At 73.1% G+C, this 57671-nt stretch carries 43 protein-coding genes and 1 pseudogene (1 of these 44 running past the window's edge); 17 read left to right on the top strand and 27 right to left on the bottom strand.

What is annotated here, in order from left to right:
- Nucleotides 1–181: 181 nt before the first annotated feature.
- Nucleotides 182–787, top strand: a complete 606-nt coding sequence (locus AB0P24_RS11855) for an ATP/GTP-binding protein (RefSeq protein WP_365792750.1) — start codon at nt 182–184, stop codon at nt 785–787.
- Between the two features lie 3 nt (nt 788–790).
- Here AB0P24_RS11855 and AB0P24_RS11850 read toward each other — a convergent pair whose 3' ends face one another.
- On the bottom strand, nt 791–1219 hold the full coding sequence (locus AB0P24_RS11850) for a PPOX class F420-dependent oxidoreductase (protein ID WP_365792748.1): 429 nt from the start codon (nt 1217–1219) through the stop codon (nt 791–793).
- Between the two features lie 100 nt (nt 1220–1319).
- On the opposite strand from AB0P24_RS11850, the gene AB0P24_RS11845 reads away from it, so the two are divergent.
- Together AB0P24_RS11845 and AB0P24_RS11840 are read left to right on the top strand one after the other, a co-directional pair.
- A complete protein-coding gene (locus AB0P24_RS11845; RefSeq protein WP_365792823.1) occupies nt 1320–1733 on the top strand; it encodes a roadblock/LC7 domain-containing protein in 414 nt (137 codons plus the stop codon).
- Between the two features lie 127 nt (nt 1734–1860).
- Nucleotides 1861–2730, top strand: coding sequence for a DUF6397 family protein (locus tag AB0P24_RS11840; RefSeq protein ID WP_365792746.1), 870 nt, complete (start codon nt 1861–1863; stop codon nt 2728–2730).
- Nucleotides 2731–2763: 33 nt separating this feature from the next.
- Here the strand turns inward: AB0P24_RS11840 and AB0P24_RS11835 are convergent, their stop codons facing one another.
- Together AB0P24_RS11835 and AB0P24_RS11830 are read right to left on the bottom strand one after the other, a co-directional pair.
- Nucleotides 2764–3630, bottom strand: a complete 867-nt coding sequence (locus tag AB0P24_RS11835; protein WP_365792744.1) for an acyl-CoA thioesterase II — start codon at nt 3628–3630, stop codon at nt 2764–2766.
- A 52-nt stretch (nt 3631–3682) separates the two neighbouring features.
- A complete protein-coding gene (locus AB0P24_RS11830; protein WP_365792742.1) occupies nt 3683–6196 on the bottom strand; it encodes a DUF3516 domain-containing protein in 2514 nt (837 codons plus the stop codon).
- Between the two features lie 145 nt (nt 6197–6341).
- Here AB0P24_RS11830 and AB0P24_RS11825 point away from each other — a divergent pair, with 145 nt between their 5' ends.
- Complete coding sequence (locus tag AB0P24_RS11825) at nt 6342–7136, top strand: metal-dependent hydrolase (RefSeq protein WP_365792740.1); 795 nt, start codon at nt 6342–6344, stop codon at nt 7134–7136.
- A gap of 41 nt (nt 7137–7177) precedes the next feature.
- On the opposite strand, the gene AB0P24_RS11820 is transcribed toward AB0P24_RS11825, so the two are convergent.
- From AB0P24_RS11820 to AB0P24_RS11805, 4 genes are all read right to left on the bottom strand, one after another.
- Nucleotides 7178–7438 (bottom strand): type B 50S ribosomal protein L31, encoded by a 261-nt coding sequence (locus AB0P24_RS11820; protein WP_365792738.1) that lies wholly within the window; start codon nt 7436–7438, stop codon nt 7178–7180.
- A gap of 45 nt (nt 7439–7483) precedes the next feature.
- Complete coding sequence (locus AB0P24_RS11815; protein ID WP_365792736.1) at nt 7484–7954, bottom strand: DUF5709 domain-containing protein; 471 nt, start codon at nt 7952–7954, stop codon at nt 7484–7486.
- Nucleotides 7955–8161: 207 nt separating this feature from the next.
- On the bottom strand, nt 8162–9943 hold the full coding sequence (locus tag AB0P24_RS11810) for an ABC transporter ATP-binding protein (protein WP_365792734.1): 1782 nt from the start codon (nt 9941–9943) through the stop codon (nt 8162–8164).
- Nucleotides 9940–11787 (bottom strand): ABC transporter ATP-binding protein, encoded by a 1848-nt coding sequence (locus AB0P24_RS11805; protein WP_365792732.1) that lies wholly within the window; start codon nt 11785–11787, stop codon nt 9940–9942. The genes AB0P24_RS11810 and AB0P24_RS11805 overlap by 4 nt, the downstream gene beginning before the upstream one ends.
- Before the next feature lie 195 nt (nt 11788–11982).
- Here AB0P24_RS11805 and AB0P24_RS11800 point away from each other — a divergent pair, with 195 nt between their 5' ends.
- Nucleotides 11983–12786, top strand: coding sequence for a L,D-transpeptidase family protein (locus AB0P24_RS11800; protein WP_365792730.1), 804 nt, complete (start codon nt 11983–11985; stop codon nt 12784–12786).
- A 28-nt stretch (nt 12787–12814) separates the two neighbouring features.
- Here the strand turns inward: AB0P24_RS11800 and AB0P24_RS11795 are convergent, their stop codons facing one another.
- Both AB0P24_RS11795 and AB0P24_RS11790 read right to left on the bottom strand, forming a co-directional pair.
- A complete protein-coding gene (locus AB0P24_RS11795) occupies nt 12815–14806 on the bottom strand; it encodes a peptidoglycan recognition family protein (RefSeq protein ID WP_365792728.1) in 1992 nt (663 codons plus the stop codon).
- Between the two features lie 214 nt (nt 14807–15020).
- Nucleotides 15021–16535: a M1 family metallopeptidase gene (locus AB0P24_RS11790; protein ID WP_365792726.1), complete on the bottom strand. Its 1515-nt coding sequence runs from the start codon at nt 16533–16535 to the stop codon at nt 15021–15023.
- A 179-nt stretch (nt 16536–16714) separates the two neighbouring features.
- Between AB0P24_RS11790 and AB0P24_RS11785 the strand changes: the two genes are divergently transcribed.
- Nucleotides 16715–18310, top strand: coding sequence for a peptide-N4-asparagine amidase (locus AB0P24_RS11785; RefSeq protein ID WP_365792724.1), 1596 nt, complete (start codon nt 16715–16717; stop codon nt 18308–18310).
- Nucleotides 18311–18504: 194 nt separating this feature from the next.
- Here the strand turns inward: AB0P24_RS11785 and AB0P24_RS11780 are convergent, their stop codons facing one another.
- On the bottom strand, nt 18505–18957 hold the full coding sequence (locus AB0P24_RS11780; protein WP_365792722.1) for a MarR family transcriptional regulator: 453 nt from the start codon (nt 18955–18957) through the stop codon (nt 18505–18507).
- Between the two features lie 95 nt (nt 18958–19052).
- On the opposite strand from AB0P24_RS11780, the gene AB0P24_RS11775 reads away from it, so the two are divergent.
- Both AB0P24_RS11775 and mltG read left to right on the top strand, forming a co-directional pair.
- Nucleotides 19053–20963 carry an ABC transporter ATP-binding protein gene (locus AB0P24_RS11775; RefSeq protein ID WP_365792720.1) on the top strand — a complete coding sequence of 637 codons (1911 nt, stop codon included), beginning with the start codon at nt 19053–19055 and terminating at the stop codon, nt 20961–20963.
- Nucleotides 20964–21711: 748 nt separating this feature from the next.
- Nucleotides 21712–22620 carry an endolytic transglycosylase MltG gene (gene mltG, locus AB0P24_RS11770; protein WP_365792718.1) on the top strand — a complete coding sequence of 303 codons (909 nt, stop codon included), beginning with the start codon at nt 21712–21714 and terminating at the stop codon, nt 22618–22620.
- A 12-nt stretch (nt 22621–22632) separates the two neighbouring features.
- On the opposite strand, the gene AB0P24_RS11765 is transcribed toward mltG, so the two are convergent.
- Nucleotides 22633–23709, bottom strand: coding sequence for an NAD(P)-binding domain-containing protein (locus AB0P24_RS11765; protein WP_365792716.1), 1077 nt, complete (start codon nt 23707–23709; stop codon nt 22633–22635).
- An 85-nt stretch (nt 23710–23794) separates the two neighbouring features.
- On the opposite strand from AB0P24_RS11765, the gene AB0P24_RS11760 reads away from it, so the two are divergent.
- Nucleotides 23795–24217 carry a secondary thiamine-phosphate synthase enzyme YjbQ gene (locus tag AB0P24_RS11760; protein ID WP_365792714.1) on the top strand — a complete coding sequence of 141 codons (423 nt, stop codon included), beginning with the start codon at nt 23795–23797 and terminating at the stop codon, nt 24215–24217.
- Nucleotides 24218–25243: 1026 nt separating this feature from the next.
- Here AB0P24_RS11760 and AB0P24_RS11755 read toward each other — a convergent pair.
- From AB0P24_RS11755 to AB0P24_RS11745, 3 genes and pseudogenes are all read right to left on the bottom strand, one after another.
- Nucleotides 25244–25450 (bottom strand): annotated as a pseudogene (locus AB0P24_RS11755) (ABC transporter ATP-binding protein); the annotation flags it as partial.
- 16 nt (nt 25451–25466) lie between these two features.
- Nucleotides 25467–26951: a glycoside hydrolase family 76 protein gene (locus AB0P24_RS11750; RefSeq protein WP_365792712.1), complete on the bottom strand. Its 1485-nt coding sequence runs from the start codon at nt 26949–26951 to the stop codon at nt 25467–25469.
- Between the two features lie 132 nt (nt 26952–27083).
- Complete coding sequence (locus tag AB0P24_RS11745; RefSeq protein ID WP_365792710.1) at nt 27084–28595, bottom strand: glycoside hydrolase family 3 protein; 1512 nt, start codon at nt 28593–28595, stop codon at nt 27084–27086.
- A gap of 281 nt (nt 28596–28876) precedes the next feature.
- Here AB0P24_RS11745 and AB0P24_RS11740 point away from each other — a divergent pair, with 281 nt between their 5' ends.
- Genes AB0P24_RS11740 through AB0P24_RS11720 form a run of 5 tightly spaced genes read left to right on the top strand, consistent with a single transcriptional unit; the run spans nt 28877 to nt 34112 of the window.
- Entirely contained in the window at nt 28877–29941 is a 1065-nt protein-coding gene (locus tag AB0P24_RS11740) for a phytanoyl-CoA dioxygenase family protein (RefSeq protein WP_365792709.1), read from the top strand.
- Nucleotides 29923–31242, top strand: a complete 1320-nt coding sequence (locus AB0P24_RS11735; RefSeq protein WP_365792707.1) for a DUF6271 family protein — start codon at nt 29923–29925, stop codon at nt 31240–31242. The genes AB0P24_RS11740 and AB0P24_RS11735 overlap by 19 nt, the downstream gene beginning before the upstream one ends.
- A gap of 8 nt (nt 31243–31250) precedes the next feature.
- Nucleotides 31251–32429 carry a type III PLP-dependent enzyme gene (locus tag AB0P24_RS11730; RefSeq protein ID WP_365792821.1) on the top strand — a complete coding sequence of 393 codons (1179 nt, stop codon included), beginning with the start codon at nt 31251–31253 and terminating at the stop codon, nt 32427–32429.
- 59 nt (nt 32430–32488) lie between these two features.
- Nucleotides 32489–32971 (top strand): GNAT family N-acetyltransferase, encoded by a 483-nt coding sequence (locus tag AB0P24_RS11725; RefSeq protein WP_365792819.1) that lies wholly within the window; start codon nt 32489–32491, stop codon nt 32969–32971.
- Nucleotides 32949–34112, top strand: coding sequence for an MFS transporter (locus AB0P24_RS11720; protein WP_365792705.1), 1164 nt, complete (start codon nt 32949–32951; stop codon nt 34110–34112). The genes AB0P24_RS11725 and AB0P24_RS11720 overlap by 23 nt, the downstream gene beginning before the upstream one ends.
- 76 nt (nt 34113–34188) lie before the next feature.
- On the opposite strand, the gene AB0P24_RS11715 is transcribed toward AB0P24_RS11720, so the two are convergent.
- The 7 genes from AB0P24_RS11715 to AB0P24_RS11685 all read right to left on the bottom strand — a co-directional run bounded on the left by AB0P24_RS11715 (nt 34189) and on the right by AB0P24_RS11685 (nt 48338).
- On the bottom strand, nt 34189–34929 hold the full coding sequence (locus AB0P24_RS11715; RefSeq protein WP_365792703.1) for a class I SAM-dependent methyltransferase: 741 nt from the start codon (nt 34927–34929) through the stop codon (nt 34189–34191).
- A 232-nt stretch (nt 34930–35161) separates the two neighbouring features.
- Complete coding sequence (locus tag AB0P24_RS11710; RefSeq protein WP_365792701.1) at nt 35162–37138, bottom strand: hypothetical protein; 1977 nt, start codon at nt 37136–37138, stop codon at nt 35162–35164.
- Nucleotides 37135–40623, bottom strand: coding sequence for a DUF5682 family protein (locus AB0P24_RS11705; RefSeq protein WP_365792699.1), 3489 nt, complete (start codon nt 40621–40623; stop codon nt 37135–37137). The genes AB0P24_RS11710 and AB0P24_RS11705 overlap by 4 nt, the downstream gene beginning before the upstream one ends.
- Before the next feature lie 5 nt (nt 40624–40628).
- The gene (locus tag AB0P24_RS11700; RefSeq protein ID WP_365792697.1) at nt 40629–41792 is read right to left on the bottom strand and encodes an AAA family ATPase; all 1164 of its coding nucleotides are present in this window, start codon (nt 41790–41792) and stop codon (nt 40629–40631) included.
- 46 nt (nt 41793–41838) lie between these two features.
- On the bottom strand, nt 41839–46791 hold the full coding sequence (locus tag AB0P24_RS11695; protein ID WP_365792695.1) for a hypothetical protein: 4953 nt from the start codon (nt 46789–46791) through the stop codon (nt 41839–41841).
- A complete protein-coding gene (locus AB0P24_RS11690) occupies nt 46788–47642 on the bottom strand; it encodes a DUF4132 domain-containing protein (protein ID WP_365792693.1) in 855 nt (284 codons plus the stop codon). Before AB0P24_RS11690 ends, AB0P24_RS11695 begins: the two co-directional genes overlap by 4 nt.
- A 303-nt stretch (nt 47643–47945) precedes the next feature.
- A complete protein-coding gene (locus AB0P24_RS11685; RefSeq protein ID WP_365792692.1) occupies nt 47946–48338 on the bottom strand; it encodes a DUF5997 family protein in 393 nt (130 codons plus the stop codon).
- A gap of 165 nt (nt 48339–48503) precedes the next feature.
- On the opposite strand from AB0P24_RS11685, the gene AB0P24_RS11680 reads away from it, so the two are divergent.
- Complete coding sequence (locus AB0P24_RS11680) at nt 48504–49271, top strand: LysR family substrate-binding domain-containing protein (RefSeq protein WP_365792690.1); 768 nt, start codon at nt 48504–48506, stop codon at nt 49269–49271.
- Nucleotides 49272–49644: 373 nt separating this feature from the next.
- Here AB0P24_RS11680 and AB0P24_RS11675 read toward each other — a convergent pair whose 3' ends face one another.
- From AB0P24_RS11675 to AB0P24_RS11665, 3 genes are all read right to left on the bottom strand, one after another.
- Complete coding sequence (locus AB0P24_RS11675) at nt 49645–51147, bottom strand: MFS transporter (protein ID WP_365792688.1); 1503 nt, start codon at nt 51145–51147, stop codon at nt 49645–49647.
- Nucleotides 51148–51268: 121 nt separating this feature from the next.
- A complete protein-coding gene (locus tag AB0P24_RS11670; protein ID WP_365792686.1) occupies nt 51269–51964 on the bottom strand; it encodes an HAD family phosphatase in 696 nt (231 codons plus the stop codon).
- 15 nt (nt 51965–51979) lie between these two features.
- Nucleotides 51980–52456, bottom strand: a complete 477-nt coding sequence (locus AB0P24_RS11665) for an Lrp/AsnC family transcriptional regulator (protein ID WP_365792684.1) — start codon at nt 52454–52456, stop codon at nt 51980–51982.
- A gap of 215 nt (nt 52457–52671) precedes the next feature.
- On the opposite strand from AB0P24_RS11665, the gene AB0P24_RS11660 reads away from it, so the two are divergent.
- Both AB0P24_RS11660 and AB0P24_RS11655 read left to right on the top strand, forming a co-directional pair.
- Nucleotides 52672–54159, top strand: coding sequence for an FUSC family protein (locus AB0P24_RS11660; RefSeq protein WP_365792682.1), 1488 nt, complete (start codon nt 52672–52674; stop codon nt 54157–54159).
- 118 nt (nt 54160–54277) lie between these two features.
- Nucleotides 54278–55309, top strand: a complete 1032-nt coding sequence (locus tag AB0P24_RS11655) for a lactonase family protein (protein ID WP_365792680.1) — start codon at nt 54278–54280, stop codon at nt 55307–55309.
- A gap of 130 nt (nt 55310–55439) precedes the next feature.
- On the opposite strand, the gene AB0P24_RS11650 is transcribed toward AB0P24_RS11655, so the two are convergent.
- The 3 genes from AB0P24_RS11650 to AB0P24_RS11640 all read right to left on the bottom strand — a co-directional run.
- Complete coding sequence (locus AB0P24_RS11650) at nt 55440–56366, bottom strand: hypothetical protein (protein ID WP_365792678.1); 927 nt, start codon at nt 56364–56366, stop codon at nt 55440–55442.
- A 142-nt stretch (nt 56367–56508) separates the two neighbouring features.
- On the bottom strand, nt 56509–57525 hold the full coding sequence (locus AB0P24_RS11645; RefSeq protein WP_365792676.1) for a BadF/BadG/BcrA/BcrD ATPase family protein: 1017 nt from the start codon (nt 57523–57525) through the stop codon (nt 56509–56511).
- A protein-coding gene (locus AB0P24_RS11640; RefSeq protein WP_365792674.1) for a uracil-DNA glycosylase crosses the window boundary here: on the bottom strand, nt 57522–57671 show its final stretch. Its footprint extends 528 nt past the window's final position; the window shows 150 of its 678 coding nt (coding positions 529–678); its start codon lies beyond the right edge, outside the window — the gene reads right to left on this strand; the stop codon is at nt 57522–57524. The genes AB0P24_RS11645 and AB0P24_RS11640 overlap by 4 nt, the downstream gene beginning before the upstream one ends.

Raw genomic sequence — 57671 nt, 5'->3', positions numbered from 1 at the left:
CATCCGGAAGCAACCGGGCGCGAGCCGGTCGAAACAGCGGCGTTCCGGTCCAACCCTTCGCGGTCAGGCGGCAGTTGCCATGATGCTGGCTTCACGTCGTTCCGTGCCGCTTCGCCGGTGTCCCGGCGTCCATCGCAGCAGGTCCTCCAGTCTCCGCCGATCTCCACCGAGAGAAGTGATCATGGTCTCCGAGCACTCCGAGTCCACCGCCGACGACACGTCGGCCATGGCGCTGAAGATATTGGTCGCCGGCGGCTTCGGCGTCGGAAAGACGACCCTGGTCGGCGCCGTCAGCGAGATCCGGCCGCTGCGCACCGAGGAAATGCTCAGCGAAGCGGGCCAGCTGGTGGACGACACGGACGGCGTGGACCAGAAGGTCACCACCACCGTCGCCATGGACTTCGGCCGCATCACCATCCGCTCCGGCCTCTCCCTGTACCTCTTCGGTACCCCGGGCCAGGACCGCTTCTGGTTCCTCTGGGACGAGTTGTCGCAGGGAGCACTGGGCGCCGTCGTCCTCGCCGACACCCGCCGCCTGGAGGACTGCTTCCCGGCGGTCGACTACTTCGAGCACCGGCACATCCCGTTCGTCGTCGCCGTCAACTGCTTCACCGGCGCCCGGAGCTACGGCGCCCACGACGTCTCCCGCGCCCTCGACCTGGACCAGGGCACACCCGTGGTCCTGTGCGACGCCCGGGACCGGGATTCCGGCAAGGAGGTGCTGATCCGGCTCGTCGAGTACGCCGGACGGATGCACACCGCCCGGCTCCTCGACTCGGTGGGCTGAGCCTCAGCCCGTGAGGTCCTTGAGCGCCACCACCTTCTCCACGGTGACCCGGACCAGCAGTTCCCCCGGGACGCCGTTGCGGGCGCCGAACTCCTGCGCGCGCTCCTCGCCCATGTAACGGGCCGCGATGCGGGTGGCCGAATCACGCAGTTCGCCAAGGTCCTCCGACAGCCGTGCTCGCCCGTTCAGCACCACGAAGTGGAAGGGCGGCCGGTCGTCGTCCACACAGAGGGCGACACGCCCGTCCCGGGCGAGATTGCGCCCTTTCACGGTGTTCTTACCCGTGTTGAAGACCAGGTCGTCCCCGTCCAGCAGGAACCAGACGGGCGCCACATGCGGGCTGCCGTCGGCGTTGACGGTGGACAGTTTGCCGGTGCGGGTGCCGTGCGAGACGAACGCCCGCCATTCCTCGTCGGTCATCTTCTCTGCCATGCCCCCATCCTCCTTGCCCGGACGCCGGTGGTGGGGAAGGCTGGCGGGGAGATCCTCCAGCCAGGGGGAGACGGTACGCGGGGAGACGCTGGACATGGCGATGGCGCAGAACCAGAAACTCGGCTGGCTGCTCGACGACCTGACCGAACGCGTGGAACACGTACGGCATGCGCTGGTCCTGTCGAACGACGGACTGGTCACGGGAGCGAGCACCGGCCTTCGCCGGGAGGACGCGGAGCATCTGGCCGCCGTCGCCTCCGGGCTGCACAGCCTCGCCAAGGGCTCCGGACGCCACTTCGGCGCGGGCCAGGTCCGGCAGACGATGATCGAGTACGACGAGGCGGTCCTGTTCGTCACCGCGGCCGGAAGCGGAAGCTGCCTGTGCGTGCTCAGCGGAGCGGAGGCAGACATCGGCCAGATCGCCTACGAGTTGACCCTGCTGGTCAACCGGGTCGGCGAACACCTCGCGGTGGACACCCGGCAACCGGAGCACTCCACCGCGATGGACCTCTGACCTGCGAATTCATACCCCGTCGTGGAGTTATCCACAGGCTCGCCACGCGTCTCGCCGAAGCGGCTACGGTTTTTCCCACGGCGAGCGCACCGGGCGCGAGCCACCCACTCCACGGGGGAGAACGACCATGTCCGGCACCACCTTCGCCCCACCCCGCCCGCTCACCTGCGCGCCGAGCCGTGCCGCCCGCGAACTGGGCGTCAAGCGGGCTGAGTTCGACCTCGCGGTACACCTCGGACGGATCCGCACCGTGCCCGACGAGGGAGGCGGAGGAGGCCGCCGCGTGCCACGGACCGAGATCGACCGGCTCCAGGGCCGGGCGGATACCCTCCGCGAGAGCGTGCGGGTCGTGGGCACGACCGAGGGCGCGGCCCTGATGGGGATCCCGGCGGGCAGGTTCACCCGGGTGGCGAAACTCGGTCTGGTGAGTCCGGTCAGGTGGTACCCGAATCGCTACCGGGCCGTCGTCTGGCTCTATCTGGCGGAGGAACTACGCCGGTTCGCGGCCGACGAGAAGAACGCCCGGCTGCTCACCGGCCGTACGCCCGCGGAGCTGAGCGACCGGCTGAGGGCGGGCGCGGACCAGCGGGCCCGTAACTGGCGCGGACGCCACTGCGGATTCCTGCTGCGGCAGGCGGACGGGCCGTGGGAGCGGGCCGGGGTGGTGGCCGGCTTCCTGGACCCCGGTGAGATCGACGACGTGCTCACGGACCCTCACGAGCGTGCCCACGTGACGGCCTTGCGGCCGGGCCCGCCCGCGCACGGCGCGCCGGGCTCACCGGCCGCGCAGCTCGCCGAGGAGCTCATGACCGCGGCCGACCCGGACGAGATCGAGTGGTTCCGGCACGACCTGGCACGGGAAGCGGCGCAGGCCCGCACGCACCGGCCGGCTCCCCGCCCCGCGGCGCTGTCTCGGCACCGCGCACCCGACCGGCCCGGACTCTCCCAAGGCCTGCGCGGCTGGCTGCTGCGCAGACATCCGCGGCCCGCCCACTGACCGGCGGCCCGGACCGCGCGCGCTTCCGCATCCCTAGAGCGACCGGAACAGCCCCTCCTGGACGACCGACACCAGCAGCCGCCCGTCCAGGTCGTAGACCCGCCCGCGGGCCAGGCCCAGACCGCCCGTGGCGATGGGGGACTCCTGCTCGTACAGGAACCACTCGTCCGCGCGGAACGGCCGGTGGAACCACATGGCGTGGTCCAGTGAGGCGATGTCGAAGTTCCGCGGCCCCCACAGCGGTTCGACGGGGACGCGGACCGCGTCCAGGAGGGTCATGTCGCTGGCGTAGGTCAGCGCGCAGGTGTGCACCAGCGGATCGTCGCCCAGCGGGCCGACCGCGCGCATCCACACCGCGCTGCGCGGCTCGGCGCCCGCTATCTCCTCGGGGTGCCAGCGCAGCCGGTCGACGTAGCGGATGTCGAAGGGCTGGCGGCGCGCCATGCGCTCCAACTGCTCGGGCAGCTCGCCCAGATGCTTGCGGATCTCCTCCGCGAGCGTCGGCAGCGACTCCGGGTGCGCCACCTCGCGAAGTTGCGGCAGCTGGTGCTCGAAAGGTGCCGGCTGAGGCTTGTGGAAGGAGGCGGTCAGATTGAAGATCGTGCGGCCCTGCTGCACGGCGGTGACCCGGCGCGTCGTGAACGACCGTCCGTCGCGGACCCGTTCGACCTGGTACACGATCGGCACGCCCGGCCGACCTGGGCGCAGGAAGTACGCGTGCAGCGAGTGCACCGGACGGTCGCTCTCCGTGGTGCGGCTGGCGGCGACCAGCGCCTGGCCGGCCACCTGGCCGCCGAAGACCCGCTGGAGGGACTCCTGGGGGCTGCGGCCCCGGAAGATGTTGACCTCGATCTGCTCCAGGTCGAGCAGGTCGACCAGTCTCTCGGCCGGGTTGGTCATGGGTGGGATTCTCCTGTGCTGGGGCCTGTGCTCGGACCTGTTCCGGGGCTGCTCAGAGCTGGCCGACGTCGGTGACGCGGACGATCGCCCGGCCCTCGGCGTCGGAGGCCGTCAGGTCGATCTCCGCGCTGATGCCCCAGTCGTGGTCGTCGTTCGGGTCGTCGAAGATCTGGCGGACACGCCACAGCCCGTTCTGCGGCTCCTCCTGGATCACGAGCAGCTTGGGACCGCGGGCGTCGGGGCCGGTGCCCAGGTCCTCGTACTCGTCCCAGTACTTGTCCATCGCCTCGCCCCAGGCCTCGGCGTCCCAGCCGGACTCCGCGTCCATCTCGCCCAGTTCGTCGACCTGGTCGAGGGCGGCGAGCTCCACCCGGCGGAACATCGCGTTGCGCACCAGGACCCGGAAGGCGCGCGCGTTGGCGGTGACCGGCTTGACCTCGTCGGCCTTCTCCTGGGCCTCCTCGGCGGTCATCTCCTCCGGGTTGGCGAGCTGCTCCCACTCGTCCAGCAGGCTGGAGTCGACCTGGCGGACCATCTCGCCCAGCCACTCGATCAGGTCCTGCAGGTCCTCGGACTTCAGGTCGTCCGGGATGTTGTGGTCGAGGGCCTTGTACGCGCTCGCGAGGTAGCGCAGCACGATGCCCTCGGTGCGGGCCAGCTCGTAGAGCGACACCAACTCCGTGAAGGTGAGCGCCCGTTCGTACATGTCCCGGATGACCGACTTCGGCGACAGCGGATGGTCACCGACCCAGGGGTGGCTCTTGCGGTACGTGTTGTACGCGTGGAACAGCAGCTCTTCCAGGGGCTTCGGGTACGTGATGTCCTGGAGACGCTCCATGCGCTCCTCGTACTCGACGCCGTCCGCCTTCATCGCGGCGACGGCCTCACCCTTCGCCTTGTTCATCTGGGCGGCCAGGATCTGGCGCGGATCGTCCAGCGTGGACTCGACCACGGACACCATGTCGAGGGCGTACGAGGGCGACTCGGGGTCGAGGAGTTCGAACGCGGCCAGGGCGAAGGTCGACAGCGGCTGGTTGAGCGCGAAGTCCTGCTGAAGGTCGACCGTGAGCCGCACGACACGGCCGGTGGCGTCGGGCTCGTCGAGTTTCTCGACGATGCCGCCGTCGAGCAGCGAGCGGTAGATCGCGATGGCCCGGCGGATGTGCCGCAGCTGCTGCTTGCGCGGCTCGTGGTTGTCCTCCAGGAGGTGGCGCATGGCGTCGAAGGCGTTCCCCGGGCGGGCGATCACCGACAGCAGCATCGTGTGCGTCACCCGGAACCGCGACGTCAGTGGCTCCGGCTCGGAGGCGATCAGCTTCTCGAAGGTGTTCTCCGTCCAGCCGACGAAGCCCTCCGGCGCCTTCTTGCGCACCACCTTGCGCCGCTTCTTCGGGTCGTCGCCCGCCTTCGCCAGCGCCTTCTCGTTCTCGATGACGTGCTCGGGCGCCTGCGCGACCACCAGCCCGGCCGTGTCGAAACCGGCCCGGCCCGCGCGGCCGGCGATCTGGTGGAACTCACGGGCGCGCAGGGTGCGCACCCGGTTGCCGTCGTACTTGGTGAGAGCGGTGAAGAGCACCGTGCGGATGGGCACGTTGACGCCCACGCCCAGGGTGTCGGTGCCGCAGATGACCTTCAGCAGACCGGCCTGGGCGAGCTTCTCCACCAGGCGCCGGTACTTGGGGAGCATGCCGGCGTGGTGTACGCCGATGCCGTGCCGGACGTAACGGGAGAGGTTGCGGCCGAACTTGGTGGTGAAGCGGAAGTTGCCGATCAGCTCGGCGATCTGCTCCTTCTCCTCCTTCGAACACATGTTGATGCTCATCAGCGCCTGCGCCCGCTCCACCGCCTGCGCCTGCGTGAAGTGCACGATGTACACCGGCGCTTGCCTGCCCTCCAGCAGCTCCGTGAGCGTCTCGGTCAGCGGGGTGAGCTTGTACTCGTAGGACAGCGGCACCGGGCGGGTCGCCGAGCGGACCACCGCGGTGGGGCGGCCGGTGCGGCGGGTGAGGTCCTGCTCGAAGAAGGAGACGTCGCCGAGGGTGGCCGACATGAGGATGAACTGGGCCTGGGGCAGTTCGAGGAGCGGGATCTGCCAGGCCCAGCCGCGGTCGCCCTCCGCGTAGAAGTGGAACTCGTCCATGACGACCTGGCCGACGTCCGCCTGCTTGCCGTCGCGCAGCGCGATGGAGGCGAGGACCTCTGCGGTGCAGCAGATGACGGGCGCGTCGGAGTTCACGGAGGCGTCGCCGGTGAGCATGCCGACGTTCTCGGTGCCGAAGAGCTTGCACAGCTCGAAGAACTTCTCCGACACCAGCGCCTTGATCGGGGCCGTGTAGAAGGTGACCTCGTCCCGGGCCAGCGCGGCGAAGTGCGCGCCCGCGGCGATCATGCTCTTACCGGAGCCGGTCGGCGTCGACACGATCACGTTCGCCCCGGAGACCGCCTCGATCAGCGCCTCCTCCTGGTGGGGGTAGAGCGTGAGACCGCGCTCCTGGGCCCACGCCTCGAAGGCTTCGTACAGGGCGTCGGGGTCGGCGGTCGGCGGCAGCTGATCGATGAGGGTCACGCCCCCATCTTGCCTGGCCCACCCGCCGAGGGGGGAATCGGCTTCGAGCGCGAAGATCATGACCGCTACGCTGTGACGCCGACGGAGCGTCAACGCACCCGGTCAACTGGACAGCGGCACACGAGGAATGGGGCGGGCAACGGCCATGATGGGACCAGCACACTCACTGTCGGGAGCCGCCGCCTGGCTCGGCGTCGGAGCGGCGGCCGCCGCGGCCGGGCACCCGATGCCCTGGCCGGTGCTGCTGGTCGGGGCGCTGATCTGCGCCGGTGCCGCGCTCGCCCCCGACCTCGACCACAAGGCCGCCACCATCTCCCGCGCCTTCGGACCGCTGTCGCGCTGGCTCTGCGAGATCGTCGACAAGCTCTCCTACGCCGTCTACAAGGCGACCCGGAAGCAGGGCGACCCGCGCCGCTCCGGCGGCCACCGCACGCTGACCCACACCTGGCTGTGGGCCGTGCTGATCGGTGTAGGCTGCTCGGCCGCCGCGATCCTGGGCGGCCGCTGGGCGGTGCTGGCGATCCTCTTCGCGCACATGGTGCTGGCGATCGAAGGGCTGCTGTGGCGGGCGGCCCGCGGCTCCAGCAGCGACGTACTGGTGTGGCTGCTGGCGGCGACCAGCGCCTGGATCCTGGCCGGCACCCTGGACAAGCCGGGCAACGGCTCGGACTGGCTGTTCACCCAGCCCGGCCAGGAGTACCTGTGGCTGGGGCTGCCAGTGGTGCTGGGGGCGCTGGTGCACGACATCGGGGACGCGCTGACCGTCTCGGGCTGCCCGATCCTGTGGCCCATACCGATCGGCCGCAAGCGCTGGTATCCGGTGGGGCCGCCGAAGGCGATCCGGTTCCGTGCCGGCAGCTGGGTCGAGCTGAGGGTGCTCATGCCGGTGTTCATGGTGCTCGGCGGCATAGGCTGCGCCGCCGCTCTGAACGTGATCTGACCCGAGGCCCGGCCGGCCACCGGACCGGTGCGCCCCGCGCGTCAGCCCGCGTTCTCCGAGCCACTCCCGTAGCGGCGCTCGAACGCGGCGACGCGGCCCTCGGAGTCCACGGTGCGGGCCTTCCCGGTGTAGAAGGGGTGGCTCTCGGACGAGATCTCCACGTCGACCACCGGGTACGTCTCGCCGTCGTCCCACTCGATGGTCTGGTCGCTGCTCGCGGTGGACCGGGTGAGGAAGGCGTATCCGGCGGCACGGTCCCGGAAGACCACCGGGTGGTAGTCGGGGTGCTTGTCCTGCTGCATGGCGGCTCCTCGAAGAACGGGTCGGTCGGGCAGGGGCGGCCGGGCTCAGCCGTAGGTCGCGTCCTCGTCGATGATGTGCACCGCGGCCTCCTCGGCGGAGGCCCCGGCGCCGTCGATGCCGACGTCACTTGCGACCAGGCCGTTCTCGTCGTCCTCGTGTGCGCCCTCGTTCGGGGCCACGAGCCGGCCGGAGCGCAGGTCACCGACCTCGTTGTCCAGGGGCTCGCCGTCGGTGCCGTCGCAGTCACCGATGCCGTCGTCGTCGGGGACCGGCAGCTCGGGCAGCTCCTCGGCGAGCCGCTGGTCCAGGGTCTCGCCCTGATGGCGCTCCGCCGCGGTCACCCCGGTGTGCTCCACCGCCCACGGCCGCTCCGGTGGGGACCAGCCGCGGTCCAGGGGATCGGCGACGCCGTCGAAGTCCAGTGTGTCCTCGACGTCGAGCACACCCGAGTCCTCCCGGATCTCGGACTCATCGGGCTGGTAGACGTCGTCCCCCCATCCGTCGGCGGTGGTCACGGCTACCTCCAGGGAGTGCGGACGCGGTCCGTACGGCGGACCGCCGGCACCCCGGCCGGCGGGCGCGTGCGCCGAGAACCGGATGGTTCCCGGCCGGCCCCCGAACCGGTGCCGCTCTCCAGCCTTCCACCCCTGCTCGCACCCGCGCAACGGCACGGGGCACGACCTGCGGCGCGCCGCGCCCCGTGCCCCGGCCGCCGCGGCCTGTCACCCGTGCCACGACCGCCACAGCGCCGCGTACGCGCCGTCGGCCGCCACCAGCGTGTCGTGGCTGCCGAGCTCGCTGATCCGGCCGTTCTCGACCACGGCGATGACGTCCGCGTCATGGGCGGTGTGCAGCCGGTGCGCGATGGCGACCACGGTGCGGCCGTCCAGGACCCGGGCCAGGGACCGTTCCAGGTGGCGGGCGGCGCGGGGGTCCAGGAGGGACGTCGCCTCGTCCAGGACCAGCGTGTGCGGGTCGGCCAGCACCAGCCGGGCCAGCGCGATCTGCTGCGCCTGCGCCGGGGTGAGGGCGAGCCCGCCGGAGCCGACCTCGGTGTCCAGTCCCTCCTCCAGGGCCTGCGCCCACACGTCCGCGTCGACCGCGCCGAGGGCCGCCCACAGCTCGGCGTCCGCGGCGTCGGTGCGGGCGAGCAGCAGGTTGTCGCGCAGGGAGCCCACGAAGACGTGGTGCTCCTGGTTCACGAGGGCGACATGGGAACGGACCCGCTCGGCCGTCATCCGGGACAGTTCCGCGCCGCCGAGGGTGATCCGGCCGGCCCGGGGCGCGTAGATCCCGGCGAGCAGCCGGCCCAGGGTGGACTTGCCCGCTCCCGAGGGGCCGACCAGGGCCAGCCGGGTGCCGGGCGCGACCTCCAGGGAGACCTCGCGCAGCACGTCGACGCCCTGGAGGTAGCCGAAGCGGACCTCGTCCGCGTGCACCTCCCGGCCGGCGGGGGCCAGCGCGGCGTCCCCGGCGTCCGGCTCGATGTCCCGGACGCCGACCAGCCGGGCCAGGGACACCTGGGCGACCTGGACCTCGTCGTACCAGCGCAGGATCAGGTTGACCGGCTCGACGAGCATCTGGGCGATCAGCGCGCCCGTCGTCAGCTGTCCGACGTCGATCCAGCCCTTGAGGACGAAGACGCCGCCGATCATCAGCACGGAGCCGAGGACCGTGGTGTGGGTGGCGTTGATCGCCGGGAACAGCACCGACCGCAGCCACAGGGTGTAGCGCTCCCAAGCCGTCCACTCCTTGACCCGCCGCTCGGACAGGGCGATGCGGCGGGTGCCGAGCCGGTGCGCCTCGATGGTGTGTCCGGCGTCGACGGACTCCGCGAGGGCGGCGGCCACGGACGCGTACCCGGCGGCCTCGGAGCGGTAGCCGGCGGGCGCCCGCCTGAAGTACCAGCGGCAGGAGACCACCAGGACCGGCAGGGCCAGCAGCACGGTGGCGGCCAGCGGCGGAGCCGTGACCCCGAGTCCGCCGATCAGCAGCACCACCCACACCACGCCGATCGACAGCTGCGGCACGGCCTCCCGCATGGCGTTGGCGAGCCGGTCGATGTCCGTGGTGATCCGGGACAGCAGGTCGCCCGTGCCCGCCCGCTCCAGGACGCCTGGCGGCAGCCGGACCGACCGGACGAGGAAGTCCTCACGCAGATCGGCCAGCATCCGCTCGCCCAGCACGGCACCCCGCAGCCGTACCTCGCGCACGAAGACGGCCTGGACGGCGAGCGCGAGCACGAACAGGCCGATGGTCAGGCCCAGATGGAGGTCGCGGGCGCCGTCGGAGACCCGCTCGACGAGCCCGCCCAGCAGGTAGGGGCCGGCCATGGAGGCGACCACGGCCACCGTGTTGACGGCGATGAGAAGAATGAAGGCCCGGCGGTGCCGGCGGAACAGTTCGGCCACGTAGGCACGCACGGTCGCGGGGGCGCCGACGGGCAGGGTGGTGGCCGTCGTCGGGGCCGCCGGGTCGTATGTCGGTGGCGCGACGCCGATCATGCGCTCTCCTCGATCTCTTCCAGCGCCGCGCCCCGGAGCGCGACTTCGTTCTCTTCCAGCGCCGCGCCGCGCAGCTCGGCCTCTTCGTCCAGGACGCCGCGCAGGGAGCCCTCGTCGTCCGGCTCACGTGTCACCACCGCCCGGTACCGCCGCTCGGTGCGCACCAGTTCGCGGTGCACGCCGACCGCCACGGCCTCGCCTTCGTGGACGAGGACCACCCGGTCGGCCCGGTCGAGCAGCAGCGGCGAGGAGGTGAACACCACGGTCGTACGGCCGGACCGCAGCGCGTGGATTCCCTCCGCGATCCGGGCCTCGGTGTGCGAGTCGACGGCGGAGGTGGGTTCGTCCAGGACCAGCACCCCGGGATCGGTGATCAGGGACCGGGCCAGCGCGAGCCGCTGGCGCTGCCCGCCGGACAGCGACCGGCCCCGCTCGGTGATCCGGGCGTCCAGCGGGTCGGTGACGCCCAGTGAGCCCTGGACCAGGGCCTCCAGGACGTCCGCGCACTCGGCGGCGGCCAGCGCGTCCTCGGCCCGCACGGCTCCGGAGGCCGGCACGTCGAGCAGCTCCCGCAGTGAACCGGACAGCAGCACCGGGTCCTTGTCCTGGACGAGCACCGCGGTGCGGGCGGTCTCCAGGGGCAGTTCGTCGAGCGGGACGCCGCCGAGCAGTACCGAGGTGCCGGCCTCGGCCGGGTGGCCGCCCAGCCGTTCGGCGAGGTGTCCGGCCGCGTCGGGGTCGCCGCAGACCACGGCGGTCAGCCGGCCCGCGGGAGCGAGCAGGCCGGTGGCGGGGTCGTACAGGTCGCCGTCCGGCACCGTGTCCGCGCGCGAGCCGCCGGTGTCCGTGGCCCGGTCCAGGGAGAGCACCCGCGCGGCCCGTTTCGCCGACGGGCGCGAGAAGGAGTAGGCCATGGCGATCTCGGTGAAGTGCTGCAAGGGGTAGTTGAGGATCATGACCGCGCTGTAGACGGTGACCAGTTCACCGACGGTGACGCGGCCCTGCCGGGCCAGGCTCACCCCGTGCCAGACGACCGCGATCAGCAGCAGCCCGGGCAGCAGCACCTGGATCGCGGAGATCAGCGACCACATCCGGGCGCTGCGCACGGCGGCGTGCCGTACCTCCTGGGAGGCGCGGCGGTAGCGGTCGAGGAAGAGGTCCTCGCCGCCGATGCCGCGCAGCACGCGCAGTCCCGCGACGGTGTCGGAGGCCAGCTCCGTGGCCCGGCCGGCCTTGGCGCGCTGGAGGTCGGCGCGCTGGGTGGCCCGGGGCAGCAGCGGCAGGACGGAGAGCGCGACCAGGGGCAGGCCGGCGGCGACGACCCAGCCGAGGGCCGGCTGGTAGAAGAGCAGGGCGACGCCGACCACGACGACCGTCACGGCGGCGGCGGTGAAGCGGGAGACCGCCTCGACGAACCAGCCGATCTTCTCGACGTCGCCGGTGGAGACGGCCACCACCTCACCGGCCGCCACCCGCCGGGTCAGCGCGGAGCCCAGCTGGGTGGCCTTGCGGGCGAGCAGTTGCTGGACCCGGGCGGCCGCGGTGATCCAGTTGGTGACGGCGGCCCGGTGCAGGAAGGTGTCGCCGACGGCGATCGCCGTACCGCACAGCACCAGTAGACCGCCCGTCAGGGCCAGCCGGGCGCCGGAGTGGTCGACGACGGCCTGGACGGCGAGCCCCACGCAGAACGGGAGCGCGGAGACGGACACGAAGTGCAGCAGTCCCCAGGCCAGTGCCTTGAGCTGACCGCCCAGCTGATTCCGTCCCAGCCACCACAGGAATCGGGGGCCCGAACGCGCGTCCGGCACGCCCGGATCGGAGTACGGAAGGTCTTGAATCTGCATGGCGTCCCAGCGGCTCGGGTCGGGAAAGGCGGCGACAAGCCGTGAAAGGTTCGCGTCGGAGCGTCGTCGAAATCAAACGGTTTTCCCTGACGGCCGTCGAAATCCACCCCCTTCCGGCCAGGTCTCGCCGCTCAACACGCGCTCAATGTGTAGAGATTCAATGAATTGCCCGGTATGTGATGTCAGGATGGCCGGGTGCAGATCAAGAGCGTCCGGCGGGCGACCGTCACGGCGGTGGTTCTCGGAGCCGTCCTGGCGACCCTGGGCGCCTGCGAGGCGTCACAGAGCGGTGGCGCGAAGAACGGGCTGCCGGGGCCGCACGCCGGAGCCGGACCGCCGAGAGCCCCACGGGCCGCCGGAGCCGGCCCGGCCGGGCAGCCGGACCGGGCCGGGCCCGTCGGGGATCCGGGCCGGATCCCGGGCGTCGGCGAGCTGTTGCGGGCGGAGATTCCCGCCGACTCCGGCCAGGTCGTCGCGGTGTACGGCGAGGACAAGGACTCGGCCGACTCCACGGTCGTGCTGTACACGCGGGGCACTCGGGACGGCGACGGCTGGCGGCCGGCGGGCAGTTGGCCCGCCCACAACGGACGGTCCGGCTGGACCAGCGACCACCACGCCGGTGACGGACGCAGCCCGGTGGGCGTGTTCACGGTCACCGACGCCGGCGGGGTGCTCCCCGACCCGGGCACGCGGCTTTCCTACGACCAGGGCCGGGACCTCTACGCACCTCCGCGCTACTGGAGCCCGGCGTACCAGCACGACTTCGACTACGTCATCGCCATCGACTACAACCGTCTGCGGGGCACACCGCCGCACGACACCACCCACCCCTGGGGCGACGGCAGGGGCGGCAGTATCTGGCTGCACCTCGACCACGGCAGGGGCACCTCGGCGTGCGTCGGCCTTCCCAAGGACGCCATGGAGTACCTGCTGCGCACACTCGACCCGGCCCGCGACCCCGTCGTGGTGATGGGGGACCGGCCGACCCTCCTGTCGTGACGCGGCCCGGCCCCGGCCCCGCCCGGTGTCACTGTCCGCCCGGCCCCGCCGCACCGCCGGACGGGGCCGCCGCGCCGCCGTTCGCGTCCACCAGGTCCACGTCGTCCGCCCGGACGTAGGCGAGCCGGTGGCCGAGCTGGATCTCGTAGTACCTCTGCTGGCCCAGTACCACGGGCTGAGGCGTGGTGGAGAAGGTGGACCGGTCGACGTAGGAGCCGCCGAGGCCGGACTGCGTCACGTACCGCTGACCGGCCCGCAGGCTGTACGGCAGCGGCGACTCCTCTTCCTCCTCCATCCCGTCCGGGTAGGCCTCCTCCTCCGGGAGAGCCCGCCCGAACACCGGGATCTCGGTCAGGCCCTGCTTCGGCGTCACCATGCGGCCGCTCGCGCCGACGGCCGTCGGGTGCGCCTTGGGGTTCTTGAACCACGCCTTGTGGCCCTGGTACCAGATCGCCGTCCACTCGCCGCGGCGGTCGGCCACGGCGAAGGTCTGTCCGGCGGAGACCCGCGAACCCAGGTCGCTGACGTCCTCCGTGGACGGGTCGCCGTCCGGCCTGCGGCCCGGGTCCTGGATCAGCGGAGCGTTCTCGGCCGGACGGGTGTACAGGCGGACGGCGCTGGAGCCGTGCGGCGGGCACTTCCGGCCGTCGCCGTTGCACCCCGTGAACCGCGGTTTGTGGGTGGCGTAGTCCGGCAGGATCATCACCATGGGGCTGTCCGGTCCGGCCGTGGCCTTCAGCGGGGCGCCGAGGAGGTCGAAGTAGTGCCGCCAGTCCCAGAACGGCCCCGGGTCCTCGTGCATCTCCGGGATGCTGTCGCCCGTCGGAGACGGCACGTTGTCATGGCCGAAGATGTGCTGCCGGTCCATCGGGACGCCGTACTTCTTCGCCAGGTAGCGCACCAGCCGGGCCGAGGACCGGTACATCTGCTCGGTGTACCAGGTACCGGGGTGGGTGAGGAAACCCTCGTGCTCGACGCCGATCGAGCGGGCGTTCACGAACTTGCTGCCGGAGTGCCAGGCCTCGTCCTTCGTCCTGATGTGCTGGGTGATGTGGCCGTCGCTCGAGCGGATCGAGTAGTGCCAGGACGCCTCGGTCGGGTCCTGCACGGTCTTGAACATGTTCGACAGCGTCGACTCGGTGTCGTGGATGACGATGTACTCGATCTTCTGGTCGCGGGGACGGTCGGCGAGGTCGTGGTTGCCGTAGTCGCCGTCGTCGTCGATCTGCTCGTAGGGAGCGGCGAGCCAGTCGCAGGACAGTTCGGGCGGGCACTCGACATTCTTCGGCCGTTTGGGGGTCTGCGGGCCGGGGTGCGCTCTGACGCCCGGGGTGGCGGGGAGGGTGACCTCCTGCCCTTCGGCGGTGATCCGGTGCGCGCCCCGGCGGATCAGGCCGAAGACGTCGTCGGCGTAGGTGGTCGCCGACGTGACGTCACGGGTACCGGGGAAACGTTCCACCGCCTGCCACCAGTCCTCGGGGTCGGCGCTGAGCGGCTTGCCGAGGTGCCGTTGCGCGGCGGCCAGCAGCGCCGCGCCGCCGCGGACGTTGGCCACGTCGTCCGTCCGCAGCTGTCCGGCGGGGACCTTGATCAGGCGGGCGGCGTGTTCCAGGTCGGCAGGCTGCACGGCGTGACCGCCGGCGGAGAACGCCGTGCCCGCCAGCGGGTCGGCCTGGCGGCCGTTCGCCCCCTGCGGGCCCGGAGCTGTTGCCGGGGCAGGGGCGCGTGCGGTGTCCACCAGGTGCATCGGGCCGTAGCCCCCCGCAACGCTCGGGGTACCCGGGTGGGTGTCCCAGCGCGACTGCATGTAGGACACGCTCATGAGCACGCTGCGTGGCACGTGGAACTCGCGCGCGGCGTCCGTGAAGGCGTGTTGCAGACGCTGGTCCTCGGAGTCGTCGGTGCTGCACGCCGGAAGGATCAGCAGCGGTGGCAGCAGTGCGGCCGTCGCGATCAGGCAGGCCGTCAGACGGCACGTCCGGAGGGCACTGGGCACACGTGGAGCGACAGTTCTTCTCATACCAGAGGGTCTCCAACCGCTTGCTGAGGGTCTCCAAGCACGCTCGTCGCAACCAGGGCAAGGGGGTTGCCCATCACGTCACCCCTCGTACGTTTCCGTGCCCGGCGCGACACGGCGCGCCGAGCGTCGACCGGGTGGCCCAGCGCCCCGGCACAGGCCACCCGGTCGGCGGGCAACGGCTCGGCATCCGGCGGCGGCCGCGCACCGCGATGACTCAGTCCTCGACCGGGTCCACCCGCCAGTCGGGATGGCCCGGCATCGGCGGCGTGTCGGGGCCGTGGAGCCACGGCGTCAGAAAGGGCGTCAGGTCCTTCCCCGCGACCTCGGAGGCGAGCGCGACGAAGTCCCGGGTACCGGCCGCGCGCCCCCGGTACCGCGTCACCCAGGTGCGCTCGATCCGGCCGAACGTGTCGTCACCCACCTTCTCCCGGAGGGCGTACAGCACCAGTGCCGAGCCGTCGTAGCGCATCACCTTGAACAGCGTGGGCTCCGTGGGCTCGGCCGGGGCCCCGTCGTCGTGGCGCCACTGGTCGTGCTGCTCGTACGCCGCCCGCATGGCGTCCTCCATGCTCACGCCGCCGTGCTCCGCGGAGTACAGCCGTTCGTAGAAACGGGCGTGACCCTCGCTCAGCCACAGGTCGGACCAGCGTCTGATGGCGACGCTGTCCCCCGTCCAATGGTGGGTCAGCTCGTGGACGAGGTTGCGTTCGGCGTCGACCCGGTCACCCAGCAGGTCGTCCTTCGGTACGACGGACAGCGACTGCGTCTCCAGCGCCACCGGCAGGTCGGTGTCGCCGACGAGTACGCCGTAGCGGCGGAACGGATACGGCCCGAGGCGCTGTTCCAGCCAGGCCAGGTGCTGCGGGGTGAGCGAGCGGCCGGCCTCGGTGTCGGTGACCAGGCCGTCGGGAACGACGTCACGCACCGGCAGGCCGCGCGGCCCCTCGCTGTCGACGAACGCGAACTTCCCGATCGCCACTTGGACCAGTTGCGCCGCGATGGGCTCCTCGGAGTCGTACGTCCAGCGGACCCGTCCGCCGGGCCGCCGGACGCGGTCGACGAGCCGGCCGTTGGCCACCGCGTGCAGGCCCGGCGGGGTGGTGATGCGGAAGGTGACGGGGGCCCGCAGGCTGGGGTGGTCGTTGACCGGGAAGATCATTTTCGCGCCGTCGGGCTGAGCGCAGATCAGCGTGCCGTCGGGGGTGGGCACCCAGCCGTACTCCCGGATCGCGTCGCTTCGCCGTCGTCGCTGGGTGGGGTCGGCGGTGTAGGCGACGCGGACGGTGAACGCGGTGCCGCGCGGGATCGGTCGTGCGGGCGTGACGACGAGTTCGTCGCCGTCGCGCACGGCGGCGGCCGGCGCGCCGTCGACGGTGACCCGGTGCAGCGCGTTGCCGGCGAAGTCCAGGTCGAAACGGGACAGGGCCTGGGTGGCGACGGCGCTGATGGTGGTACCTGCGGGGAAGGGGGTCTCGGGGGCCCGCCAGTCGAGGTCGAGCGTGTAACGGCGGACGGTGTAGCCGCCGTTGCCGTCCAGCGGCATGAGCGGGTCGCCGATGCCGGGTGCGCCGGGGGACGGTGCGGGGCCGGGCGGGGCCGCCGAGGCGCCGGGGGCGGCGGAGCCGTCGCCCCGGTAGGGGACACCGGCTGAGCAGCCGGTGCCGGTGAGTGCGACGGCTCCCGCGAGCGCGAGGGCGGCGCGCAGTGCGCGAGCGGCCATGATCTCCATGGCAGCACTGTGTCAGGTGAAGTCGCTTATAGCATCATATGTTCCTGCGGTAGACATGTTCCTGCGCCGGACTCCGGTCCGTGAGGAGCGTCGAACGGTCGGGCCGGGTGGCCGACAGGCCGGCCGTCGACCGGTCCGGTCATTGCGGCGGGGGGTCAACTCCCCGTAGAACACCGGCCATGAGAAGACGGATCGTCATGTCCATGTTCGCGGGAGCCGCCCTCCTGGCGAGCGCGCTCCTCGGTACGGGTGCCCCCGCCGCCCGTGCCACCGACGTCCCGGCCGAGTTCGGCACCGACTGGCACGACCCGGTGACCGCGGCCCCGCCGGTGTCCGTGCCCAAGGGGGCCAGGTCCTGCCAGGTCACCCTGGCCGAAGCCCAGTTCCGCGACTTCACGCCGTACCGGGGAACGTACACGCCCCCGCAGGGCTGCGGCGGCCGCTGGAGCAGGGTCGTGCTGCGGCTGGACGGCAAGGTGAAGGGCCGTCAGTACGACCGACTGGGCTATCTGCACGTCGGCGGTGTCGAGGTCCTGCGCACCTCCACCCCCGAGCCCTCGCCGGACGGCATCGAGTGGCACGTGGAGAAGGACGTCACCCGCTACAGCGACACCTTCCGCAGCGCGCAGGACGTCGAGATGCTCATCGGCAACGTTGTCGACGACACCTACACCGGCGTCATCGACGTCAAGGCCACGCTCACCTTCTACACGGGACGCCCCGAGGCCTCCGTACCCGACCAGGTGCTCACCCTGGCGGGCGGCACCACCCTCACCACCCCGCGCAACAGCGAACGTGTCGTCGCCGAGGTGTACGCCACCGGATCGGGTGGCGGCTGCGAGGAGTTCTGGTACCTGACCGCGGCCGACCCGGCCCCGTACTCCTGCAAGGCGGACAAGGGGCCCTACCGGGAGGTGCAGATCAAGGTCGACGGCCAACTGACCGGAATCGCCGCGCCGTTCCCGAACGTGTGGACCGGCGGCTGGTCCGACCCGTTCCTCTGGTATGTCATCCCGGGCCCGCGTGCCTTCGACGTCAAGCCGATCGAATACGACCTGACGCCGTTCGCCGGGCTCCTCAACGACGGCCGCCCGCACCAGGTCGAGGTCTCCGTCGTCGGCGTGCCCGAGGGCCAGGCCGGCTGGAGCGCCCCCGTGAACGTGCTGGTCTGGCAGGACGCGCACCGGGCCCACGTCACCGGCGGGCTCACCGAGGCCAGGGCCTCCGCACCGGTCAACTCCTCCGTGTACACCCCGGGTTCGGGCGAGTACCGGGTCGACACCGACGCCGGGCACCGGCTCACCGTCTCCGGATACGTCGACACCTCGCACGGCCGGGTGACCACCACCGTCAGCCGCACGCTGGCCGACACCTCCGCACACCGCTGGAACGACGGCGAGACGACGGACGCGCTCGACGCCACCTGGACGGACGACCAGAGCGTCACGGTCAGGGCGGGCGGGTCACCCCGGACGACCCGTACCCACCGCACCTACACCATGAACGGCGTCACCACCATCGGCGCCGACGACCGGCTGCGCACCCAACTCGCCCTCGGCGACCGGGCGGCGATCAGGGGGCCCGGAGGCGGCTGGTCACGGTTCGACGACACCTACCGCGGCGACGCGACGTACACCCTGAACGTGCCGCGCGATCAGCGGCACGCGGTCGGCACGTCGAGCGAGCGCTATCGGCTGTACGGCCCGGACGGCTGCTACGACCGCACGCTGGCCACCGAACAGGGGGTGCTCACGGAGGATCGCAGCGGCTGCTGAGCGGCGGCCGTTGAACCGAGTCGTGTGCGGTGCGTCGCCAGGTGCTGCGTCGCCGCCTTCGCCGTCTCCCGTGGGGAGGGCGCGCCGGAGGCGAAGCGGGCGCCGACCCGCGAGACGGCAAGCGGCTCCCTCTCCGGACGGCCGGACGGCCGGACGGCCGTCCGGCCTGGCGGGGGGAGCCGCTTCGCCATGTCTCAGCAGTGCTTCGCCGCCACCGGCCCGTCGACCAGCGTGTCCAGCAGCCCTGACAGCAACTCGCGCTGCTCCGCCGAGAGCGGAGCCAGGATCTCCTCGGCGGCGGACCTGCGCGCCGCCCGCAGCTCACGGAGGGTCTCGCGCCCCCCGTCCGTGATCTCGATCCGGGTCACCCGGCGGTTCGTCGGATCCGGCACCCGGCACACCTTGCCGCTCGCCTCCAAGCCGTCGACCAGCGTTGTCACCGCGCGCGGCACCACCTCCAGCCGCTCGGCGAGATCGGTCATGCGCGGGGGCGTGTCGTAGTGCGCGAGGGTGCGCAGCAGCCGGGACTGGGCGGGGGTGATGCCCAGATCGCGCGCCTTGAGGTGGCGCTTCTGGATGCGCCACACCCGGCGCGTGAGGCGCAGCAGCTGCTCGGCGAGCGGGCCGTCGGAGTCGGGGGTGCTCATAAGGGAACAATATCAGGACTATGTTCATTGTGAGTATAGGTAACAGTGAGCTATGCTCCGTGAGTCCGTACACACCACACCCATCCGTAGGAGCCATGCCCCGAGACGAGATCAACTGGACCCCTGAGGGCACTTCGGCCGGACAGCCCCGCCAGGTGCGCCGCATCCTCAAGCTCTTCCGCCCCTACCGCGGCCGGCTCGCGATCGTCGGCCTGCTGGTCGGCGCGGCCTCGCTGGTCTCGGTCGCCACCCCGTTCCTTCTCAAGGCGACCCTCGACACCGCGATCCCGCAGGGCCGCACCGGACTGCTCAGCCTGCTCGCGCTGGGCATGATCCTCAGTGCCGTCCTCACCAGCGTCTTCGGCGTCCTTCAGACGCTGATATCCACCACCGTCGGCCAGCGCGTCATGCACGACCTGCGCACCGCCGTCTACGGCCGGCTGCAGCGCATGTCGCTGGCCTTCTTCACCCGCACCCGCACCGGCGAGGTGCAGTCCCGCATCGCCAACGACATCGGCGGCATGCAGGCCACCGTCACCTCGACGGCCACCTCCCTGGTCTCCAACCTGACCAGTGTCGTCGCCACCATCGTCGCGATGATCGCCCTCGACTGGCGGCTCACCGTCGTCTCGTTGGTCCTGCTCCCGGTCTTCGTCTGGATCAGCCGCCGGGTGGGCAACGAGCGCAAGAAGATCACCACCCAGCGCCAGAAGCAGATGGCCGCGATGGCCGCCACGGTCACCGAGTCGCTCTCCGTCAGCGGCATCCTGCTCGGCCGCACCATGGGCCGCGCCGACTCGCTCACCGCCTCCTTCGCCGAGGAGTCCGAGCAACTCGTCGATCTGGAAGTGCGGTCGAACATGGCCGGCCGCTGGCGCATGGCCGTGATCACGATCGTGATGGCCGCGATGCCCGCCGTCATCTACTGGACCGCGGGCATGGCCCTGCAGATGGGCGGCCCGCAGATCTCGCTCGGCACCATCGTCGCCTTCGTCTCCCTCCAGCAGGGCCTGTTCCGCCCCGCCGTGAGCCTGCTGGCGACCGGCGTCCAGATCCAGACCTCCCTCGCGCTGTTCCAGCGCATCTTCGAGTACCTCGACCTGCCCATCGACATCACCGAGCGGGACGAGCCGGTCCACCTGGACCAGGTGAAGGGCGAGGTCCGCTTCGAGGGGGTTGAGTTCCGCTACGACCGGCACAACGACAAGGTGGGCCCCGTCCTCGACGGCATCGACATCACCGTCCCGGCCGGCAGCAGCCTGGCCGTCGTCGGCCCCACCGGCGCCGGCAAGTCCACGCTGGGCTACCTGGTTCCCCGGCTCTACGACGTCACCGGCGGCCGGGTCACCCTGGACGGCGTCGACGTCCGCGACCTCGACTTCGACACTCTCGCCCGCGCGGTCGGCGTCGTCTCCCAGGAGACGTACCTCTTCCACGCCTCGGTCGCCGACAACCTGCGGTTCGCCAAGCCGGACGCCACCGACGAGGAACTGCACGCGGCCGCCCGCGCGGCACAGATACACGACCACATCGCCTCGCTGCCCGACGGCTACGACACCGTCGTCGGCGAACGCGGACACCGCTTCTCCGGCGGCGAGAAGCAGCGGCTGGCCCTCGCGCGCACCATTCTGCGCGACCCGCCGGTACTCATCCTTGACGAGGCCACCAGCGCCCTGGACACCCGCACCGAACACGCGGTCCAGGACGCCATCGACGCCCTGTCTGCCGACCGGACGACCATCACCATCGCCCACCGGCTGTCCACGATCCAGGCTGCCGACCAGATCGTCGTCCTCGACTCCGGACGGGTGGCCGAACGCGGCACACACGAGGAACTCCTGGAACTCGACGGCCGGTACACGGCCCTGGTGCGCCGGGACGCCCGGCTGGAGACGACGACGGAGCCGACCGGAACCGACGAGGCGCCCCAGTGGGAGACGGCCCCGCGGCCCCTGCGGAGGCGAGGCGACCGCAGCCGCACCCACGCGACCCCTCCGACGGGCTGAAGCCGGCGGGCGGGAGCCGAGGGGTGGGGGCGGGGGTAGGAGTGGGGGAGTAAGGGTGGGGGACCGGAGTTGGTCGATCGCAGCCGAGCAATCGCAGCCGAGTGATCGAAGCCGAGCGATCGAAGCCGAGCGATCGAAGCGGGGTAAGCGAAGCGGGGTGATCGAAGCCGGCCCCATCGAAGCCGGGCCGGCTCGGCCGAGCGAGAGACGAGGATCCGCCTCGGCTGACCCACCGGAACCGGCCCATCCCGGCCGATCCGCCTCGGCCGCTCGACCTGAACCGGCTCGTCCCGGTCAGATCCGGCTCGGGGGATCGACGTTGGCGGCTCCACGTGGGCCCGCCCCACCACAAGCGACCCATCTCGGCTGACTCATCTCGGCTGATCCGCCTCGGCCGCTCGACCTGAACCGGCTCGTCCCGGTCAGATCCGGCTCGGGGGATCGATGTCGGCGGCTCCACGTGGGCCCGCCCCACCACAACCGGCCCATCCCGGCTGACTCATCTCGGCCGATCCGCCTCGGCCGATCCGCCGGAACTGTTCCGTCCCGATCGCTCCACCGAATCCGACTCGCTCCGGGCGGCGTGCCGCGGCGGATTCACCTCGGCCGTCGGCCGAGACCGCTCACCCCTGCTGACCGGGCCCCGCCCGGTCCGTCCGCCTCGGTCGTCCCGTCGAAGGTGGCAAATTGAAGTCGACAAGCTGAAGATATGCCGGGTTTATAGCGATATGCGGGCTAACGTGCCCGCATGCAGATGAACACTCCGCCACGGGACCCGAGTCGACGGACGGCTGCGAGCCGAGGTTTCTCCCGCCGCGGAAAGACGATCCGGCTGACCCGCCGGGGCAGGCTCGTCCTCGGCGTGACCGGCGCCGTCGTGGCCGGCGCCGCGGTGGCGGTGCCCCTGGTGTTCCTGGCCGGCGGCACAACCAGGTCCGCCAGTCTGGTCATCCCGGAGGGCTGGCGCGCATCCCAGGTCTACGAGGCCGTCGACAAGGCCCTGGCCCTCCCCGCCGGCAGCACCAAGAGTTCCGTCGGCACCGCGGGCCTGAAACTCCCCGGTGAGGCCGGGGGCAACCCGGAGGGCTATCTCTTCCCGGCCACCTATCCCCTCAGGAAGGGCGCGACCCCGCAGTCGGTGCTGCGGGCCATGGTCGACACGGCCAACCAGAAATTCGGCGCGGCACCCGTCGCGGCCGGCGCGCAGCGCGACGCGATGAACGTCTACCAGGCGGTGACCATCGCCAGCATCGTCCAGGCCGAGGCCGTCGGCAAGGCCGACATGGGGAAGGTGGCGCGGGTCGTCCTCAACCGGCTACAGCACGGCATGCCGCTCCAGATGGACTCCACCCTCAACTACGCCCTCAACCGCAGCACCCTCAACACCACGGTGAAGGACACCCGCATCGAGAACCCGTACAACTCCTACCGGCGCATGGGGCTGCCGCCCACGCCCATCGACAACCCGGGCGAGGAGGCGATGCGCGCCGCGCTCAACCCGCCGCCGGGCGACTGGCTGTACTTCGTCACGGTCAAGCCGGGAGACACGCGCTTCACCGCCGACTACACCGAACACCAGCGCAACGTCGCCGACTTCAACGCCGTACAGAGCAGCAAGGTCCACCGGTCGCCGCAGGTCTCGCAGTCGCCGCGCTGAGCCGCCGGCACGTCACGCGGCGACCGGCTCCCCGGCCAGCAGCCGCCTGATGTCCCGTACGGCGTCGCGCCCCGCGCGGTTGGCGCCGACGGTGCTGGCGGACGGGCCGTAGCCGACCAGGTGGACGCGCGGATCGGCGACCGCGCGGGTCCCCTCGACCTTGATCCCGCCGCCCGGCTCGCGCAGCCGCAGCGGCGCCAGATGTTCCAGGGCCGCGCGGAAACCGGTGGCCCAGAGGATGACGTCGGCGTCGACGCGCCGCCCGTCGTTCCACTCCACGCCGTCGGGGGTGATCCGGTCGAACATCGGCTGCCGGTCCAGGACGCCGTCCTCGAGGCCCTGCCGGATCGCGTCGTTCAGAGGCAGCCCGGTGACCGAGACCACACTCCGCGGCGGCAGCCCCTGCCGTACCCGCTCCTCCACCAGCGCCACCGCGGCCCGGCCCGCGTCCTCGTCGAAGGGCCCCTCGCGGAAGACCGGCGGCCGCCGGGTGACCCAGGTGGTGGCGGCCGCGTACGGGGCCAGTTCCAGCAGATGCTGGGTGCCGGAGGCGCCGCCGCCGACCACCACCACCCGCCGGCCGGTGAACTCCTCGGGACCGGCGTACTGCGCGGTGTGCAACTGCCGTCCGCGGAAGGTCTCCTGGCCCGGGTAGCGCGGCCAGAACGGCCGGTCCCAGGTGCCGGTGGCGTTGATCAGCGCCCGCGTCGACCAGTAGCCGTGATCGGTCGCCACCAGCAGCCGGCCGCCCTCGCCCTCGCGCACCGCGCGGACGTCGACGGGCCGGTGCACCCGCAGGCCGAAGGTGCGCTCGTAGTCCGCGAAGTACTCACCGATGACCTCGGCGGACGGCCGCGCCGGGTCGGCGCCGGTCAGTTCCATGCCCGGGAGCGCGTGCATCCCGTGGACCTTGCCGTACGTCAGGGACGGCCACCGGAACTGCCAGGCGCCGCCGGGCGCGGGGGAGTGGTCGAGCACCACGAAGTCACGCTCCGGCTCGAAGCCGGTACGCCGCAGGTGGTAGGCGCTGGACAGACCGGCCTGACCGGCGCCGATGACGACTACCTCGACCTCACGCGCATTGTTCACGCTTCTACCAACACTGGGGACGGCCGTGGATCTTCCCGGGCCGGCCGCTCGTACGCCGGCCCGGCGCATGGGCCAGGATGGAGGCATGTCGGATGCCTTCACCACACGAGAACTCGATGTCGCCACGGGGAGCCGGGAACGGGTCGTCGACCTGACCGGCGACTGCGAGGCCTTCCTCCGCGAGGCGGCGGCCGGCCGGGACGGCCTGCTCAACATCTTCACGCCGCACGCCACGGCCGGCATCGCGGTCATCGAGACCGGCGCCGGCAGCGACGACGACCTGCTGGCCGCCCTGCACACCCTGCTCCCCGCCGACGACCGCTGGCAGCACCGGCACGGCAGCCCCGGCCACGGCCGTGACCACGTGCTCCCGGCGCTCGTTCCCCCGCACGCCACCCTCCCGGTGATCAACGGCCGCCTGGCACTGGGCACCTGGCAGTCGGTGTGCCTGGTCGACACCAACAAAGACAATCTCAACCGTCAGGTTCGGCTGAGCTTCCTGGCCTGAGCAGGATCGGCGTGGGCGTGGGCGCCATGTCTCCGTACCTTGCGTGTTCGAAACGGAGAAGCCTTGCGCGGTACGGACCTGAACATGATCGAACGCCCTGCGGCTGATGCGGGAAGTGCCCACCCGGCGTGCGACGCCTGCCACGGATGAAGCTCGCCACGTCGTCTCCGGAGCGGCAACGCGAGGACGTGCTGACCGCCGCTGCCTCTGCCGGGGCCACGTCATCGGCTGGGCCGACGACCGGGAGGTGCCGGGCCACCGACCCGATGCCCCCGCTCGCGTCGCCGACGGCGAGTCGGCCGGCCGCGTTGTCGCCGGCCTGGAGACGAAGCACGGCATCACCACCGCCACCCTCACCAAGGACCTCGCGATCACCGGCGCGAGCGACGGATTCCTTCCGCGTACCTTCCTCGTCGAGAAGGTACGAGAAGACCGACCCCACCCGGTACGAACGCGAGCTCAAGAAGAGCCGCAACCAGCTCGTCGCGGCCACCACGTGAGCCCGCGATCCGCTGCGCGTCGGCCACACCACGCCGTTCCAGTTCGGCCGGCGCTGGACTGCGGGTCTGTCAGGTGTGCGGAGCGGACAGATCCGCGTCACGCTCACGTCGTTTCGGCGCTGAGGGTCTGGGCGACGGACCGGTGGGCCGCGATGCGGGAGGGCAGGGCGTTCGGCGTCCGCGGCCATCACCACCACGTGCGAGGTGGAGCCCTTCGCCGAGAGCTTCGCGTAGTACTGGAGGTAAGGGGCGCTGTGGGCGGCGACCGCGGGGTCGCTGGTCAGCGCGGCCTGAGTGCGGGCCGTGGCGGCGGAGTTGCCGGGGGAGACCGCCACCACGTCCGGACCGGCCGTGACGGCACGGGTGTGGCGGAAGAGCGTCTCGGTCGCCCCGCCCCGTGACCCGCCCAGGGCCAGCATGCCGGTGGCGACCGTGAGGGAGAGGAGAAGTATCGCGGCCTGGCCGGGATGGCGGCGCAGGTCGGACCGGACGAGGCGGAACACGAGCAGGATGCGGCCCATGACGGTCAGCCCTCCCACCCGTGAACGCCGTCCACCGGCTGCCCGCGGTCCGCCATCCAGGTGTCGTCGACGAGTCTGCCGTCACGCATCGACACGAGCCGGTCCGCATTGGCCGCGACCCGCTCGTCGTGTGTGACGATCACGAGGGTCTGCCCCGCGGCACGCAGGTCCTCGAAGAGCCGCAGCACGTCGAGGGTGGCCGCGGTGTCCAGGCAGTGCCGAGTTCTCTCAGGACGCCGCGTCGAGCAGATCGACGGCGCTCTGCTGGCGGGCGGCGTCCGTCTGGTCGAGCGGCCCGTACCAGTGCAGCCCGTACTGGTCGAGGGCGTTGCGGTCGCTCGCGTAGGCGCGGTCCGCCTGGCGCTTGAGGTAGGCGGTGTAAGGGTGGTCCGGCAGCACGGAGTTGAGCCTGCCGAGGCCGCGTATGTCGGCGCCCTTGAAGGACGGCCCGTCGGCTCCGCAGTCACCGCTCTCGCACGGATCGCGCAGGATGCCGTCGGAGGTGTGGAGCAGGGAGGTCGTGGTGGCGGCGTCGGCGATCTGCCGGGCGTCGGTGAGCAGCCCGCCGTCGCCTGTGGCCCGGTACAGCTCGGCGAGGGCGCCGAGGAGGACGCCCTGGTTGTACGACCAGACGGCCTGCCCGTTGTTGCCGCAGGTGGACAGGTCGATACCGTCGTTGACCAGGTGCGCGCCGTTGACCATGCCGGTGCCCTGGAACCAGGACCAGCCGGCCCGGGCCCGGCCGAGGTACGTCGTGTCCCCCTGGACGCGGTTGTGGAGAGCGGCGTTGAGCTGGATGTAGAGGGAGTTGGCGATCGCGTTCTTGTAGGTCTTCGCCGTGCTCCACCACACTCCGCCGCCGCAGGTGCCGTCCCAGTAGGCGGCCATGTGGTCGGCGTCCGCGCGGGCGGTGTCCAGGTAGCGGCTGTCGCCGGTCAGGTCGTAGGCGGCCACCCAGGCGAGGCCCCACCAGCCGGTGTCGTCGAGGTAGTCGTTGCGGAACTGGCCGCCCTGCGCGTTGACGTTCAGGTCGTAGGTGCGGGCGATCGCGTACCGGTAACTGCCCATGCCCGTCACGCGGATGTTGTCGATGACCGCGGTCAGGGCGTTCGCGGAGTTCCACCAGCCGGTGGTGTCGAACAGGCCGGTTCCGTAGTCGTAGAAGGTCATCAGGCCGGTGGCCGCGGCGGTGCGCGGCTCGCCCGCGTTCCAGGTGGTGCGGGCCCAGGGGGTGCACGCGATCTCGGCGCGGTCCCCGGCCTTTCCGCAGGCGCGCAGGGCGCCGACGCCGAGGTTGTTCCAGTCGTCCACGTTGTACATGAGCGTGCGCCAGCCGCGCTGACCGGTGGGCACGCTGGTGTCGCCCAGTCTGCTGCCCGAGCTCCAGGTGCGGCCGCCGTCGAAGGAACGGTCGAGCCACACCTCGTCGCCCGGGTTGCCGTTGTCGATGGCCGCCCAGCCCATGGCGTCGGCGTCGTCGAAGTGCAGGACGACCGACCGGGAGTAGATGCTCGCGGTGACCGGTGCGCGGTCACCCGGGGAGAGCGCGGGGTCCCGGGTGTCGCAGTACTTGTTGCAGATGACGGCCGCCGCGGTGGTGCCGGCGGCCGCTGCCGGGGGCGTGAGGAGGACGAGGACGGTGAACAGGGCGGTAGCGAGTGCCGCCGCCGGTCGGCGCAGGGAGCGGCTTCTCGGACTGCGCGCGGAGGACATGGCAACTCCCTGCTTCGAGGGACGGATGTGAGAGCGCTCTCGGAACGTAGGGAAGGGAAGGGGAAGCGTCAATGTCGCTCACGGGTAAGGACGTTGCACCCGGATCCGGATCGAGGTGCACTCAGGTCTGCACTAAAGGGCACCCGCGAGCACCTCCGCGGCGGCCACCCCGGAGGCGGCCGTGGCGCCGTGCGTGAAGATCTGGGCGGCCGAGGGGACGACGGTGCCCGGCAGGCCCATCTCCACGACGATCGCGTCGGGACGGGCGGCGACGAGTTCCGCGAGGGCCTGTGCCATCCAAGCGTGCCGGGCGGCGTCGCGCACCACCACGACCAGGGGCCGTCCCGAGGCGGGCGCGAGCGCCCGCGTCTCCAGGATGCCGGCGCGGGAGAGCAGTTCCTCGCGGCTCACCCGGACGGAGGTGGTCCCGGGCAGCCGCTCGCCCAGCGGGGCGGCCACGCCCCACGGGGTCTCCTTGCCGATGGCCAGGTTGGTGGCGGGCACCAGTTCCACCACGTGCGGTGCGTTGACCAGGGGCAGGGCGTGCCGTACGGCTCCGGCCAGCCGGATGGCGCGGCGGGCCGCCGTGAAGCCGATGCCGTCGGCGTCCCAGACGGCCGAGCCGGCCGGGCTGAGACCCCCCGACCAGGCCGCGAACTCCCGGACCCGCAGGCCGGCTTCGGCGAGCCGCTCCTCCGGCAGGCCGCCTGCCAGGACTGCGTCCGCGAGGGCGTTCACGAGCAGGGCGGTGGTGCCCTCGTCGGCGTTCTCACCGCCGACGCAGACCGCGTCGGCACCGGCGGCGACCGCCCTGACCGTGGCGCCGCCGATCCCGTAACGGCCGGTCACGGCACCCATCTCGATGGCGTCGGTGACGATGACGCCGTCGAACCCCAGCTCCTGACGGAGCAGTTCGTCCAGGATGCGGCGGCTCAGCGTGGCGGGCAGGTCCGGGTCGTAGGCCGGGACCAGCAGGTGGCCGCTCATCACCGCGCGGACGCCGGCGTCGATGGCGGCACGGAACGGTGGCAGGGCCTGCTCGGCGATCCGGGCGCGGTCGGCGTCGTAGACGGGCAGCCCGTGGTGGGAGTCGACGGCCACGTCACCGTGGCCGGGGAAGTGTTTGGCGCAGGCGGCGACACCGGCCGACTGGAGGCCGCGGATCCAGGCGCCGGTGTGCCGGGCCACCACCTCGGCGTCGACGCCGAAGGATCTGACGCCGATGATCGGGTTGTCGGGGTTGGAGTTCACGTCCGCGCTCGGTGCGTAGTCGAGGCTCACCCCGGCCGCGCGCAGCTGGCGGCCCAGGTCGGCGGCGACGGCCTCGGTGAGGTCGGCGTCATCGACGGTTCCGAGTGCGAAGTTGCCCGGCCGGGTGGAGCCGGTCGCCGACTCGATCCGGGTGACGTCGCCGGCCTCCTCGTCGATCGCGATGATCAACTCCGGGTTCTCCGCGCGTAGTCGATCGGTGAGACGGGCGACCTGTTCGGGCGTGACGATGTTCCGGGAGAAGAGCACGACCGAGGCCAGCCCGTCCCCGATCTCGCGCAGCACCCAGTCGGGGGCCTCGGTGCCCACGAACCCCGGCTGCAGGACGGAGCGCGCCAGTCGCCGCAACTCCTCGCTGTGCTTGGTGGAGACCATAGCGTGCACCCTCCTGTTGGTACAGACCAATGCGTCTCCGTCAGGCTAACCACTGGTGTCAAGTGGGCCCGGAGCGCGCCCTGTTGGCGAAACGCGCCCTCAACTGGGGTGTTTGACAGGATGAGTTGGTCTAGTCCAAGTTGGAGGTACGCGAGTTCGAAGAGGGGCTGGTGCGGCCCGTGGTGCAGTGACCCTGCCGGAACGGTCCCCGGTCCCTCACTCCGCGCAGTTGGCGACCCGGTCGGGCCGCCGGTACCTGAGATCGAGGTGTGGAGCACCGTATGCCCACGACTGACCGTTATCTCCATCGAGCCCCCTCGGACATCCCCTACTTCAGCTCGGACGGCGAGACCTATCTCGCCCAGACACCCCTGCGGGACCTGACCAAGACCCGCCCGCTGCGAGTCCTCTCCGAGGAGGACTTCGCCCACTGGCAGACGTACGGCTACGTGGTGGTGAAGCAGGCCGTCCCCGCCGCCGCGGCCCGCCGGCTGCTCGACTTCGCCTGGGAGTTCCAGGGACTGGACCCCGAGCGGCCGGAGACCTGGTACGAGGAGCGCGAGTACCGCTCCGACCTGGACCGGGATCTGCACATCTACGGCTTCGTCGAGGCCTACCACCACCAGCTCATCTGGGACAGCCGCCAGACCCGCCGGGTCTACGACGCGTTCGTCGACATCTGGGACTGCGAAGAGCTGTGGGTGACCCTCGACCGGCTCAACCTGAACCCGCCCAACATCAAGAACCGCGACCGGGCCCTGATCCCGGGCACGGAGGAGGGCTTCGACATCGAGCTGCACTGGGATGTCGACACCACGCTCGGCGTGCTGCCGCAGCGGGTCCAGGGGATCATCGCCCTGACCGACACCGGGCCGGAACTGGGCGGCTTCCAGTGCTGCCCCGAGCTGTTCAAGCGTTTCGACCAGTGGAAGGCGTTCCAGCCCGAGGACCGCGACCCGATCCGGCCGAGGATCGACCGTGCCGAGTTCCCCGTGGTGCGACCGGAACTGGAAGCCGGCGACCTGCTGATCTTCAACGGGCTGCTGGCCCACGGCGTGGCACCGAACACCTCCGAGCAGACAGTGCGCGCGGTCCAGTACCTGTCGATGATGCCGGCGCTGGAGTCCCACGAAACGCTGCGTCGTTCCCGGGTCGAGTCATGGCGGACCCTCGCCACGCCCGACTGGAACGCGACGCTGCTGGGCGACGCCACACGGCACGAGTCCCTGCGGTACGGGAGGGCCACCCTCGACGAACTCGGCGCCAGGCTGCTGGGCCTCACCTCCTGGGCCGGGGCGGACCTGGAGCAGCCGGCCGGAGAAGAGACATGCGCCGAATCTGCCTGACCCTGCCGACCAACAGGCCCTGCGCGGCCACGATCACCGCCGTCGCCGAGGAAGCGGCCTACGCCGTCAGGCACTTCGACGCCGAGGTGCACCTGCTGATCCTGGACTCCTGCGCCGCACCGGCCTACGCCGAGCACGCCGAGACCGTACGCCGGATACCGCCCCACCCGCGGATCGTCGTACACCACCTCGGCGAGGCGCGGCAGCGGGACTTCCTCCGGCGCGCGATCGACCGGTCCGGGGCCATGAAGCCCGACCTGCTCCTGGACCTGATGCTTCCGGCCGGCCTCTCCTACGGCGCCTGCACCAACCGCGCCTTCCTCCTCGCCGCCGCGCTCGGCTGCGAGTCCGTGCACCGCAGGGACTCCGACAGCCGCTACCAGGTCGTCGACGGCGAGCCCGTCTACCCCGTCCACCACGAACTGCTGTCACTCGGCGGGCCCGCGGCCGACGCCGCCCGCCACGTCACCGAGACCGCCCTCGCCGCCGACCGCATGAACCGGCCGGTGGCCATGGTCGGCAGCTCCTTCGTCGGCGAACTGTCCGTCGACATCGGGGAGATACTCCGGATCGACCCCGGCGTGTACCACGACATGGTCGGTCTGTGGGCGCCCATGGACTGGTCGCCCGAGCGGAAGCGGCAACTCGTCGACGAGTCCTTCCGCGGCGCCGGCACCGACACCTTCACCGCGGACCACTCCACACTGACCGTGGTCGACCCCATGCGCGTGGACATGTGCAACATCGCCTTCCACGGCGTGCACGAACACGTGCCCCTGCCGCCGGCGACCGACACGATCGGCAGCGACTACTTCCTGATCCACCTGGTCCACGACGCCGCGCTGCCCGGCGTCCTGCACAACCGGAACATCGTCAACTACTACACCGGCGAACGCCGGACCGACTCCGGGTTCACGGCCTACCACCTGCGCTTCGTCAAGTTCCTGCTGTCGATGCTCTACTTCAACTTCGTCTACGACCACATGGCCCGCGCGGAAACCGAGTTGCTCGACGCGCAGGGGCGGGTACGGGCATCCGTCGTGGCCCGGCTGGCGAGACAGAGCGCGGGGCTCGACCGGAGCGAGAACGTGCACCGGCTGGACGTCCTCGACACCGCCTACCGCGAACTCGGCGGCCGGTACGCCGAGTTCGCCGACGTCCTCGGCCCGCGCCGGGCCCGCCTCCTCGACGAGGCACGCGGCGACATCGAGGACTTCGCCCTGCTGACGGAGAGCTGGGAGCCGCTGGTCGGCGCGGCCCGCCGCAGTCACGTACCCCGGACTCCCGGGCAGCGGCCGTGACGGCGGCCATGGCCCGCGCCTCCACATCCCTGCTCGCCGCCCTGGCGGGCGCCACCGAGGACGGGATCTTCTTCGACTTGGCCGCAATCCAGCGCGGCTACGACACCCTGCGGCGCGAACTGCCGGGCGTCGACGTCAGGTTCGCCATGAAGTCCTGCCCGGTGGACGAGGTGCTCGCCTGCCTCGCGAGCAGAGGCGCGGGGGTCGACGGGGCGAGCCCCGGCGAACTGGAGCAGGCGGTCCGCGCCGGCGTGCCGGTCGGCAGGACCCACTACGGCAACACCGTCAAGTCCGACCGGGACATCGCCGACGCCCACCGCCTCGGCGTCCGGGACTTCGCGACCGACAGCGCCGAGGACCTGGCGGCCATCGCGGCCCACGCCCCCGGAGCCCGCGTCTTCTGCCGGCTGGCGACGAGCGGGGACGGGGCGCTGTGGGGCCTGAGCCACAAGTTCGGCTGCTCGCCCGCGGACGCGGTACGGATCCTTCAGGCGGCCCGGGAGGCGGGCCTGACACCCTCCGGACTGTCGGTGCACGTCGGCTCCCAGCAGATGACGGCCGACGCCTGGCACAGCGCCGTCGAGTGCCTGGCGGACGTCCTGACGGCCCTGGGCCGGCGCGGCATCGTCCTGGACCACGTCAACCTCGGCGGCGGTCTGCCGGCCCTCGGATATCTCGACCGGCACGGCCTGCCCCTGGATCCCCCGCTGGACAAGATCTTCGCCGTCATCCGCGAGGGCATGCGTCACCTCAGACAGGTTCACGGCGAGCACCTCGCGTTCGTCATGGAGCCGGGGCGCCACCTCGTCGCCGACCACGGGGCCGTCCGCGCCCAGGTGGCCCGCCTGGCCGAGCGGCGCCGGCCCGACGGCGAGCGGCAGCACTGGCTCTACCTGAGCTGCGGCAGGTTCAACGGGCTCTACGAGATGGACGCCTTGCAGTACCCCCTCGTCTTCCCCACCCACCCCGATGCCGAGTACGTCCCCGCCGTCGTGGCGGGGCCCACCTGCGACAGCGACGACGCCTACCCCCAGGGTCACGCCCTCGTCCACGTCCCCCGGGACCTGGCGTCCGGCGACCCCGTGTGGGTGCTCTCCAGCGGCGCCTACGCGCTCAGCTACACGACCCAGGGCTTCAACGGCTTCGCCCCGCTCCCGTACACCTGCGTCGAGGGAGGGCAGCCGTGAACGGCGACGGCGTGCGCGTACGCCACATCGCCGACGCCGACTGGGACGCCATCGCCGCGATGGAATCCCGGGCCTATGCGGATCTCGGCCTCTCGGAGGGACGGGCGGCCCTGCGCTCCAGGGCCGACGCCTCGCCGGAGACCTGTTTCGTCCTGGACGTCGGCTCCCAGCCGGCCGGATACCTGCTGGCACTGCCGTATCCGCCCTTCGGATACCCGGACCTCGAACGGGCGGAGGAACCCGCAACCCCCTCCCGCCCGCCGCGCAACCTGCACCTGCACGACATCGTCGTCGCGGAGCGGCTGCGCGGCAGGGGACTGGGCGGGCGCCTTCTCCACCACCTCACCCTGGCCGCCGCCGCACGCGGGTTCGAACGGATCTCGCTGATCGCCGTCGGCCGCAGCGAACCCTTCTGGTCGGCACGCGGGTTCACCGCGTACCCCGGCATCTCCCCGGACGGATACGGCGCGAACGCCGTCTACATGTCCCGTACGACGGCCGAGTCGACGAAGCGAGTTGATGTGCGTGTTCCCTGTCCGTGATCCCTTCCAGCGCAGCCGGCTGGCCATCGCCGCGCTGTTCTGCTCGCTCGGCTTCCAGTACGCCACCTGGGCCGCGCGGATCCCCGCCATCAAGGCGGACCTCGGGCTGACCGCGGCCGAGGTCGGGGTGCTGCTGATGGCGGCCGGCATCGGCGCCGTGGCCTCCTTCCCGCTGGTGCCGGTGCTCATGAGACGGCTGGGCTCCGCCCGGCTGGCCCTGCTGTCCGCCCTCTGCCTGACGCTGCTGCTCCTGGCGCTCGCGCTCGCTCCGGACTATCCGGTCGCCCTGCTGGTCATGGTCGCCGACGGGGTGGGCGTGGGGTGCCTGAACGTGGCCATGAACGCGCAGGGAACGGCACTGGAGACCCGGTACGCACGCAACACCATGGCCAGACTGCACGCGACGTTCAGCGCCGGCTCCCTGCTCGCCGCGCTGCTCGCCTCGGGCATGAACGCGGCCACCTCGTCCGTCGCGGCGCACTTCGGGGTGGCCGCCGTCGTCCTCGTCTCGCTGGCCGCCCTGGCACGCCCCGGTCTTCTCCAGGACGAGGCTCCCGCTCAGGAGAAGCAGAGCACGAGCCGCGCCGGATGGAGCCTTCCCTCCCGCATGACGCTCTGGATGTGCTGCGCCATGGCGTTCGGCACCGTGACCGAAGGCGCCATGAACGACTGGTCCGCCCTCTACCTGAGGGAAGTCGCCAAGGCGTCCGCGGAGTTGGCGCCGATGGGGATCGCCGTGGTCTCCGGCATGATGGTGGTGGCCCGCGTCTTCGCCGACGGCTGGCGCAGCCGCTGGGGCGACGGCCGCGTCGTTCTGCTCGGCAGCGCCCTCGCCGCGGCGGGGCTGGCCTTCGCCCTGCTCAGCGGGGGAGTGGCGGCGGCGCTCCTCGGGTTCGCCTGCGTCGGTCTCGGCTGTGCCGCGGTGACCCCGTGCGTCTACGTCGCCGCGGCGAAACAGGGCTCGCAGGCGCTGGCACTGGTCGCGGCCATGGGAACCACGGGCCTGCTGGCCGGCCCGCCGGTCATCGGCTTCGTGGCGAGTTCCAGCAGCCTGGTGTGGGGCCTCGCGGTGGTCGCGGCGGCGGCCCTGGTGGTCTCCCTGAGCAGCACGCGGATCCAGTGGACGCCGGTGAGCGGCTGACCGGCGCCGGTGCCGGTGCCGGGCGGGGCGGGCGCAGTGAATCGTTCGGCCGGCCGCGACGACCGGCCGCGACGGGTCACGCCGGTTTGCGCCATACCGAGATGTGCTTCGTGGAGTCCTGGGTGAAGGGAGAGCCGTCCCAGTCGGCCACCCGGTGCTCCAGCTGGAGGCCCGCGATCCGGGCCATCAGGTCCAGCTCCGCGGGCCACGCGTACCGGTGGCGGGAGGCGCCCCGGCGGTAGCGGCCGTCCTCGCCGTCACGGGTGAAGTGGTGCGAGACGAGGATCTGCTCGACCAGGTCGAAGGTGTCGAAGCCGAGGTGCCCGGCGGAGACGTCGAACGGCACCGCGACCTGGCCGGGGGGCAGCAGCCGCAGCGGCGGCACCCCCAGTTCGATCACGAACCGGCCGCCGGGCCGCAGATGCCGGGCCGCGTTGCGGAAGCACTCGACCTGCTCGTCCTGGGTGAGCAGGTTCGAGATCGTGTTGTAGACGAGATAGACGAGGGCGAACTCACCGGGCACGGTGGCCGTGGCCATGTCCCCGATCACGACCGGCAGGGTCTCCTCGTCGGTCTTTCGCCGCAGGACCGCCGCCATGTGCTCGGAGAACTCGATGCCCGCCACGGGCACGCCGCGCTCCCGGAGCGGGACACCGACCCGTCCCGTGCCGATGGCGAACTCCAACGCCCGGCCGTCTCCGGCGAGTTCGGCGAGGAAGTCGACGGTCGGTCCGAGCACCGCCGCCGAGGACAGCTCGGTCTCCTCGCCGTCGTAGCGTTCGGCTTCGGCTTGGCTCCACAGTTCACTGCTCGTCACGAACGGTCACTGTGCCGGGGGGACTGACACGCTGTCCACGGGATTTCCGGCCGCCGGCTCCCGGCCCCCTGCCGCCCGGCGTCCGATCCGGCGTCGGAACCGGACCCGACCGCTGGGCGTGCAGCACCGTGCTGAGGCGGTCACGGGTGCCGAGTGTGCGACAGATGCTCCGGTCACGCGGGCCGCCTGCGCGGGGGAGCGGCGGCCTGCAAACGGTCGTCGTCACGGCCGGTCATCCGCTCCAGGCGGCGGCGCACAGCATGCGGTCGACCTCGTCCATGTAGCGCGCCGCGGTCAGCCAGGCCCGGGCGAAGCGGCGGGTGTCCGCCGCCAGCAGACGGCCGAAGGCGTCACGCGAGCGTTCCGCCGCCGCGGCGAGCAGCTCGTCGAGGATGTCGCCGGCCGTGCCCAGACCGTGCCGGTGCAGACGGCGGGCATCGGCCGCGGAGTCACCCGGGAAGGCCAGCACGCGCCGCCCGCCCGAAGCCGACTGCTCGATCCGGCGGCGCAGCAGGTGCAGGGGCGCCTCGTCGGGCGTGAGTATCGCGTCGACCGGCGCGAGCGCGGGTGCCGGAGTCGGCAGATCCGCGTGCTGGAGCCGGTCCAGGCCCAGGTCGACACGGCTCCCGGCGGTGGTGGGGTGCTCGGTCGCGAGGAGCTGGGCACGGGCGTGCGAGGCCGCGGTGAGACGCGCGATCACCCGCAGCCGGCTGCCCCGTGCGGCGGCCAGCAGCCGCAGGTTGTCGCGGTGCGGGAGCGCCGGATGGTCGTGCGCCGCGGTCAGCCGCACCGGCACACCGCCGCAGTCGGCCAGCAGACCGTCACCCGCCGCCTCGCGCACCGCGCCGAGCAGCGTCACCTCCAGGAAGAGGAGATCGTGCCCGCCGCTCAGAGCGCGTCCGACCTGCTCGGCCACGGGCACCGCCCACAGCCGGTCCAGCGGCTCGGCCCGCCAGTCCGCGCCCGACGCGCGCACCGCCCGTACCCCCGCGCCCGCCCCCAGCCGGCCGGCCGGCGACACCGTCGCACCCGACACCGCGAGCCCCGCCCGCGCCAGCTCGCGGTGCGTCAGCGCCGTGTCCCCGACGCGTACGGCCCGGTCGGCGGCGCCCACCGCCCGGCCCGCGCCGCCCGGCGCCACGTCCGAGACCGTGTACAGCCGGCCCTCGGCGTCCGCGGTCCAGGTGACCGCGCCCGCATAGCCGCTCGCGGTGAGCACCGGCTCCGAGAACAGGCCGTACAGCCGCAGTGAACCGTCCGGCGTGTACGGCTGCCGTGCGGTGCCGCGCAGCCCCGCCAGTTCGGCGCCCGTGGCGAACGGGACGCGGTGGGCCACGAACAGGGCCTCCGACACGGCGCCGACGAGGTCGGTGAGCCGGAACGCCGGGTCGGCCGCACGGGCCGCGCGCAACGCGGTGACCACGGAGACCGCCGCCGCGGCCGCCCGGGGCAGACCCGCGAGGCGGGCGGAGTGCGCGGCACGCAGCAACTCCGCCTGCAAAACGGCTCCGGAACCGTCCGCACCGGCGTCGAGGACGGCGGCCACGGCGCCGAAAACGGCGTGGGCGGCGCTGTTTTGCGGGGGCGTCGCGGACTCTTCGGGTACGGGTACCGCACGGCCGCCCGAGACGCGCGACGGCTGTTCGGAGGGAGCGGTGGTCTGGGTGGGCCTGATGGTCTCGGTGGGTTTGACGGTCTTCGAGGGGGCGGTGGTCCCGGTGGGTTTGACGGTCGTTGAGGGGGCGGTGGTCTCGGTGGGCTTGGCGGTCGTTGAGGGCGCGGTGGTCTCGGCCGGCCCGGCGTCCCCGGCGCCCTCCGCCGTCCCCGCCCCTTCGGCGCCCTCCGCCGTCCCCGCCCCTCCGGCGGTCTCCGCGGTCCCCGTGCCTTCCGCGCTCTCCGCGCTCCCTGTCATGTCGGCCACCGGTGCCGCCGAAGCCGCCGCCGCGCGGTGCAGGCAGTCCGGGGCCAGCAGACAGCCGCAGCGGATGCCCGCCGTGTCGGCCACGACGCCCCCGGGAGCGTCGAGTTCGAGCACGGAGCCCTCGTCGTCGACGGTGATGCGCACGGTGTCGCCGTCCCGGACGACCGGCCGGTCCGTCAGCTTGGCGATGCCCGCGTCCAGCCGCTTGCGCAACCGGGGCGAGAGAGCCCCGACCAGCTCGGCGGTCACGGCCGGCGCGACAGCGGGCAGTTCCCGTTCCGTGTTCATGCGATCTTCTCCCCTACCCAGCGGGCGAGTTCGAGCGGGCTGAGGGCCGCGACCGGCATCCCGGCGGCGACCAGCTGTCCCGCGATCCCCGTGGAGTAACGGGGGCGCCCCGAGTCGTCGAGACTCGCGCAGCCCAGGACATGGCAGCCCGCCCCGACCAGCGCCCTGACCTCGGCGAGCAGCCCGCCGACCGGACGGCCCTCCTCGAAGTCGCTGACCACGACCACGAGCGTTCGGGACGGCACGGTCACCAGTTCGCGCGCGTGCCGCAGCCCGGCCGCGATATGGGTGCCGCCGCCGACGCTCACCTCCAGCAGCAGCGACAGCGGGTCGTCCACGTGCCCGGTGAGGTCGATCACCTCGGTGGAGAACGCCAGGAAGTGTGTGGACAGAGTCGGCACCCCGGCCAGCACCGAGGCGGTGAGCGCCGCCCAGATCGTCGACGCCTCCATGGACCCGGACACGTCCGTGACCAGGATCAGCCGCCAGTCGGCGGCGCGCCGGGCCCGGGTCCGGAAGACCGGGCGTTCCGGGATCACCCGGACCGTGCCGTCGGCTGCCCGGCGGGCGGTGGCCAGGTTGGCCCGCAGCGTACGCGGCAGGTCCAGGCCGCCGCCCGGCCGGCGGCTGGGCCGCGGCAGGGCGGTGCCGTGCAGCGCGGGGCGCAGCCGGGTCGCCAGCTCCCGGGTCAGCGCGTCCACCAGGCGCCGTACCAGCGGGCGCAGCGCCGCCAGCCGGGCCTCGGGCAGCCCGCCCGCGTGCCGCAGCACCGACCGCAGCAGGTCCACGGAGGGGCGCACGCTGTCCGGATCCAGCTCGGCCAGCACGTCCTGGCGGCCCGTTGCCGCGGCCGCCGCCAGCACCTCCTCCCGGATGCCCGGCCCGAACAGCGCCGCCAGCTCCTGCGACCACTCCCGCACCCCGGGATACGACGCCTCACGCCCCCCGCCCCGGCCGCCGCCGAGGTCACCACGGCTGCCCTCGCCGTGCCCGCGCCCGTACAGCTCGTCCAGCGCCGTGGCCAAGGCGCGAGCCCCCTCGGGGAGTTGACCGGCGCGGCGGCCGAGCAGCAGACGCCAGCGGTCGGCGGGGGCCAGCCGGTGGTCGGTCACGGCCACGGCGGCGCCGACCGGCTCGGGCTCCGGGTGAGCCCGCGGCGGGGTCAGCAGGCCCAGTGCGCGCAGGGTCTCGCGGGCGGTGAGGTCCGCGCGGGTCCAGGTGGCCAGCGCGGCCGGGTCGACCGCCCCGGTGTCGGCCACACGGTCGACGCCCAGACGTTCCTCGACTCCGGTCAGCAGACGCTCGCGGTCGGCCGGGCTCAGTGTGTCGAAACCTCCGCGCAGCGCCGGCAGCCGGTCCAGGAAGTCCCGGTCGGACAGTCCCGACACCCGGTCGACCAGGGGTTCCAACGCCGGTGCGGCCGCCTCCAGCAGCCGTCCGGCGGCCGTCAGCAGCCCCGTCAGCCGGGCGGTGAGCGCGGACCGGGACTCGGCATCGACCGCCCCGTCCACCCAGGAGGCGACCCGGCCGCCCAACGCCCCCGGCTCCTCCTGGCCCAGCAGCACGCGTACGGCGCCGGCGGCGCCCCGCATCAACGGGGAGCCGTCGGCGGCCAGCCGGGCCAGGGCGTCGGCGAGCCGGATCCCGCCCGACAGGTCGGCGCGGTGCGCGAGTTCGAGCAGGGCGCGGGCGTCGGCCGGGTCCTCGGAACCGGTCAGGCCGTCCACCTGGCGCACCGCGGCCGCGGTCAGCAGCTCGGCCACCGCGACGGCCCTGGCCGTACGGTCCTCGTCCGCGCCGAGACCGGCGATGTGGCCGTTCCGCAGCCGGTCCGACAGGGCCAGCCCGGCGAGGAGTTCAGGAAGGGTGCCGGTGTCCGGGAGCACCTCGGCGGTGTCGCCCAGCCGCTCCGCCACGAGGCCGTCCAGTCCGCAGTGCGCCGCCTGCTCCAGGCCGTCGAGCACCTGCGCCGCCGTCGGGCCGCCGGCGTCCCGCTCCGTGCGGCTCCGCTCGCGCAGCACGCCCTCGGCAGCCTGCGCGAGGGTGACCCCACGGATCCCGGCCGCCGTCAGCATCGCCGCGGTGGCCGGCGTCCAGCGCACCTCCCAGCGCGAGGTGAGGGCGTCCGCGCCGCCCGCGCCGGTCACGGCCCTGGGCTCGGCGTACGGCACGGAGCACAACGCCAGGCGGCGCAGCAGCAGTTCGCGGCGCCGGTCGAGATCCGAGCGGAGGGGGTCGAGCCGAAGGTCCCGGGCGGTGCCGGGGCCGCCGTCCGCGGGGCCGGGCAGGCCGAGTGCCGCGAGCTCGGCCTCGACGGCGGGGGCGAGACCGCTGCGGGGCGCGCCGGGCGCGGGGCGGCCGACGCGGGTGCCGACCAGGACGTTCTCCATCGCCCTGGCGACGGCTCGGCCCCGGCCGTAGGGCTCGCCCTGGGCCAGCACGGTCTGTGTCGCCTCGACCAACTCGCCGCGGCCCGCGGCGGGCAGGCCGCGGAGGCGGGCGAGGTCCGAGGCGAGGCGGGTGATCTCGCGGGCGTCGGCGGGGCCCGAGGGGTGGCCCGACGCACGGAGTTCGGCGCAGATGCGGACGGCCGCGCTGGTCAACGCGTGTTCCAGGGCAAGGGGATCTCCCGCTGTCTCCAGGACCAGGTGCTGCCATTCGGGGTCGCGGATGCCGGCCGGGTAGCCGGAACGCTCGTCCAGGAGGGCGTAGGTGTAGGGGATGAGGGAGGTTGTCCATTCGGGTGCGGGCCGGTGGGGACCGGTCGCGCCCACACGGTGGTAGCCGCACGTCGAATGCAGCCCCGCGTCCCTGGCGGGGCGCAGCAGTGCCGGAGCGTGGAAGGCGCCGACCACCACGGCAACCCGTTCATCGCGTGCCGTTGCTTCTGCCAGCCGGGAACGCATCCACTCCTCCCGCCGTAGATCCAGCTCCGACGCGCCCCCCTCCTGTCGCAATGCCCACCCCGTGAGCAGTGCTGCCCGGCGCACGGCCTCCGCCGTGGAACCGGGGGCGGCCGCCTCCACCAACCGGTCCCACAGGTCATCCCCCGGACGCCCCGTCAGCCGGGAGTGCAAGGCCTTCGAGAGACGACCGGACCGCTCTGCCACGGCCTCCTTCTCCCGCCACCCCCGGTCCGCCAGCGGCAGATCGCAGGCGACCACCGGCACCCCGCTCCGCTCCGCCCACCGCACCGCCGCCAGTTCCGGGGAGAAGTCGGCGAACGGATAGAACGCCGGGCCGCCGCTGCCGTCGCCCGGTGCCGCGGCGAGGGCCACGGGAGCCCGGGTCTCCTCGTGGGCCAGCCACGGCAGCCACTCCTGCAGCTCCGCGGGCAGTTCGACGAGCAGTACGTCCGGTCTCGCCGCGTCCAGCAGCGCCGGCACCGCGGCGGCGAGCGAGGGCGCGTGGTGCCGTACGCCGATCAGGTACGGCCCCGCCGGGTCGGTGAGCGCGGCGAGGGCCGCCTCGGGGGAGTCGGACACGACCGTCACGCCTCCAGGACCGTGCGCAGGTCCCACAGCGTGCGCCAGGTCGCCGAACCCTGTTCGGCACGCCGCCGTACCGGACCGTCCCAGTAGCCGCGCAACCGGGCCGCGTCGGCGGGATCGTCCTTGCGTACGACGCCGAGGAGGTGGCCCGGGAGCAGGCCGAGGACGTCGCGGTCCCCGGGGAAGTAGGCCGCCGCCAGGGCCAGCGCGCCCGCCACCGACACCGCCTCCGCCGTGCTCATCACCGTGGACGGACGCTCCACCTCCCAGCCCTCCGCCGACCGTCCCTCGCGCAGATCACGGAACGCGGTGACCAGGGCCTCAAGGACGGCGTCGTCGACCTGGAAGGGCGCCCCGGCCCGCTCCACCGACGCCCGGGCCTGGCCGCGCACCAGCGCGGTCTCGGCGTCGAGGTCCGCGATCGGCCCCACGGTCTCGAAGTTGAAGCGCCGCTTGAGCGCGGCGGACATCTCCGAGACGCCCTTGTCCCGCAGGTTGGCCGTGGCGATGAGGGTGAAGCCGGGGGCCGCGTGGGCCAGCGCGTCGTCGGTGCCCGCCAGTTCGGGTACCGCGATGCGCCGCTCGGACAGCAGCGAGACCAGGGCGTCCTGCACCTCGGGAAGGCAGCGGGTCACCTCCTCCACGCGTGCGACGGCACCCCGGGACATCGCGGTGAGGACCGGGGAGGGCACGAGCGCCTGGCGGCTCGGGCCCTGGGCGAGCAACAGGGCGTAGTTCCAGCCGTACTTGAGCTGGTCCTCCGTGGTGCCCGCGGTGCCCTGCACGACCAGGCCGCTGGTGCCGCACACCGCGGCCGACAGCAGCTCCGACAGCATCGACTTGGCGGTGCCGGGCTCGCCCACCAGCAGCAGCCCGCGCTCACCGGCGAGGGTCACCACGCAGCGCTCGACGAGGGCCCGGTCGCCGACGAACTTGCCCGCCACGACGAGTCGGCGCGGCACCCCCTCCGGCGCCACGGCGTCGCCGGGCAGCCGCAGCGCCTGGCCGCCGCTGCCCATGACGAACGTGACGACGGCCCTGGGCGTCAGGCGCCAGGCCGGCGGCCGCGGACCGGCGTCGTAGGCGGCGAGGAAGGCCAGTTCGGTGGCGTACCGGTCCTCGGGCGGGACGATCTGGCGGAGCGGAACGGTGCTGACGGTCATCGACGGTCGTCCTTCACGGCGGTTCGGGCGGTGGTGCGGATCGTGGTCATCGGCGGCGGCCGCCGCGGGTCGCCCGCGTGGTCAGCTGCTCGTACCCGGGGGTGTCCCCGGCGCGTACGCGCTCCCAGGCCCGGGCGAACAGCTCGCGCACCGGGACCAGCGGGAGGGTCCGGTCGCCGTCGGAGACCGGGTAGAGGGCCTCCTTCCAGGTCTCCGACGGCAGGGCCGGCGCCCTGAGGTCGCGCCAGCCGCCGGGCAGGAAGAGGGTGCGGCCGGCGCGCGGGCGCTTCGCCTCGACGACCAGACCGGTCGCCGCCAGTTCGGCGCGCGCCTTCTTGATCCGGGCGGGCTTCCAGCCGGTCCAGCGCGCACAGTTGCGGTCGGTCGGGTCGGGCAGCGCCAGCAGCTGGAGGTAGAGCGCCGCCGCGTCCGCGCCGAGACCGTGCGCCTCGGCGACCTCCGCGACCAGCGCGGGCACGCTGACCGACGGGTCCTGGGCGTACCCTTCGGGCCCCTCGGCCGTGAGGGCACGGGCGAGGTCGTCGCCGAGCAGTGTCCGCACGGCCCGCAGCCGGGACGCGCGCCCCGCGCCCAGCAGGCCCTCCAGGAGCCCGAAGACCGGGTCCTCGGCCCCGCTCAGCGCCGCCGGCCGCAGCAGCACATGCTCCATGTCCTGGTACCAGGGGCACAGCACCAGCGCGTCACCGGCCCTCGTCACCCCGTGCGCGTCGCCCCCGCCGGTCTCGGGCAGACCGAAGACCGTGCGCAGTCGCCCGCAGGTCGGGTCGCCCTTCTCCGTCCAGTCCAGGTTCAGGTCGAGCAGCAGCTCGGGGTCGGTCAGCCGGCGGCGCAGCGCGCCGAGCCCCTCCGTCAGCCCGGCCCGCAGCGGATGCCCGTACGGCAGCACGTACGCCAGCGCCGCCAGGCTCTGCACCGCCCCGGCCAGCGCGTACGAACCGGGCACCGCCGACGGGTCGGCGGGCGTGAAGTCGCCGTCGTCGTCGGGCCGGAACACCGTGGTGCGCGCGAGCCAGGGCGTGCGGGCGGGGTTGAGCACGGCCTCGGCGTGGTCGACGCCCATGCCGGCGAGATCGGTGCTGAGGTCCTCCGGCAGGCGCACCAGGGTGCCGAGCCGCTCGGCCCACAGCCGGCCCGCGGCGGCCGTGTCGGGGCCGGTCGTCCAGAGCCCGGCCGGGTCGTCCGGCAGCAGCGCGCCGAGAAGCGCCCGCTGCTCGTCCTGGCCCAGGGAATTCAACAGCTGTGCACCGAAGGTCTGTTGGCGGGGTTTGAGGCCGACGACCGCGAGCCCCTCGGCACCGGGGGCGTGCGGGTGGCCGGCCAGCAGCACGGTGGCCTGCACGGGACCGAGCGCTCCGTTCGTCGCGGTCACCAGCGCCTCGGGGGCCTCGGGCCGCCAGGGTGCGGCGCCCTTCTCCCGGATCAGCCGGGTCAGTTCGGCCAGCCGGTCAGCCGGCATCCCGGCGGGGTAGCGGGTCTCCCGGACCAGCGTGAAGTGCCCGACGGCACCGAACGTCCCGGACGGGTCGTGGTCCAGCGCCAGCCACTCGACCGCTCCCAGCCGGACGTCGACGCTCTGGCAGCCGAGCACCACCACCGTGCGACCGTCCCGGCGCAGCACCTGCCCCGCCCGCTGCTGCTTGTCGTGCGGCTCGCCGAGCACGACCACGCGCAGCGTGGTCCCGAGCGCGGGCAGCGGCCCCTCGGTCAGCGCCTCGAACAGCAGGAGCAGCGGCTCGCGCTGGACGTCGGTGAGGGCCGGTGAGCAGGCGCGGTAGGCGAGCGGCCGCAGCGCGCCCAGGACGGGCGGCCATTCCGCGCCGATGGCGGGGACGGTGTGCTCGTCGCTCTGCCAGCCGTCGCCCACGGGGGCGAGCCGCTCGGATTCCGGCAGCGGTCTGCCGTCGGCGGGCCTGCCGGACAGCACGTGGTTCACCGCGCGGATCTGGCGCAGCGCGGCCCAGCCGCCGTGCCACGCGCTCTGCAGGGACACGACCCCGGCCGTCGCGTCGGACAGCGCCCGGTCCTCGCCGTGCTGCGGGGAGTAGTCGGCGAACATGCCCTCGGTCCGCTGCCTGGGCTGCGGCGCCCGCTCCTGCGCGGGCCTGGCCAGGGACGCGGCGGTCTCTGCGCCCCGCAGCGCCGCGTGGACGAGGGCGGCGACACCGGCCAGCAGCCGCCGGTCGGTCAGTCCGGGCAGCGCCCGTGCCACCGCGGCCACGGTGACCTCGTCGGCGGTCGGCACCGCGGCCCTGGCCTTGTCGTCCCTGCCGGCGCGGGCCAGCGCCTGCCGCCGTTCGTCCAGAGCCGTCGCCGTGGCCCGCATCAGCTCACCGGCCGCCTCGTCGGTCAGGGCGCGCAGCACGGCCGAACCGCGCTCGTCCCGGGGGCGCAGCGCGTGCCAGAACGCGACCGGCGGCACCAGCCGGGTACCGGCCGCGTACGTCCCGCCCAACTCGCCGAAGGACACCCGCCCGAGCTCGGTGCCGTCGGCCGCGTGCAGGGTGACGCTCCGGTACGTCTGCGCGGCGATCGGCTCGGCCCCGCCCGGCAGCCGCAGCGCGCCCAGCGGCACCGCCGGCACCCGGCCGGTGCGGGCCGCCCGCAGGGTCGCCGTCCGCCCGTCCGGTGTACCGGCGGTCGTCCGCGCCTTTGCGTCCTCGCCCTCCGTGCGCACCCACCGCCCCAGGACCGTGCCGTCGGTGCCGAACGGGCTGTGCTCAAGGCCGGGTTGCAGCGGCAGCACCTCGCAGGAGTCGTGCAGCAGCGAGGTGTCCTCACGGACGGCCGACGCCAGCAGCGCGGGCAGCGAGGCACGCCCGTGCTCTCCGCTCGCCGGGTCGTACTCCAGCCACAGCGACTGCCGGCCCTGCCTGCCCTGACGCCAGTACGTGGTGCCGTCGCCCAGCACCGGGCGGCTCGGCGGCAGGACCGTGTCCCCGGCGTGCAGGGTGCGGCCGCCCGTGGCCCGGCCGCCGCCGGGCAGCGGGATCGAGGCGTTGGCCGCGTCCATGCCGGACCACCAGCCGGTGATCTGCTCACCGCCGAGCGCGACCACCTCGGACGGCCGGTTCGACCAGTAGCCGTGCTGCTTCGCACCGTCCCGCCACATCACCAGCAACTCGCCGTCGGCGTACCGGAACCGGGGCCGCTGCCAGCGGTCCAGGTCGGCGGGCAGCCGCAGGTCGTGGGTGAGCAGGATCCCCTCGGGGCCGACGACGACCGCCTTGTGACCGCGCGCCACGATCAGCGCGGGCCACGCCTCGGTCACCGACAGCTCGTTGTCCCGGTCCCCGCGCACCTCGGCGTCGAGCAGCTCCAGCGCCTCCTCCAGCGCGGGCCAGCCCAGTTCGTCCAGGATCCCGGCGCGCAGTGTACGGCCGAGGACCGGGACGATGTCGTACTCGGTCAGCCCGCGGACGGCCTGCGGGCTCTCCCGCACCACCTCCCGGAAGGGGCGCAGCCGCTCCAGCCCGGCCTCGACCCCGGGCAGTCCGGTGCCGGCGGCGAACTCCGCGGTCGTCTCGCGCAGCCACTCGCGCAGCACGTCGCCGAGCACCGGATGCGCGGCCGCCTGGGGGAGCTCCGCGGTCCCCTGCCCCCGCCCGAGCCCCTCGACGGCGCCGGACAGCAGCGCGCGGTAACGGGATTCGGCGGCGACGGCCTTCAGGTCGCGCCTGCCGGGCCGCTGGTCGCGCAGCCAGCCGGCCAGCGGCAGGTACACATGGGTGTCCGGGGCGGGTACGGCCAAGGCGATGCCCTCCGCCACGCACAGGTCCAGCAGGTCGAGGTCCGCCCCCGCCTGCCAGCGCCCGGCGAAGAGGTCGACGGGCCGCCCGGCCGCCCGCAACCGGGACGCCATCCGTTCCACCAGCGCCAGCGTGGCGGGGGAGCGGTGCGAGTACGCGGCGCCGTGTTTACGGTGCTGGGCCCACCGGCTGAGCCAGTCCGCCGCGTCGACCTCCCCGCCGCCGTCCTCGGTGAGCAGCAGGTCCGCCCCGCACTCCGCGAGCAGCGTCAGCCAGAACTCGTCGTCCTCCACCTTCCGGCCCAGGCCGGCCGGCATGATCTCCAGCAGCCGTACCCGGATCTCGGGCCGTCGTTCGACGAGGACCGGCAGCACGCTCCGGTAGGCGTTCCAGAAGGAGGCGGGCGCCCGGACGGCGGCCGGGGACGCCAGCAGGTCGGCGACCAGGGCGCACTCCTCGGTGACCCGGTCGAGCCCCGCCGCCTTGATCAGCCCGCGTGCGTCCTGCGGCAGCGAGGCGTACGGCGGCATTCCGGCCGCGCAGCGCTCCACCGTCAGCTGCCGGAACTGCGCCCAGGCGGTGGCCGGTTCGAGGCGCCGCGCGAGGTCCTTCACATACTCCTTTAGCGCCTTGACGGTGAGCGCCCCGGCGAAGGCGAACTCCAGGAACACCGCCCGCCGGCGCTCCTCGTCCACCGTCAGTGCGTGCACCCGCTCGGCCTCGCGGGCCTTGCCGAAGAAGGCGGCCGCGTACGTCGTGTTCTCGTGCTGGAGGAAGACCCGCGCGGCCTGTTCGTAGAAGGTCGGCAGGAAGTGCGGGACCGCGCGGCCGAGCCGTTCGCCGAGCGCCTCGAAGCCCTCCTTCGCGTTGCCCGGCTTGGACTTGGCCTGCCGGGCCAGCCGCTCGACGTCCTTCACCAGGGCGAGGGCGTGGTGGCCGTTGGCCGGGTCGTGCACCAGCGCCCAGGCCGGGAAGCCCAGGGTCTCCCGGCGCACCTGACCGACCTCGGGCGCCTCCGGCTCGCGGGCCAGACCGAGGAACTCCAGCGCCAGGTCCTCGGCCTCGCCGAGGGTGCCCGGCACCAGCCGCACCACCGGGCGGCCGTCCAGGGCGGGGTGCGTGTACGTCCGCGCGGTCAGGACGTCGGCGTCCTCCCGCGCGGTCGAGCCCGGGGGCAGGACCGCGCCGGCGTCGAGCAGTGCGGCCGTGGTGGTGTCGTCGTAGGTGGTCATGCCGCCCGCTCCTCGTCCTCGATGTCCCGCCCGGCGTACAGCGCCGCCGCCATCCGCATCCCCTCCGACCAGGCGACCGGGCCGACCTGACCCAGCCTCAGCGTGCGGCCCGCCGGATCGGTCCACACCAGCGGGCCGGTCTCGGTCTCGAAGTAGCTGTCGTAGTCGCCGATCCAGACCCGGGCCTCGACCCCGCGGCCCTCCTCCAGTACGGAGCAGACCGCGTATCCGCCGCGCACGCGGTACCCCAGCTGCGTGGCCCTGCCGTGCAGGAACCGCAGCTCCTTGAAGACCCCGCCCGCGTACTCCTCGATCTGCGTGCCCTCGGCGTCCAGCGCGGCCGGGCGGTGCCAGACCTCGCGGAAGAGCTGCTGGGCGCGCTGCTCGACGCCGAGTTCCACGGCGAACTCCCGCAGCTCCGCCAGGTCTTCGAGGAGCACCGGGTGCGGCAGCCGGACCAGTCCGGGGGCGATGCGCACGGTGTCGCCGTCGAGGTCGACCAGGCCGAGGCCGCGTCCGGCGTCGGCGTCCCGCAGGAACCCGGCGACCTCGCCGTCGGCGCCGGTGACCACCAGGTCGCGCAGGGCCGCCTGCCAGGCGGGGTCCGGCCACACCCGCGTCAGCACGGCGAGCGGCACCGGAAGCGAACGGGTCATCCACCGCTCCACGTCGGCCAGGCACTGCCGTTCGTGCCGCTCCAGCCACTCGGCGAGCTGCCGCAGCCCCAGGACGGCCGGATCGTCCGCCAACTTCGCGGGCACGGACTTCAGCCGCCGCCCAGCCGCGTTGCGGCAGACCACCTTCCCGTCGTCCAGGGCCACCTCGTACTCCCCGGCCGTCACCCACCCCATGCGTGCCTCCCCGCACCGCAGTGATCAACTGACGGCGACTGTAGGGGAGACCACTGACAACGCCCCCCGCGGTCCACATCGAGACCGGAAACCGCAGCTCATCGGGGGCGGGACGGGTGAAGAAGGGAAGCGGGGCCGGGGAGGGACCGGTGGACGGCGGGGACAGCGGTGTGGGCAGGAGAGGCGACCGGTACGGCGAGGGGGGCGGCCGCTCCGGCGAGGGGTACGGCTGGTACGGCGACGGCCCCGACGCAGGCGGAGGCGCCTGGGCCGGGGCCGTGGGAAAGTCCCGCGGGCGAGGGCTCAGCCCTGCCCCGACTCCTTCTCCCGCTTGAGGTTCTTCAGCCGCACGGTCTCCTTGCGGACCTCGGCCTGGGTGGCGCGCTCCTTCTCCAGCCACTCGGGCAGCTCACGCCTGAGCTCCTCGATCTGCTCGGTGGTGAGCGGTTCCGTCACCCCGCCGCGCGCCAGCCCCGCGATGGACACGCCCAGCCTGCTCGCGACCACCGGACGCGGGTGCGGCCCGTTGGCCCGCAGCTCGCGCAGCCACTCGGGCGGATTCGCCTGGAGCTCGTCCAGCTCGGCGCGCGAGACGACGCCCTCCTGGAAGGCGGCGGGCGTGGCGGGCAGGTACACGCCCAGCTTCTTCGCCGCGGTCGCGGGCTTCATCGTCTGGACGGTCTGGTGCGCACTCATGAGGTCAAGGGTATCGGCCAGGCGCGGGAGCCCCGACCACGACCGACGGCGGGGCCGACGGCACGCGGCCCTCGCGCCGAACGGCCGGCCGGCCGGTCACGGCCGATGCGGCAGCCGGCCGTGGCCGGTGCCGAACGGCCCTCCGGGGCCCGTTAACCTGGGCTGGTGACAGGCTCGGAGGAAACACCGTCGTTCCGGCTCGCGTACGTCCCCGGCGTGACGCCCGCCAAATGGGTTCGGATCTGGGACGAGCGCCTGCCCGACATCCCGCTGACCCTGCACCAGGTCCCCGCCGCCGAGGCCGCCGGCCTGATGCGTGCGGGGGACGCGGACGCCGGCCTGGTACGGCTCCCGGTGGACCGTACGTTCTTCAGCGCGATCCCCATCTACACCGAGACCACGGTGGTGGTCGTCCCCAGGGACCACGTGATCACGGCGGCCGAGGAGGTCACCGTCGCCGACCTGGTCGACGAGGTCCTCTTCCACCCCCTCGACGACGTCTTCGACTGGGACGCCCCGCCCGGCGAGCCCGCCTTCGAGCGCCCAGCGACCACCGAGGACGCAGTCGAGCTGGTCGCCGCCGGTGTGGGCCTCCTGGTCGTCCCCCAGTCGCTGGCCCGCCTGTACCACCGCCGGGACCTCACCTACCGACCGCTCACCGACGGCCCCGAGTCGACCGTCGCCCTGTCCTGGCCCGAGGAGGCCACCACGGACATGGTCGACGACTTCATCGGCATCGTCCGCGGCCGCACGGTCAACAGCACACGCGGCCGCCAGGCCGCACAGACCGGGAAGCCGTCCAGGACCGGAGAGGCCTCGTCGGCGAAGGCCCACCAGGCGCAGAAGCCGGCCGCGCGTACCGCACGCGCGCGTGCCACCGGCGCGAAGTCCGCCAAGCCCGCGAAACGCGGCAAGCCCCGCCGTCGCTCGTAGGCTGCGGCCGGACGGTCCACCGCCTGCCTCACGGCCGCCGCCGATCTGCTTCCGCGCGCCCCGATCGCCTTCCGCGATCCCGGGCCCGAGCGATGTCACGATGCCTTCGAACGTCCCGGACGTCGCACCGCCGGAGGCGCTCGTGAGCCCGGCAGCAGCCCCGGACGAAGCCGTCGGCCCCCGTGCGTCGTCCGCGTTCCCCGTGGGCGAATCGCCCGGTCGCCTGTTCCCGGCCGCTCTGCGGGCCGCCGCGGTCGTCGGGGGGCCGACCGCCTGTCCCACGGCCCCCGTACCTCACGGGTCGTGCCGACGCCGGCCGTGCTCTCGGCGGTGGAGGCGGTGGCCGCCCAGGAGGCTCGGGAACGCCCGGCGCTCAGCCCTCGGCCGTCTGCGCTGCCTCCGCCGCATGTGCTGCCTCCGGCGTCCGCGCTGCCTCCGGCGTCTTCGGCGCCTTCGCCCGCTCGCCCAGATCGGCCACCGCCAGGGCCAGCGCCACCAGGATGAACCCGACGGATGTCAGCAGACCCAGCTGGAGCGCCTCGGTGGCCGGGCCGTGGTGCGCGAGACGGGCGAAGTACACCGAGCCCACCACCGCGATCCCGGCCGCCGATCCGACGCGCTGGCCGGTCTGGAGCACGCCGCCGGCCGCACCGGCCCGTTTCACCGGGACGAGGGTCAGGGTGAGCGTGGTGTTGGGCGAGACGGTGATGCCGGAGCCGATACCGCCGACGATCATCGGCACCACCGCGGCCCACCCGATGCTCTCCATCGGCACCAGCCGCACCACCGCGACGACCCCGAGCAGCCCCACCGCCGCCCCGGCGAGACCGATGACGACGACCCTGCGCCCGTGGCGCACCACCATCCGGCCGCCCAGGGCGGCACCGACCGCCGAGGCGGCCGCGAAGGGCAGCACCGTGACTCCGGCGGCCAGCGCGCTGTATCCCGCCACGTTCTGCAGGAACAGGGCGAGGACGAAGAAGACCGTGGTGAAGCCCGCGAAGTAGGTCAGGCTGATCAGCGAGCCGAGCGTGAAGGACCGCAGCGAGAACAGGTTCAGGTCGACCAGGGGCGCTGCTCCGAGCCGGCCCTGCCGCCGCTCCCACACCCAGAACAGGCCCAGCAGCAGCGCGCCCACCGGCAGCAGCGCCCACTTCTGCCGACCGGTCCACTGCTGTTCCTGCACCAGCGGCAGCATCAGGGCGAGCACGCCGGAGCCGAGGAGCAGCACCCCGAGCGGGTCGAACCGCTCCCGCCGGTCCGCCGACGCCGGGAACCGGGGCAGCAGCCGCAGGCCCGCGGCGAGCGCGGCGACCCCGATGGGCAGGTTGACGAAGAACACCCAGCGCCAGCCGTCGTCGGTGCCGACGGCGTCGATGATCACACCCCCCGCCAGCGGGCCGACCGCCGTCGAGACCCCGATGACGCTGCCGAGCAGCCCGAAGGCCTTGGCACGCTCGGAGCCGTGGAACATCTGCTGGATCAGCCCCGAGGTCTGCGGCGCGACCATGCCCGCCGCCGCGCCCTGGATCAGCCGGAACGCCACCAGCCAGTCGGGGCTCGCGGCGAGCCCGCAGGCCGCCGAGGCCACCGTGAACACGGCGAGCCCGATGAGGAAGGTCTGGCGCCGCCCGCGCATGTCGCCGAGCCGGCCCGCCGGGACGAGCGCCAGCCCGAAGGTCAGGGCGTACCCGGAGACCACCCAGGACTGGGCGGCCTCCGTGGCGCCCAGTCCGCGCTCCATCGAGGGCAGCGCCACGTTGACGATCGAGGTGTCGAGCAGCGAGATGAAGCCGGCCGCGAGACAGACCCCGAGCGCCCGCCAGCGCCGGTCGTCGGTGGCCGGCGGCTGTGGTTCTGCCCAGGTCGTGGTCATGCGGCCACGCTATGCAGCCGTCCCGGGCATCGCACGGCCGGCGGAGCGAACGGCTGGCCGAGTGCGCCGTGCGGGTGACGCCCGCCGGCGCGGTCGCCTCGACAGCCGGCCTGCCGAACCGTCAGTCGGACCGGACCGGCCTGACCAGCCAGTCGTACGCCGCGCGGGCCGTGAAATCCGCCTGGCCGCCCCGCAGCAGCAGTTCGGCCGTGCCGAACTCGGGGGCGTCGGCCTGCGCGGCGACGTACGGGATCGCGATGCAGCGCATCCCGGCGGCGTGTGCCGCGGCCGCGCCCGGAGCGGCGTCCTCCAGGACCACGCAGTCGGCCGGGGCGGCCCCGAGGCGGCGGGCCGCCTCCAGGAAGACGTCGGGGGCCGGTTTGCCGTGCGGGACCTCGTCGGCCGAGACCACCACGCGCAGACACGTGTCCAGGCCCGTGCCGGCCAGGATCGCCTCGATCGCCTCGGGGGACGAGCCGGAGGCCACCGCCAGTGCCACCCCCTCGGCCGCCAGCAGTTCCACGAACTTCCGCATCTCCGGGTACACGTGCGTGCGGGTCCGGGCCAGCTCCAGATAGTGCCGGTTCGTCTCCGCGAGCAACTCGGCCACCGAGGGCCGCAGTCCATGGCGGTCGCGCAGCAGGGTCACCGTCTCCAGCGTGCTGATGCCGACGAAGCGCTCGTGCTCCGCCCAGGTGAAGCCCGGGACGCCGTGCCCGGCCAGCATCTGCCGTGTCGCCTCGTAGTAGTTCGGCTCGCTGTCCACGAGTGTTCCGTCGAGATCGAAGATGACCGAGAGGTCGCCGAGATCGCTCATGGGACCAGGATGCCGTTACGTGCGGGCGGCCCGGCCGATGGACTCCACCAGAGGCAGCAGCCGGTGCGGGACGCGCTCGCGCAGCGCCACCTCGGTACGGGTGCGCACCACGCCCGGCAGGCTGATCAGCTTCTGGATCACGTCCTCCAGATGCGCGTTGTCCCGCGCCACCACCCGGGTCAGCAGGTCGCCCCCGCCCGTGATCGAGAACGCCTCCACGATCTCCGGCACCGCGGCCAGCGCGTCCCCGACGTCGTCCAGATGCCCCTGCGTGACCTCGATGTGCACGAAGGCCAGCACCGGGTGACCGAGCGCGGCAGGGGAGAGGAAGGGGCCGGTGCCCGTGATCACACCGTCCCGCTCCAGCCGGTCCAGCCGGGCCTGCATTGTGCCCCGGGCGACCCCGAGAATCCGCGCGTACTCGCGCACGCTGGTGCGTGGCTGCTCCAGCAGCAGCCGCAGGATGCGGGTGTCGAGCTCGTCCACGGTCATGACGAACGACTGTACCAATGGCTCATCGGCACCCTTCGCCGACCTGGGCCATTGGCATGTCCACGGTCGCGGAGTGCGCGCGGCAGTCGGGCCATTGGCCCAGCGAAATCGGCATCACTTGAGCCAGCCGTCTCGTCGATGCTCTCATGGGTGGGTCGATGGCGCTGCGGGTACCCCGTGGCGCCTTTTCTGCGCCGTCCGTGGGAGGGGAAGCAGTGCTGAAGAGGATGTTCGCGGCTCCGGACCCGGGGCGGGCGCGGCTGCGCTTCGCCGCACGCGCCGTCCTGGGCATCGGCCTCTCCGTCGTGGTCTGCGCACTGGCCGGGCACTCCGTCACGGGCGCCGTCACCGGCGGTCTCGCCGCACTGCTCGCGCTGTTCACGGTCGCGGACGCCACGGTGCGCGGGCAGGCCGTCACCACCGCGCTGCTGCCCGCCGTGGGCCTGCCGGTGCTCACGGCCGCGGCCGAACTGCACGCCGTCCCGGTCGCCCGCGACCTGGTCCTCCTCGCCGTGGTCGGCGCGGGCGTGTACGCGCGCCGCTGGGGTCCACGCGGCCACAGCCTCGGCGTGTTCGCCTTCATGACCTTCTTCGCCGCCCAGTTCCTGCACGCCACCCCCGGGCAGCTGCCCGAGCTGTACGCCGCCGTCCTGGTCTCCGTGCTCAGCGCCGCCGCCGTCCGCTTCGGCCTCTGGTGCTACGAACGCCGCCGGCCTTCGCCACCGGTCCCCGCCCCGCCCGCCGGCACCGGCCTGGCCCGGGTGACCACCCGGCAGGCGGTCCAGGCGACCGCGGGCGCCGGCTTCGCGCTGGTCGCTGGCCAACTGGTGTCCGGCCAGCGCTGGTACTGGGCGGTCGGCGCCACCTGGTGGATCTTCGTCAACACCGCCTCGCGCGGCGAGACCCTGGTACGGGGATTCCGCCGCGTCCTCGGAACCGTCCTCGGCATCGCGCTGGGACTGCTGGTCGCCGCCCCCCTGCACGGTGACCCGGCTGCCACCGCCGTCCTGGTGGCGGCCGCCGTCTTCGGCATCTTCTACACGGCCGCCGTCTCCTACACCTGGATGATGCTCTGGGTGACCTTCCTCGCCGAACTGCTCTACGGCCTGCTCGGCGTCCTCACCCCCGGCCTGCTGGCGCTGCGGCTGGCCGAGACCGCGGTGGGCGCCCTCGGTGCCGTACTCGCCGTGCTGTTCGTGCTGCCGGTCACCACCCACCTCACCACCGACGCCTGGATCCAGCGCGCCCTGCGCTGCGTGCACACCTGCACGGCCGAGGCCGCCGCCCGGCTCGCCGGCTCCGCCACCGCCGACCCGGCACCCCGGGTGGCCGAACTGGAGCAGCTCCTCGGCCGGGTACGGCTCTCGGTCGCCCCTCTCGTGCACCCGCTCAACCCGATGCGTGCCCGCAAGCGCCGCGCCCGCCGTGTCCTCGCCCTGCTGGACGACTGCGCGCGGGAGATCCGTGGCCTGGTCGCCGTCGCCGCCGACCCCGAGGCCTCGCACGACGCCCGGCTGGCCGCCGCCTGCTGGCGCGTCGAGGCGGCCGTCGAGGCGCTCACCCGGGGCTCGGACCACATCACCGCTCCCGCCGAGCCGCCCGCCGAGCCCGCCCTCGTCCATCTGCACGGCCTGGAGCGCGCTCTGTCCGAACTCGCCGAGCCGCTGCGCACCCCCTCCGGTTCGCCCCTGGTCGACGCCTGAGACGCGCCGCCCCGCACATCCTGGTCTAGACCGCGAGCTGCTACCGTCGGCCCCGGCGGGCTCGTACTCGTACCGCCTCGCACCGGCTCGTGGTGGCTCGCAGTGATAGGGGACAGCGGTGACAGACGGCGGCAGGCGGCGCAGGGCGTTCATCGGGTCGTTCACGGCCGCGGGCGGCCCCGGCATCGTCACGGCGGCGGTCCGGCCGGACAGCGGCGCCCTGGCCCTCCTGGAGAGTGTCGACGGCGTACCGGACCCGTCGTATCTCGCGCTCGCACCCGGCGGGCGCACCCTGTACGCGGTGAGCGAGACCGCCGACGGCGCGGTCGCCGCGTACCACGTGCACGACGACAAACCGCGCCTCGCCGGGCCGCCGGTCCCGGTCGACGCCAGCGGCCCCACCCACCTCGGCCTCTTCGACGGCCATGTCCTGACCGCCAACTACGGTTCGGGCAGCGTCACCGCCGTTCCGGTCCGTCCTGACGGCACCCTCGCCGCACATCCCTCCGGGCAGCTCCAGCACACCGGCTCGGGCCCGCACGAGCGGCGCCAGCGCGGTCCGCACGCCCACCAGGTGCAGTGCGACCCCAGCGGCCGCTGGGCGGTCAGCGTGGACCTGGGCACCGACTCGGTCCGCGTCTGCACCCTGGACGAGGGCACCCCCGTCCTCCACCGGGAGTTCGCGCTGCGCCCCGGCTCCGGCCCCCGCCACCTGGCCTTCCACCCCGGCGGCCGGTACGCCTACGTGGTCAACGAACTCACCCCGACCGTGACCGTCTGCGGCTGGGACGCCGGTACCGGTACCCTCAAGCCGCTGACCGAGACCCCCGTCCTGCCCGGCGCCCCGTCCGGCGACGTCTACCCGTCCGGCATCGCCGTCTCGCCCGACGGCCGCTTCGTCTGGACGGCGGCCCGGGGCGAGGACGTCCTGACCACGTTCACGACCGACGAGGACCGCCTGCACCTGACGGCCACGGTCCCCTGCGGCGGCCACTGGCCACGAGCGGTCGCCGAGTCGGGCGGCTTCCTCTACGCCGCCAACGAGCGCTCGGGCAACATCACCTGGTTCACCATCGACCCGCACACGGGCCAGCCCCGCTACGACGGCTCGGTGGCGGTCCCGGCCGCCTCCTGCATCGTCTTCGACTGAAGCGCCCCGTCAGGGGCGCGAGGAACGGCGCGCCGACCCCCACCGGCCGGCAGCCGAGAACCGGCCGCACCACCCCGGAAAAGCCGACGGCCCCCTCTCCAGGAAAAGGGAGCCGTCGGCTTGAGCCGGCTCACCGCACCGGCGCACCCTGCGGCTGCTGCGGAGCGATCCCCAGCGCCGTCGTGTACTTGGCCAGCGCCAGCTTGCCGATCGCCGGGTACGGTCCCAGCGGGTCGGCGGTGGCGCAGTCGGCCTCCTCCGCGGCCGCGGCCACCAGCGCCGCGTCGATCTCCGGTCCTATCAGGTACGGCGCCAGAGCCAGCTGCTGCGACCCCGAACCGCGCAGCTGCTCCGCGACGGAGGCGATCGAACCCTCCTGGTCCAGCGCCGCGGCCATCACCGGCACGGCCAGGCGCGCGGCGAGCAGCATGCCGGTGATCCCGGCGGCCTGCACGGCCTCGTCGCCGCCCACGGACGCGAGGATGATGCCGTCCGCGGCCGTGGCCACGGTGAACAGCCGGGCGCGGTCGGCACGGGCCAGACCCGCCTCGGACAGGCGCACGTGCAGCGCCTCGGCGAGCAGCGGGTGCGGGCCGAGGACGTCGGTCAGATCGGCGGCGACCCGGCTCTCCATGACCGCGTGGCGGAGCTGGCGCAGCAGCGCGCTGTCCGGGCCGGCCAGCAGCGGCACGACGACGGCGACCGGGCCGTCGGGGGCCTTGAGCCCCTCGGCACCGGCGGCGACGGCCTGCTCGTAACGGGCGGTGCGCTCCTCCGCGGCACCGGCGAGCACGGACTGGAGGGTGGGGAACTCCGCGTCGTCCCCGTCCAGGTAGCCGATGCGGGCGTCCAGGCCCGGCAGCTCGGAACGGGCGATGCTCACGACCTCTTCGGCGAGGCTGCGCGTGGCCGCGCTGGGCGTTCCCGGAACCGCGAGGACGAGCGCGGGCGCGTCCTCGGGAGCCACCAGCGGTTCGGGGCGGCGGTGCCGTCCGGGCTGGCGGGGTCGCGGCATTCGTACTGGCAGGCCGGACGCGGGCCCAGTGGGGGAGCTCATGGCGCCGCATGTTACTGGCTATCTGGGTTCCCTTGTTCGGGGAGGGTGCAGGTGAGCGGTATCCGTCCGGTTTTGTCTGATGAGTTACGCATAAATCTGAGGTGATTCCGTGGCCTGTCGGACACTTCTCGTCCCAACGGGATCAATCGCCGTTTGTATGGACAAGTTTTATGTGCACAATGGTGAGCAGATTTTCATCACCTGGGAGGGTCAGCACCCCGGTGACCAGGTCACTCGCGACGCGTACCGCTCCGTGCAGCGGATCGCCCTCCGCCGGCACCCGCCGAGCCTGCGGAAGTAACCGCGCCAACTCCTCGGCCAGCGGTACGAGAAGCGGGTCGCCCAGCTTGAAGAGGCCTCCGGTGAGGGCCACTCGGGGCGCACCCGACGTGGGGCAGACGGCGGCCGCCGACTCGGCCAGGTGCCGGGCGGCGGCGCGCAGGATCGCCGCCGCGACCGGGTCGCCCGCACCGGCGCGGTCCGCGACGTGCGGGGCGAAGGAGGCCAGTACGGCGGGCCGGTCGGCGCGCGGATAGAGCTGTCCGGGCAGCCCCCGCAGCGGCCCGAACCGCTCCTCGGCGGCGGCCCGCAGCGCGGCCGAGCCGCCGTCCCGCCCGTCGAAGGCGCGCAGCGCCGCCTCCAGGCCGGCCCGGCCGATCCAGGCGCCGCTGCCGCAGTCGCCCAGCAGATGCCCCCAGCCGTCCGCCCGCCGCCACCCGGTGAGATCGCTGCCGATCGCGATCACGCCGGTCCCGGCGGCGACCACCGCGCCCGGCCGCGGACCCAGGGCGCCGACGTACGCGGTCACGGCGTCGGCGGCGAGCGCGACCGTCCGCACCCCGAGCTCCCGGGCCAGCGCGTCCGGCAGCTCGGCCCGCAGCGCGTCGCCCAGGCCGGCCAGACCGGCGGCACCGACGACGGCCGTCGTCATCCGCTCCAGCCCGTACGAGTCGGCCAACGCCCGTGCCATGGGCAGGAGTCCCTCCAGCAGATGCCCGGGGTCCAGACCCCGCGCCCCCGTCCGCACCGGTTCCCGGGACACCAGCGGCGCCGACGGCTCGCGGCCCGGCACGCCGACGACGGCCCGCAACCCGGAGCCGCCCGAGTCGACGGCGAGGAACCCCGCGCCGGGGGCTCCACCGCCGTCCTGGCCGGTCACGGCAGACGCCAGTCCACCGGCTGTCCCCCCTGCTGGATCAGCAGGTCGTTGGCCCGGCTGAACGGGCGGGAGCCGAAGAAGCCGCGGTCCGCCGACATGGGCGAGGGGTGCGCGGACTCCACCGCCGGCAACTGGCCCAGCAGCGG

The sequence above is a fragment of the Streptomyces sp. NPDC086519 genome, from assembly GCF_040686075.1.
Lineage (GTDB): Bacteria > Actinomycetota > Actinomycetes > Streptomycetales > Streptomycetaceae > Streptomyces > Streptomyces shenzhenensis.
This window is presented reverse-complemented; position numbering and strand designations above follow the sequence as displayed.

What these genes read in the sequence shown, in the direction of transcription:
- AB0P24_RS11855 (WP_365792750.1), top strand. Translation starts at nt 182, where the DNA reads ATGGTCTCCGAGCACTCCGAGTCCACCGCCGACGACACGTCGGCCATG.
- AB0P24_RS11850 (WP_365792748.1), bottom strand. Translation starts at nt 1,219, where the DNA reads ATGGCAGAGAAGATGACCGACGAGGAATGGCGGGCGTTCGTCTCGCAC.
- AB0P24_RS11845 (WP_365792823.1), top strand. Translation starts at nt 1,320, where the DNA reads ATGGCGCAGAACCAGAAACTCGGCTGGCTGCTCGACGACCTGACCGAA.
- AB0P24_RS11840 (WP_365792746.1), top strand. Translation starts at nt 1,861, where the DNA reads ATGTCCGGCACCACCTTCGCCCCACCCCGCCCGCTCACCTGCGCGCCG.
- AB0P24_RS11835 (WP_365792744.1), bottom strand. Translation starts at nt 3,630, where the DNA reads ATGACCAACCCGGCCGAGAGACTGGTCGACCTGCTCGACCTGGAGCAG.
- AB0P24_RS11825 (WP_365792740.1), top strand. Translation starts at nt 6,342, where the DNA reads ATGATGGGACCAGCACACTCACTGTCGGGAGCCGCCGCCTGGCTCGGC.
- AB0P24_RS11820 (WP_365792738.1), bottom strand. Translation starts at nt 7,438, where the DNA reads ATGCAGCAGGACAAGCACCCCGACTACCACCCGGTGGTCTTCCGGGAC.
- AB0P24_RS11810 (WP_365792734.1), bottom strand. Translation starts at nt 9,943, where the DNA reads ATGATCGGCGTCGCGCCACCGACATACGACCCGGCGGCCCCGACGACG.
- AB0P24_RS11805 (WP_365792732.1), bottom strand. Translation starts at nt 11,787, where the DNA reads ATGCAGATTCAAGACCTTCCGTACTCCGATCCGGGCGTGCCGGACGCG.
- AB0P24_RS11795 (WP_365792728.1), bottom strand. Translation starts at nt 14,806, where the DNA reads ATGAGAAGAACTGTCGCTCCACGTGTGCCCAGTGCCCTCCGGACGTGC.
- AB0P24_RS11790 (WP_365792726.1), bottom strand. Translation starts at nt 16,535, where the DNA reads ATGGAGATCATGGCCGCTCGCGCACTGCGCGCCGCCCTCGCGCTCGCG.
- AB0P24_RS11785 (WP_365792724.1), top strand. Translation starts at nt 16,715, where the DNA reads ATGAGAAGACGGATCGTCATGTCCATGTTCGCGGGAGCCGCCCTCCTG.
- AB0P24_RS11780 (WP_365792722.1), bottom strand. Translation starts at nt 18,957, where the DNA reads ATGAGCACCCCCGACTCCGACGGCCCGCTCGCCGAGCAGCTGCTGCGC.
- AB0P24_RS11775 (WP_365792720.1), top strand. Translation starts at nt 19,053, where the DNA reads ATGCCCCGAGACGAGATCAACTGGACCCCTGAGGGCACTTCGGCCGGA.
- mltG (WP_365792718.1), top strand. Translation starts at nt 21,712, where the DNA reads ATGCAGATGAACACTCCGCCACGGGACCCGAGTCGACGGACGGCTGCG.
- AB0P24_RS11760 (WP_365792714.1), top strand. Translation starts at nt 23,795, where the DNA reads ATGTCGGATGCCTTCACCACACGAGAACTCGATGTCGCCACGGGGAGC.
- AB0P24_RS11750 (WP_365792712.1), bottom strand. Translation starts at nt 26,951, where the DNA reads ATGTCCTCCGCGCGCAGTCCGAGAAGCCGCTCCCTGCGCCGACCGGCG.
- AB0P24_RS11745 (WP_365792710.1), bottom strand. Translation starts at nt 28,595, where the DNA reads ATGGTCTCCACCAAGCACAGCGAGGAGTTGCGGCGACTGGCGCGCTCC.
- AB0P24_RS11740 (WP_365792709.1), top strand. Translation starts at nt 28,877, where the DNA reads ATGCCCACGACTGACCGTTATCTCCATCGAGCCCCCTCGGACATCCCC.
- AB0P24_RS11735 (WP_365792707.1), top strand. Translation starts at nt 29,923, where the DNA reads ATGCGCCGAATCTGCCTGACCCTGCCGACCAACAGGCCCTGCGCGGCC.
- AB0P24_RS11730 (WP_365792821.1), top strand. Translation starts at nt 31,251, where the DNA reads ATGGCCCGCGCCTCCACATCCCTGCTCGCCGCCCTGGCGGGCGCCACC.
- AB0P24_RS11725 (WP_365792819.1), top strand. Translation starts at nt 32,489, where the DNA reads ATGGAATCCCGGGCCTATGCGGATCTCGGCCTCTCGGAGGGACGGGCG.
- AB0P24_RS11720 (WP_365792705.1), top strand. Translation starts at nt 32,949, where the DNA reads ATGTGCGTGTTCCCTGTCCGTGATCCCTTCCAGCGCAGCCGGCTGGCC.
- AB0P24_RS11710 (WP_365792701.1), bottom strand. Translation starts at nt 37,138, where the DNA reads ATGAACACGGAACGGGAACTGCCCGCTGTCGCGCCGGCCGTGACCGCC.
- AB0P24_RS11700 (WP_365792697.1), bottom strand. Translation starts at nt 41,792, where the DNA reads ATGACCGTCAGCACCGTTCCGCTCCGCCAGATCGTCCCGCCCGAGGAC.
- AB0P24_RS11695 (WP_365792695.1), bottom strand. Translation starts at nt 46,791, where the DNA reads ATGACCACCTACGACGACACCACCACGGCCGCACTGCTCGACGCCGGC.
- AB0P24_RS11690 (WP_365792693.1), bottom strand. Translation starts at nt 47,642, where the DNA reads ATGGGGTGGGTGACGGCCGGGGAGTACGAGGTGGCCCTGGACGACGGG.
- AB0P24_RS11685 (WP_365792692.1), bottom strand. Translation starts at nt 48,338, where the DNA reads ATGAGTGCGCACCAGACCGTCCAGACGATGAAGCCCGCGACCGCGGCG.
- AB0P24_RS11675 (WP_365792688.1), bottom strand. Translation starts at nt 51,147, where the DNA reads ATGACCACGACCTGGGCAGAACCACAGCCGCCGGCCACCGACGACCGG.
- AB0P24_RS11670 (WP_365792686.1), bottom strand. Translation starts at nt 51,964, where the DNA reads ATGAGCGATCTCGGCGACCTCTCGGTCATCTTCGATCTCGACGGAACA.
- AB0P24_RS11665 (WP_365792684.1), bottom strand. Translation starts at nt 52,456, where the DNA reads ATGACCGTGGACGAGCTCGACACCCGCATCCTGCGGCTGCTGCTGGAG.
- AB0P24_RS11650 (WP_365792678.1), bottom strand. Translation starts at nt 56,366, where the DNA reads ATGAGCTCCCCCACTGGGCCCGCGTCCGGCCTGCCAGTACGAATGCCG.